Genomic DNA, 57,671 nt, shown 5'->3' on the forward strand with positions numbered 1-57,671 from the left:
AGGTGCCCACCGGGTGGTACAGCGTCTCGGCCGAGCCGCGCATCGCCGCCGCCAGCGCCTCGTCGTCGACGACGCCCGGGTAGGGCGCCAGCGGCCCCGCCGTGTGCTCGGCCAGGGCCGGGGTCGCCAGCAGTTGCTCCGCCCGGCGCACCCCCACCAGCAGCCGCCGCAGGTCCTCCTCGGCGGTGAGGTAGCCGGGGTCGATCCGGGGCGGGGTGGTGGCGGCCGTCCCGCCCAGGTCGATCCGGCCCTCGCCGACGGGTTGCAGCAGCACCACCCCGATGGTGAGGCCGTGCTCGGTGGGCGGGGTGAGCCCGTGGTCGACGAACGGCGCCGGGGCGAAGACCAGCTCGATGTCCGGCGCCACCAGGTCGGGCCGGGTGCGCACGAACGCGACGGCCTCGCCGAGGTTGGAGGTCAGCGGGCCCCGGCCGCGCAGCAGGAAGCGGCCGAGGTTGGGGAGCGTGTCGGCGCCGGTCAGCGTGACGGGCCGGGGGCAGCGCACGGTCACCGCGTACGCGAGGTGGTCCTGGAGGTGGCGGCCGACGTCCGGCGACGCCACCTTCACCTCGACCCCGGCCTCCCGCAGCCGCTCGGGGTCGCCGATCCCGGAGAGCATCAGCAGGTGCGGCGAGCCGATGGCGCCCGCGCTGAGGATGACCTCGCGTCGGGCGGTGAGGGTGCCCGGGCCGCCTGCGGTGACGACGCCGGCGACCCTCTTCCCCTCGAACTCCAGCCCGCACACCCGGGTTTGGGTGAAGATGTCCAGGTTGGGGCGGCGTGCGGCCGGTTTGAGGTAGCCGTCGGCGGCGCTCCACCGGCGCCCCTTGCGCTGGTTGACGGGCGTCGTCGCGTACCCGGAGTGGTCCGGGCCGTTGAGCTCCCGCAGCCCCGTGATGCCCCGGTCGTGGCAGGCGGCGAGGAAGGCGAAGGTGAGCGGGCTGGGGTCGCGCAACGGCGAGATCCACAGCGGCCCGTCCGTGCCGTACACCGAGTCGCGGGGCGTCGGCCCCGTCCAGCGCTCGGCCCGGCGGAAGTACCGGACGAACGCGTCGTACGCCCACTCGGGCCCGGCGGCCTCGCCCCACGCGTCGTAGTCGGCGCGGTGGCCGCGGACCCACATCATGGCGTTGAGGGACGAGGAGCCGCCGAGGGTGTGGCCGCGCGGCCAGTACAGCGCGCGCCCGCCCAGCGCCTCCTGCTTCGCGGTCGTGAAGTCCCAGTCGTACGCGGTCTTGAAGAGCTTCGGGAAGGCGGCGGGGATGCGGATCTCGGGCTTCCGGTCGCGCGGGCCCGACTCGACGAGCGCCACCCGGACGCCGGGATCCTCGGAGAGCCGGGCCGCGAGCACACAGCCCGCCGAACCCGCTCCCACCACGATGTAGTCGTATGTGCGCGTCGTACCCGCTGTCCTCAACACGCCCCCCAGGCCGTGACGTTGGGTCTGCCGGCCCGTCCAGCATGACCGGCCGGGGCCGGACGTGCCAGAGCGCGGACGCGCGGCCCGCCCCCGAACGGGCACGCGCGTCCGCCGGCGGAACCCGGCCGTTCCTGAGGCGGCCGGGTTCGTGGCTCGGGCTCCCGGTGTCAGGCCCGGCTGCGCTGGAGCTGGAGTCTCTCCTGCTCGGAGAGGCCGCCCCAGACGCCGAACCGCTCGTCGTTCGCCAGCGCGTACTCCAGGCACGCCTGGCGCCCCTCGCAGCTGCCGCAGAGCTGCTTGGCCTCCCGCGTCGAGCTGCCGGGCGCGGGGAAGAAGAACTCGGGCCCCGCCTGGGCGCACAACGCGGTCTCCTGCCAGGCGAGTTCCTGCCCGGCGATGGTGGTGTTGATCGACATGACATCCATGCTGGCCCGGCCGGATCAACGTCCGGTCAATGATCGTTGAACGCCCTCCGCCGCCCGCGTCAAGCGATCTCCTCCCGCCGCGCGGTCTTTGGCCGATTACGGCCGTCACGGCGCCGATCGTCGGTCCTTCCCGGTCTTCCACCGGCCACCGACAGCGCGGGCCGGAGCGGTTCCGGTCGCCTTCGCCGTTGCCCTGAGCGACCAGATGACCCGGCCGTAGTGTGGAGCCCTTCGTCGATCACGACCCGGCAGGGAGCCGATATGACCGAGGCCACCACGGTGCGCACCCCGACCGGCGCGCAGGCCGTGCAGCGCGCCCTGGAGGTGCTGCACTCCTTCCACGACAACGGTCCCGACCTCAGCGCGTCCGATCTCTCCCGGCGCCTGGGGTTACCCGTCTCCACCGCGCACCGGCTGGCCCGCACGCTGGTGGGGGCGGGCTTCCTGGAGCAGGACGTGCGGACCGCGCGCTACCGGCTCGGCCCCGCCATGACCGAGCTCGGCCGCCTCTCGTACCACCAGCGCGGGCTGCACCTGGCCGCCCCCGAACTGGCCGACCTGGCCGCGCGCACCGGCGCCGCGGCCGACCTCGCGCTGCGCAGCGGCCCGCACGTGGTGAGCGTCGCGGGCGGCCCGGTGCCCCCGCTGGCCGGGCTGCGCCGCCCGCTGCGCTCGACCGCGCCGGGCCGGGTGCTGCTCGCCTGGCCCCGGCCGGACGAACCGGCGGCGCTCGACGAGGAGTTGGCGGACGTCCGGGCCGACGGCTTCGCGCGCGAGGAGAGCGAGACGGCGCCCACCGGTGCGTACGACACCGGGTACGGGACGCGCACGCTCGCCGTGCCGGTCCTCGACCGCTCCGGCCACGCCCGCTTCGCCCTGTCGCTGCGGGCCGCGCCCGCGGTGATGACGGACGAGCGCGCCGCCTGGTTCCTGGCCCAGGCGCGGGCGTGCGCCCAGGCCCTGGAGATACTGCTGCTGCCTCCGGCGGAGCGCCGCCCGCCCGCGGCGTAGGCGGCTACGCCTCCTCCTTCTTGGCCCGGCTCGGCTGCACCCGCTTGGGCTCCCCCGGCATCTTGGGGTAGTCCGGCGGGTACGGCATGTCGCCCAGCCGGTGCTCGTGCTCGTCGCGGGCGGCCAGCTCCAGCAGCGGCTCCAGGCCGAAGGCGTGCTCCTCCATGTCCGCGTGGACGTCGCCCACCTCGGCGTACCGCACGGGCATGGTCTTCAGGTCGAAGTCCTTGGGGTGGACGTCGTCGAGCTCGTCCCAGCGCAGCGGCGCGGAGACCGGGGCGTGCGGTTTGGGGCGGACCGAGTAGGCGGAGGCGATGGTGCGGTCGCGGGCCGTCTGGTTGTAGTCGACGAAGATCCGCTCGCCGCGCTCCTCCTTCCACCACGCGGTGGTGACCTTCCCCGCCATGCGCCGCTCCAGCTCGCGCCCGATGGCGATGGCGCAGCGGCGCACCTCGGTGAAGGTCCAGCGCGGCTCGATCGGGACGAAGACGTGGATGCCGCGGCCGCCGGACGTCTTGGGCCAGCCTTGGATACCCGACTCGGCCAGCAGGGCGCGCAGTTCGTGGGCGACCGGCACCGCGTCGTCGAAGTCGGTGCCGGGCTGCGGGTCGAGGTCGATGCGGAGTTCGTCGGGGTGGTCGGTGGCCGCGCGCCGCACCGGCCACGGGTGGAAGGTGAGGCAGCCCAGGTTGGCGGCCCACAGCACGGCGGCGGGCTCGGTCGGGCAGATCTCGTCGGCGTGGCGGCCGCTGGGGAAGGAGATGCGGGCAGTGGGGATCCACTCGGGCAGGTTCTTGGGGGCCCGCTTCTGGAAGAAGGACTCGCCGTCGACGCCGTCGGGGTAGCGCTCCAGGGTGGTCGGGCGGTCGCGCAGGGCGCGGGTGATCCCGTCGGCGACGGCCAGGTAGTACGTGGCCACGTCCAGCTTGGTGTAGCCGCGCTCCGGGAAGTACACCTTGTTCGGGTTGGACAGCCGGACGGCCCGTCCGGCCACGTCCAGCTCGACGGCCTCGCCCTTGCTCGTGCCCATGCAGGCCACGGTAGGCGCGAGCCGCAAATGGCGCATATCGGCACAGTCCGGTGAGAATCAATGGCATGGATCTGCCGGTGATGCCGCCCCTGAAGCCGATGCTCGCCAAGTCGGTGGCCAGGATTCCGCCCGGGATGCAGTACGAGGCGAAGTGGGACGGCTTCCGTGCGATCGTGCACCGCGACGGCGACGAGATCGTCATCGGCAGCCGCAACGGCAAGCCCCTGACCCGCTACTTCCCCGAGCTGGCCGAGGCACTGAAGGAGCGGCTGCCGCAGCGCTGTGTGGTGGACGGCGAGATCGTCATCGTCCACGAGGGGCGGCTCGACTTCGACCGGCTCACCGAGCGCATCCACCCGGCCGCCTCCCGGGTGAAGCTGCTGGCCGAGCAGACCCCGGCCAGCTTCGTCGCCTTCGACCTGCTGGCGCTCGGCGACGACTCGCTGCTCGACAATCCGCTCAGCGAGCGCCGGGCTGCCCTGGCCGGGGCCCTGACCGGCGTCACGGCGCCGGTGCACCTGGCGCCCGCCACCACGGACGCGGCCGAGGCCCAGGAGTGGTTCGAGCGGTACGAGGGCGCCGGGCTCGACGGGGTGGTGGCCAAGCCGCTCGATCTGCGCTACCGCCCGGACGCCCGGCTGATGTACAAGATCAAGCACGAGCGCACGGCCGACGTGGTGGTGGCGGGCTACCGCTTCCACAAGAGCGGCCCCGCCGTCGGCTCGCTCCTGCTCGGCCTGTACGACGCCTCCGGCGCCCTCCAGCACGTCGGGGTCTGTGCGGCCTTCCCGATGAAGCGGCGGGCCGAGCTGATCGAGGAGCTGGCACCGCTGCTCCTTGAGGACCCGGTGGGCGGCGGGCACCCCTGGGCGGCCTGGCTGGACGAGGCCGCCCACGAGGGCGCCCGGCTGCCCGGCGCGCAGAGCCGCTGGACCGGCAAGAAGGACCTGTCGTGGGTGGCGCTGCGGCCGGAGCGGGTGTGCGAGGTGGCGTACGACCACATGGAGGGCGACCGCTTCCGGCACACCGCCCAGTTCCGCCGCTGGCGCCCGGACCGGTCCCCCGACAGCTGTACGTACACCCAGCTGGAGGAACCGGTCAGCTACGACCTGGCCCAGGTGCTGTCGGGCGGGTAACCCGCAGGCTCACCCGTTGCGACGGGCGATCACCCGGTACGCGTTGGAGAACCGGGTCCGCCGCACCAGCGGGTTGAGCAGCTGGTCGAGGCCGTACACCGCGATCAGCACCGGCAGGAACGCCCACACCAGCGCGAACCGGACGGCCCGTGCGGCGCGCCCGGGGCGGTGCGGCAGCCAGGGCGCGTCGTCGCGCGGCAGCAGCCGGTCGAACAGGAACCAGGTGGCGCACACCAGGTCGGCCGGGATGTGGGCGTCGCGCCGCTCGGCCACCTCGACGGTGAAGCCGAGCTCGCGCAGCCGCCGGCACAGGTTGCCCATCGGGACCATGTTCAGGTGCTGGGGCTGGAACCAGGGCAGCCAGAGCCGGCCGAGCAGCCGCCCCGAGAGCGACTCGGGGTCGGGGACCTCGATCAGCAGGTGCCCGCCGGGCGCCAACGCCCGGTGCGCGGCAGCGAGTTCGCGGTGCGGGTCGAGGGTGTGCTCCAGGTAGTGGAACATGCTGACGGCGTCGTAGCGGCCCGCCATCTCCTCGGCGAGCTCCACGAACAGGCCCCGGTAGGCCTCCTCGATGCGGCCCTCCTTGGCCGCGAGCTCGACGCCCTCGCCCATGTCGAGGCCGTCGAACCGGGTGTCGGGCAGCACCTCCTTGGCGGTGGCGCAGAAGTGGCCGAGCGAGGTGCCGACGTCCAGCCACCGGCCGGGCAGGGCGACGCGCCGCAGTGCGCGGGCGCTGCGACGGAACCGCTTCTTGCTGCCGTTGCCCTCGAACATCTTGGCGGTCGTCTCGGCGCCGAGTCCGTCGTAGAAGTCCCGGTAGTAGAAGTCCAGGCCCTCCTGGCTCAGCCGCGGGTTCTGGAATATGTGACCGCAGCCGCGGCACCGGTCGAGGACGAACTCGCCGGGCTTGCCCTGGATGAGGTCCGTGGTGCGGAACTTGCGGCGCAGGTCCGTGCCCAGGCACCAGGGGCAGTCGGTGCGCGCCGGCAGGAAGAAGCGGCCGGTGCCACGGGCCAGTTCGTCCTGGTACGACGGGCGGAGTTCGGCGATCCGTTCGCTGTCGGGCATGTGCGTCCCTCTCTGTGGGGGCTCTATCGGGGGCGCCCGGCGACGGGCGCCGCGGCGGCGAGCTTTTCGAGGTGGGTGGCGGCGGCCGACTCGCCGCCGGCGGCGCGGAAGGCGTCCCGGACGCGGCGGGCCGCGTCCCGGTAGCCCGGCTCGGTCACCACCGCGTCCAGGGCCGCGCCGATCCGCTCGCGCCCCGCCCGCGCGAACTTCACCCGCACCCCGGCTCCGGCGCCCACCACTTGGGACGCCACGACCGGCTGGTCGTCCCGGATCGGCGCGACCACCAGCGGCACCCCGTGCCACAGCGCCTCGGTGACGGTGTTGTGCCCGGCGTGGCAGACGACCGCCGACATCCGCTCTAGGAGGGCGACTTGCGGCAGCTGGGCCCTGACCAGCACATCGGGCCCGGGCGGCAGCGCCCCGAGCAGCCCGCCGGGGTCGCAGACCACCGCCCGCAGCTGTCCGGTGCGGGCGCGGACCGCCGCGACGCTCTCGGCGAGGAAGCGGCCGCCCGCGTCGGTGTTGGCCGTGCCGAGCGTGATCAGGACCGCCGCCGTGCCCGGCGCCAGGTCCAGCCACTGCCAGGGGAAGTCCCCGGCGGCGGTGCGCCGGACGGCCAGTGCGGGTCCGACGAACCGCAGGTCCGTCTCGGGGGTGGTGTACGGGCCGGTCAGCTCGGGGGTGGTGAAGGCGAGGGTGAGGGCCGGGGAGAAGCGCGGGTCGTGGGTGGCGGCCGGGTCGCCGATGCGCCGCCTCAGCTCGCCGAGCAGCCCGGTGAGCCAGCTGTGCACACCGGGCAGTCCGGCCATGCTGTCGGTGAGCTCGGCCGAGGTGGTCGACGAGGTCGCGAAGGGCACACCGAGCCGCTCCGCCACCAGGGCGCCCGCCACGGTCTGCTGGTCGGCCACCACCACGTCCGGGCCGAACGCGGCGATCGCCGCCTCCACCCCGGGCGCCATCGCCTCGGCGAGCGGGCCGAGGAAGTCGGCCCACAGGAACTTCAGCGCCGCCACTCCGCGCAGCTGCGGCGGCCGTCCCGCGAGGCGGTCGGGCCCGGCGCAGGCATAGACCCGGGGCCGCTCCCCCACCAGCCGCTCGACGATCGCGGGCCGCCCCGCCCACGCCACCTCGTGGCCGCGCGCGGTCAGCTCGGCGGCGACGGCGGCCGCCGGGTTGATGTGCCCGGTCAGCGGCGGCACCACGAACAGGAAGCGGCTCACCGGACCGGCCCCGGTCCACTGGGCTCGGGCGCGGCCCCGGCGTGCTCGCGGACCCAGTCCAGGGCGAGCCGCCCGACCGCGTCGGAGGCCTCGACCAGGACCGAGTGCTTCTGTCCCGGCACCACCGCGACCCGGCAGTGCGCCAGCAGCGACCGCAGCCGGGCGGACTCGGCCGCCACCAGCCCCTCCTGCCCGTTGACCAGCAGCACCGGACAGCGCACCCCGCCCAGCTGCTCGTCGGTGAGCACCCGTCCGGTGGGCATGTCCTCGGCGATGGTGGTGGCGCGTACGAGCCGGGCGGCGGCCCGGCCGAGGCGGCGGATGTGAGCGTCGTGGCGGGCGTCGCCGGTCCGGGTCGAGGAGAGCGTCCCGTACTGCTCGGTGAACCACACCAGCGCCTCGTCGTCGCCCATGTCCCCGGCGTGGCGCAGGGCGGACGTCATCGTGTGCGACCAGGCCCGGCTGGCGGGCCCCGACTCGACCACGGTGACGGTGGCGACGCGCTCGGGCCGGTGGACGACGAAGTCGAGGGCGACCGTGCCACCGAAGGAGTTGCCGACGAGGTGGACGGGGTGGGCGATGCCCAGTTCGTCGAGGAGTGCGTCGAGGTCGGCGGTGAAGTCCTCCAGGGCGTAGCCGCTGGGCGGGCGTTCGCTGCGGCCGTGTCCCCGCAGGTCGTACATGACGGCGTCGAACCCGGCCTCGGCGAACCTGGGGCCGAGGGTGAAGTAGTAGCTGGCGAGGCTGTCGATGAAGGCGCCGTGGACGAACACCACGGTCGCGTCCGGCCGTCGGTGGGGCGGGCGCAGCCGCTGGACGTGCAGGCCGAGACCGTTGGCGCGGATCATGACCATCGGGCGGCTCCCGCTTCCGGGGCCGTGCCGAGGCTGTGCAGGACGTGGTCGACGAGCCGGCCGACGGACAGCGCGATGACCTCGTCGATCTCCAGGGAGGCCACGAACTCGGCGAAGTTGACCTGTTCGCCGTACCGCTCCTGGAGGTGTCCGGACAGCATGACGAGATCGATGCTCTCCAGCTCCAGGTCGTCGCCGAACAGGGTCTCGGGGCGGATGTCGGCGGGGTCGGGAGCGTAGTCCCCGAGCACCTCCACGATCAGCCCGGCGATCTCGGCCAGGACCTGCTCCTCGTCCGGCGGGGCGAGCGGGACGGGGCCGGGCGGCCGTTCGCTGGTGGTCACTGGGCGTTCTCCTCAAGGGTCGTCGCAGCCGTGGTCCAGGCCACGACATGGGTGGGGTCGACGAGCGTGCAGTGGACGTGGTGGGGGCGGCCGTCGACGGTGACGGTGAGCGAGTCGGAGGCGGCCCCGGTCACCTCGAAGGCGTGCGGCCGCCCCCCGAACCCGGTGCCCTCCGCCTTGGCGACGGCCTCCTTGGCCGTCCAGAACCGGGTGAACCAGAGGGCCTCGGGCTCCCCGGATCCGGCCACGAGCCGGGCCAGCAGGGCGAGTTCACGGGGGCCGAGGGCGACGCGGTGGGTCTCGGGGGTGCGGTCCGCGACCTCTTCGATGTCGATACCGACGCCGTTCGCGTACGAGCCGGGGCTCGCGGGGCGTACGAGTGCGACCGCCAGATCGCCCCGGTGGGCGAGGGAGAGGTCGAGCGCCGGGAGCGTACGGCCGTGCACCCCCACGGCACGGGGCCGCCCCGACTCCTCGTTCACGATCTCGATCTCGGCCGGGAACACCGCACCCTCGCCGCGCTCCCACAGCCACCGCCGCACCGCGTCCTTGGCGGCGATCCGGCCGAGCAGCCACTGCCGCCGGCCACGCGGCGGCTTCTTCTCGTACGCCTCGCGCTCGGCCCGGCCCAGCTGTATGCGCATCAGCAGGTCGCGCGATGCCGGGTCCGGCCACACGTCCCGCAGCAGGCACCAGCCGCCGGGCCGGGCCTCTGCCAGGGCCAGGTGCTCGGGGTAGCCGCCGGACCTGCGTGCGTCGAGCCCGGAGAAACGGCGGTCGCGCCAGCCGGAGAGCTCCGCCCACACCGTCCCGCCGGGCAGGGTGAGCCGGACGTCGGCGAGGAGGGTGTCCTCGGTGAGCGAGGTGATGACGGCGTGGCAGCCGACGGGGGTCCCGGGCTGCGGGGGCGGCCCGAAGAAGCGGGCCTCCTCCAGCGCTACGGGGAAGATCACGGTCCGGGTGGGGTGGGTCGACATCAGCCAGTAGCCGAGGAGTTGGCCCACGTTGTCGAGGAGCGCGCCCGGCGCGGAGGGCGTGGTGATGGTGCCCCGGACGTGGCGGGGCCCGACCCCGCGCAGCGCGGTGACGCCCTGGAAGGCGGGCCCGTGGAACATCCACCGGTCCTCGTAGAGCTGGGCCGCCGCGATGTCGGGCGGGCGCTCGTCGGCCGCGTCCAGCGGGGGTGCGGGCGGCGGGGCCGGATAGCCGGGGGCGAGCTCGACGCTCGCGCGAGCGTAGGGCCCGAACGCGACCGCCCACCGCCCGGGGCCGTCCGGCCGGGCGGTGACCGTCACGTCCACGGCCGGGACGGCGTTGACCCACCTCTCCAGCCGCACGTCGTGGACGGCGACGGCCCGCTGCCCGGGCGCGGCCCGCTCGGCCGCGGCCATCAGATGGTGCAGGACGGTGGTGGCGGGGACGACCGGATGCCGGTCGGCGAGCTCGGGCCATCCGGGCCGCTGCGGGAAGAAGCAGTGGTCGAGGAGGTAGGGCATGTCAGTGGTGGAGACGCGGAGTTGGGTGCGGTGCTCGCCCTCGGGGGGCGGGGTGACCGTGTCGGGTGCGGCTTGCGCCCCCCGTGGGCCCGCCGCCTCCAGGACCGCCGCCACACTGTCCGCCGTCTCCCGCATCAGCGCGTCGAGCTCTGCCGCGACGGGGTGGCGCCGGGTGAGCGACTCCCCCAAAAGTCCCGCTGATATGGGGTGTTCGACCCGGTTGGCCGTACGAGAGGGGCTCAGCTCCGCACGTAACTCCTCCACCCGACGGGGATCCAGGGGAACCAGCGCCGCTCCGAGGTCGAGGGGGATCGGGGCGGCGGAGGAGCGCGGACCTTCCCGCCCGGCGGGCGACAGCGCATACCCCTCCGCCCACAGCCCCGTCTCCACCCGCAGCAGCTGCGCCAGCCCGCCGCGCCGGGGCGAGTTGGCGGAGAGCGTGAGGTGGTCGCGGGTCTTGAGGGTGTCGTCGATCAGTGACGTCAGACGGCCCGTGCCCACCTGGACGAAGGCGCGGAAGCCCGCCGCGTACAGGGCGTCGATCAGCGGCCGGAACCGTACCGGCTCCAGAAGGTGGCGGACGAACAGGGCACGGACCTCGTCGGGGTCGGCCGGGAACGGGGCCGCCGTGGTGCCGGACCAGACCGGGACCCGCTGCGGAAGGATCTCCGCCGCGTCCACGCCCCGTTTCATGGGGCCCAGATAGGGGGCGAGCATCGGCGTGTGGAAGCCGGAGCGGAACGGGAGCACCTGGCAGATCACGCGCTCGGCCCGGAGCTTCGCCGCGAACTCCTCGACCGGCGCTTCCGGGCCGCACACCATCGACTGGCCGGGCGAGTTGTCGTGCGAGAGGACGAGGTCCGGCCAGTCATCGAGCGCCTGGCTCACCCGGGCCGCCGGTGCGCCGATCGCGGCGAACGCCAGGCCCGGCACCCGCAGCGAGTCCGGGTCGAAGGAGGCGAAGAAGGCGTCCGCCTTGTCGGCGGCGAACATGCCGCCCGCGATCATCGCCGCCCACTCCCCGACGCTGTGTCCGGCGACCCCGTCGGGCCGGACGCCGAGCCCGCGCAGGGCCTCGTCGAGGACCCGGCCGACGCGGAGCACGCCGAGCCCGTGCCGGGCGACGTCGGTCGCCCCGGTGTACGTACGGCCCGGCAGCCGCAGCCCGTAGTGCTCGGCCACCTCGTCCACCCGGGGCGCGAACTCGGCCTCCAGACCCGGGAAGACGAACGCCACCTTGCCCCCGCCCGCCTCCCCGAGCAGCGGGCGCGGGGCGAACCAGACGTCGCTGCGGCCGCGCCACGGGCGGCCCTGGGCCACCGCGCGGCGGGCGAGCGCCAGCCGCTTGGCGGTCGGGTCGACGATGCCGAGCCGGGCCGTGGGCGTGCCGAGCCGGTACGGGGCGGCGCCCCGCTCCCGTACCGTCGCGTCGTCCGCGTCCAGGGCCCGGGCCAGGTCCTCCGCCGTGGCGGCGGTCAGGCGCAGCACGTGCTCCGGTTCGCGCACGGCCGCCCGGCGCCGGGCGGGCACGGCTCCCGGTGCCTGTTCCAGGACCACGTGGGCGTTGATCCCGCCGAAGCCGAAGGCGTTGACGGCGGCCCTGCGCAGCGGCCCCTCCCAGGGGCGGGCGGCCGCCGTCGGGCGGAACCGGGTGCGGGCGAGGGCGGGGTGCGGGTCGTCGCAGTGCAGGGTCGGCAGCAGGGTCGCGTGGTGCACGGCGAGGGCCGCCTTCACCAGTCCGGCGACGCCCGCCGCGGGCATGCAGTGGCCGATCATCGACTTCACCGAGCCGATGACGGGCGCGGCCGGGCCGTCCGCGCCCGGCCCGAACACCTCGGCCAGCGTGGCCAGTTCGGCCGCGTCGCCCGCCGGGGTGCCGGTGCCGTGCGCCTCCAGGAGGCCGAGGGAGCCGGGGTCGCGGGGTTCGAGCCCGGCTGCCCGCCAGGCCTGGCGGACCGCGCGGGTCTGGCCGCCCGGGTCGGGGTTCATCAGCCCCGCGGCGCGGCCGTCGCCCGCGACGCCGGTGCCGCGGATCACCGCATACACCCGGTCGCCGTCGCGTTCGGCGTCCGCGAGGCGCTTGAGGACGACGACGCCGGTGCCCTCGCCGATGAGGATGCCGTCGGCGGCCGCGTGGAAGGGGCGGCTGCGCTGGCTCGGCGAGAGGGCGCGGAGCTGGGCGAAGACGCTCCACAGCGTGATGTCGTGGCAGTGGTGGACGCCGCCCGCGAGCATCAGGTCGCAGCGGCCCGAGGCCAGTTCGCCCACCGCCTGGTCGACCGCGATCAGCGAGGACGCGCAGGCCGCGTCCACGGTGTACGCCGGGCCCCGCAGGTCCAGGCGGTTGGCGATGCGGGAGGCCGCCAGGTTGGGGACGAGCCCGATGGCCGACTCCGGGTGCTCGGGTCCCAGCGTCTCGGTGAAGGCGGCCCGCACCCGGTCGAGCTGGTCAGGCGCGAGGTGGGGCAGCAGTTCGCCCAGGGTGCGCGTCAACTGGTGTGCGGTGCGCACCCGTTGATCGAGGCGGACGAGGCCCGGGTTGAGGTAGCCGCCCCGGCCCAGGACCACCCCGACCCGGCCGCGCTCGGGCAGCCGCTCCTCGCCGCCCGCGTCCGCGATCGCCCGGGCCGCCACCGAGAGTGCGATGAGCTGGTCGGGCTCGGTGCCCGCGACCGAGCTCGGCATGATGCCGAAGCGGGCGGCGTCGACCTCGGCGAGGCCGTCCACGAAGCCGCCGCGCCGGCAGTAGATCCGGTCGGCGGCGCCGCCCGGGTCGCCGGGCCGGTAGTACACCGGGTCCCAGCGCCCCTCGGGCACGTCCCGTACGGCGTCCACACCGTCGACGAGGTTGCGCCAGTACGCGTCCAGGTCCTTGGCGCCGGGCAGCAGCACGGCCATGCCGACGATGGCGACGGGGACTTGACGCTCACTCACATCCGTCGCCGCAAATGACGTCTCGCCGGTCATGTCACCAGCCCGACGCCGTGTAGACCACGGACGTGGTCGACGCGTCGCCCCAGGCCAGCTCCCGCAGCAGGGCGAGTGCGCCCTCCTCGCGGTCGATGAGGGCCACCCCGCGCCGGGCGTACTCGCGGGCGAGGTGCGGGGTGACCATGCCGCCGTGCACCCCGGACGGCGCCCACGGCCCCCAGTGCACGGTCAGCGCCCGCCGCCCGGTGCGCCGCGCCCACCGCTCGCCGAGGGCCGCGAGCGCGTCGTTGGCGGCGGCGTAGTCGCTCTGCCCCCGGTTGCCGAGGACGGCGGAGACACTGCCGAACAGGACGGCCGTCCGGGGGCCGTGGGGCAGTTGGGAAGCGGCGTCGAGCAAAGCGCGGGCGCCGTCCGTCTTCGTCGCGTACACCCGCCGGAACGACTCGGGGTCCTTCTCCTCGATGAGCCGGTCCTCGATCACGCCCGCCGCGTACACGACCACGTCGATGCGCCCGTGCTCCGCCTGGATCTCCTTGACGGCCTGGGCCACGGCACCGCCGTCGCACATGTCGGCGACGCGGTACGCGGCGGGGCTGCCCAGCCTCCCCAACCGGTCCAGGGTGTCGGTGACTTCACGGCCCGCGAGGACGTTCCTGACCTCGCGCTCGATCGCGGCGGCGGCAAGCTCGCCCCGGGCGGCGAGCAGCGCCCGCAGCGCGGCCGCGTCGGCGGCGCCCGCGAGCTCCGGGTCCTCGGGCCCGGTCGGCAGCGGGGTCCTGCCCAGGAGCTCGATCCGGCAGCGCGAGGCCGCCGCGAGCGCCAGGGCGAAGTCGGCGGTGATCCCGCGCGCGCCTCCGGCGAGCACGACGACGGAGTCCCGGTCGAGCCCGAGCGCCGCCGCTTCGGCGGCCCCGTCCCCGGCGGGCCCCGCACCGGTCCGCGCCAGCCCGCCGAGTGCGCGCTCCACGAGCTCGTACCCGCACCGCCCGGCGTCGGTGCGCACCACGACGGGGGCGCGGTCCTCGGCGTACAGCTCGGCCAGCAGGAGGTCGGCCCGCCGCGCGGCCGTGGCCGCCGGGTCCAGGTCGACGACGCGGGCGGCGAGGTCGCCGTACTCCCGCCCGATGGTCCGGAACAGCCCGTGCAGCCCCGCCCCCGCGTCCTCTCCGGTGCCGGGCGCGGTCCTGCCGCAGATCAGCCATCGGGGGCCGAGGCGCAGTGCGGCCCGGAAGACCTCGAAGGCCCCGGGGAGCAGCGCCTCGCCACCGTCCGACGGGGCCACGGCTCCCAGGTGGAAGACGCCGTCGAGGGGCCCGTCGGCCGGGTCGAGCCGCCGGTCCGTGTCGTACGCGACGGCCTCCGCACCCCGGTCCCTCAGCCGGGCCGCCAGCTCCTCGGCGGTCGCACCGCCGCCGAGCAGGGCGAAGCGCCTGCCGTGGAGGTCGGCGTCGGGTGGGGTGACGGGCACGTCGAGGGGCGTCTCCTCCAAGAGGAAGCGGCGCGGGGCGACACCGTGGACGGGCTCGGGTTCGGGTTCGGGTTCGGCAATCGCGGGCTCGGCCGGGGTCTCGTGCCCGGTGATCCACTCCGTGATCGCGGCGACCGTACGGGCCCGGGACAGCTCCTCCATCTCCGCGTCGTCGAAGGTGCGGGTCCCCGCGAGGTGGCGGGCCAGCTCGCCGACGATCTCGGTGCGCTTGATGGAGTCGATGCTCAGGTCCGCTTCGAGGTCCAGATCAGGTTCGATCATGTCGACGGGGTAGCCGGTGCGTTCGCTGATGACGGTGAGCACGGCCTGCTCGATGTCGACCACGACCGGACGTGGGGCTTCCTCGGGCACCACCGCAACCTGTACGACGGGGTCCGTGCGAGGCGGGACCGGCGGCGGGGACGCGACACCGCCCGTCGCCCCCAAGTGCGTGAGCAGGACGTCTCGTTGGGCCGCGACCAGCTCGCGTGTCGTGCGCAGGAAGTCCGCGATGAGGTCGTGCTGGGAGGGGCTGTCGCGCGTCACCGTGTTCGTCTCCAGACTGACCCGTCGGGCCGGTTGCAGGGCTCCGGGCAGCAGCTCGCCGGAGCGGGTGCGGACCAGGTGGCCGTCCACGGTCCAGCCGGGCGGCTCCGGCCTCTCGATGACCGCGCCCCGGCCCTGGAGGAGCCGCCCGGCGCGCACCGGCACACCCGCGACCGCCAGCCGCGCCAGCGACTCCAGCAGGCCGCGCAGCCCGGCGCCGGGGCGGGGCTCGCAGGCGACCGCGAGGTGCGGCCGGTCGCCCAGGATCTGGCCGACGAGGCCGGTCAGCACCGTGCCCGGGCCCGCCTCGACGAAGATCCGCGCCCCCGCCGCGTACATCGCCTCGACCTGCTCGGCGAACCGCACCGGCGACCCGATCTGCGCGGCCAGTTCGGCGCGTACGGCATCGGGCCGGGCCGGATAGATCGCGGCCGTCCGGTTGCTCCAGACCGGGAACTCCGGCGCCCTGACCGTGTGCCGGGCCAGGGCCGGGGCGAACCGTTCGCCCGCACCGGCGACCAGCGGACTGTGGAAGGCGCAGGCGACCGGGATGCGCCGCACGGTGAGTCCCGCGCCCCGGAGGTGGTCCAGCGCCTCGTTCACCAGGGCGGTGGGGCCGGAGACGATGGTCTGGCGGGGGCCGTTGCGGTTGGCCGCGACGACCTGACCGGTCAGCCCCGCCCCGGCGAGGACGCGCTCCACCTCGGCGGGGGCGGCCACGACCGCCGCCATGGTGCCGGGGTCCTCGCCGAGCGAGCCGAGGATCGACTCGGCCCGGCGGGCGCTCAGGTCGAGCAGCGCGTCGGGAGCGAGGGCTCCGGCAGCCGCCAGGGCCACCAGCTCCCCGTAGGAGTGCCCGCCCGCCATATCGGGTCGCACGCCTGCCCGTTCCAGAACATGACTCATCGTCAGCCCGACGATCCCCAGGGCTGGTTGAGCCATCCGCGTGTCCTTCAGTGCCTCCTGCTGGCGGTCGGCCGCACCGGGATCGAAGGCCTTCGGCGGATAGAGCGCGTGGGCGTACGCCCCGCCCTGCCGCACCAGGTGCGCGGCCTCCGGGAAGGCGACGAGTAGTTCGGCGAGCATGCCGGGCCGCTGGCTGCCCTGACCGGGGAAGAGGAAGGCGACCTTGGCGTCGGCCCCGAGACCATCGCCCCCGTCCGTCCCGGGTACGCCAGCGAGCCCGCCCGCCCCGGACCCGTCGGCCAGATACACCCCCTGGCTCCGCTCCCCCGCCGCCGCCTTCCGCAGGAGCCCGCGCAGCTCGTCGACGCTCTCCGCGACAACCGCGATCCGCACCGGGCCCGGCCGCGACTCGGCGCGCCGGGCCGCCACCAGCGCGGCGTCCCGAAGCCGGAGCGCGGTGTCCGACTCACCCAGTTCGCCCAGCAGCCACTCCGCCTCCCGCCCGGCCGCCGCCGTGTCCGCGCCCCGGAACAGGAACAGTTCGGCCGGCCACTCCTCGTACCCCTGGGCCGGAGGCGCGTCCGTGTCGTGGGCGGTGAGCACCGCGTGGAAGTTGGTGCCGCCGAAGCCGAACGCGCTGACCCCGGCGATCCGTTCGGCCGCCGGGGCCGCCCATGGCCGCGCCTCGGCGTGGAAGGCGAAGGGACTGGTCGCCGGGTCCCAGGCCGCGTTCGGCTCCTGGAGGTGGAGGGTGGGCGGGGTGATGCCGGTGTGCAGGGCCAGCGCCGCCTTGATCAGGCCCGCCAGGCCCGCCGCGCACTTGGTGTGGCCCAGCTGGGACTTGACCGAGCCCAGCGCGCAGCTTCCCGGCGCCGCGCCCGACTCGGTGAACACGGCGGTGAGCGTGGCCAGTTCGGTGCGGTCGCCGACCACGGTCCCGGTGCCGTGCGCCTCGACCAGGCCGACGCGGGCGGGCGGGATCCCGGCCGCCCGGTAGGCCCGTTCCAGTGCGGCCCGCTGACCCTCGGGCCGGGGCGCGGTGAGCCCCAGGGAGCGGCCGTCGCTGGCGCTGCCGATGCCCTTGACCACGGCGTAGACGCGGTCGCCGTCCCGCTCGGCGTCGGCCAGCCGCTTCAGCGCCACGCAGGCCACGCCCTCGCCGAGCACGGTGCCGTCGGCGGAGGCGTCGAACGTACGGGAGCGGCCGGTCGGGGAGAGGGCGCGCACCGACGAGAACAGCAGGTAGTCGTTGATGCCGTTGTGCAGGTCGGCGCCGCCGCACAGCACCATCTCGCTGGTGCCGGAGGCGAGTTCCTTGCAGGCCACGTCGAGTGCGGCGAGCGAGGAGGCGCAGGCCGCGTCGACCGTGTAGTTGGCGCCGCCGAGGTCGAGGCGGTTGGCGATCCGGCCCGCGATGACGTTGGCGAGCATGCCGGGGAAAGAGTCCTCGGTGAGCCTGGGCAGCTGCTCCTCGACGGCTGCCGGTACCTCCCCCAGATAGGCGGGCAGGACCGTGCGCAGGGTGGTCGCGCCGGACAGGTCGCTGCCGGACTCGGCCCCGAAGACCACGGACGTACGGGAGCGGTCGAAGGACCGGTCGCCGTACCCGGCGTCCTCCAGCGCCCGCCGGGCCGCTTCGAGGGCGAGCAGCTGGACGGGCTCGATGCTGCCGAGCGAGGCGGGCGGGATGCCGTACGCGAACGGGTCGAAGGGGATCGGCGGCAGGAAGCCGCCCCACCGCGACGCGGTCGTCCCTGCGCGCTCGCCGGTGGGGTCGTGGTAGATCTCCGGGTCCCAGCGGTCGGCGGGGACTTCGGTGACGGCGTCGACGCCGCCGACGACGTTCGCCCAGTAGGTCGCCAGATCGGGGGCCTTGGGGAACATGCAGGCCATGCCCACGACAGCGATGTCGAGCGGCTGCGGGGCAGGCTCCTCGACGACCTCCTCGGCCGTGCCGAGGGCTTCGCGCAGCTCGGCCGTGCGGCGCTCGGCGAAGGCGGTCGCGCCCCGGCTCACGGCGTCGTGCAGCGCGCCGACGGTCGTGGCCGCCGAGCGCAGCACGGCCACCTCCCCGGCCATGAACATCCCGGCGTCCAGCTGGCGCTGCTCGGAGACGGGCCGCAGCTCGCCGCCCTCCCGCTCGACGCCCTTGCTCGCGATCCGCAGCCGCCCGATGTTCAGCCGCTCCAGCTCCTCCCACGCCTGCCGGTCGGGGGTGCCGTCGGCGTGCAGACGGGCGCGGGCGGCCGCGTAGTCGGCGGTGTACGGGCTGGCGACGCAGCGGGTGGCATGACCGGGGGCGCTCTCCAGGAGCGCGGTGGCCCCGGCGGCGATCACCTGGCGCTGGAACACCGGCTGGATCGCGCCGCACTCGACCGCCTCGGCCGTGAACAGGTAGGCGGTGCCCATCAGGACGCCGACCGCGACCCCGTGCGCGGCGAGCGGGGCGGTGAGGGCCGCGGCCATGGCCGAGGAGCGCTCGTCGTGGATGCCGCCCGCGAGCAGCACCTGGAAGTCGCCCGCGGTGCCGGGCGCGCGGGCCACGTACTCCTCGACCACCGCCAGCTGCGCCTCCCAGAGCGGAAAGCTGTTGCGCGGTCCGACGTGTCCGCCGCATTCGGCGCCCTCGAAGACAAATTTACGCATGCCCATGTCAATGAACTGTTCGAGCAGCGTGGCCGACGGCACGTGCAGGAACGTCTTGATGCCGACCGCCTCCAGGTCGGCCGCCTGCGAGGGGCGCCCCCCGGCGATGATCGCGTGGGTGGGCCGGACGGCTCGGACGGCCGCGAGCTGTTCCGCTCTGATCCGGCTGTCCGCGAAGCCGAGGATGCCCACGCCCCAGGGCCGTTCGCCCAGGTCGTCGCGGGTTCGTTCGAGGAGGGCGCGGCTCTGTTCGCCGTCGGACAGGGCGAGCGCCAGCATCGGCAGCGCACCTTCGCGCGCCACGGCCGCCGCAAAGCCCGCCCGGTCGCTGACCCGGGTCATCGGACCCTGCACCACCGGCAGCCGGGTGCCGAGCGCGTCCGCCATCGCGGAGCCCGCCGCCAGGGTCCGGGCCACGGCCGGATCGCCCACGGCGGCCAGGATCGCCTCGCGCACTCCGCGTACGGCCGCAGCCACGGTGCCCCACCGGTCGGCGAACCGGGCGGCGAGGAACGCGTCCTGGCCGACGGGGAGTTCGAGGCCGGTGCGCGCGTTCCGCAGCGCCCGGACGCCGTCGACGACGCTCGTCCCGGACCCGTCCGCCGTGCGCAGCGCGGCCGCCGCCGCGTCGTCGGTCCCGGACTCGGCGAGCAGGGCCAGCTGGGTGTCGAGGACGACCCCGGCCGCGCCGCCGACCACGGCCGCCGCGGCCGTACGCGGGCCGATGCCCCCACAGGCCCACACCGGCAGGTCGTACGCCGGGTCGGCGAGCAGCGCCTGAAGGAGGACGAACGTACTCAGATCACCGCTGCGGCCGCCGCACTCACTGCCGCGCGCCACCAACCCGTACGCGCCGTCCGCCGCGGCCCGGCGCGCCTCGTCCTGATCTCCGACCTCCGCCAACACCCGGCATTCATCGGTCAGTTGACCGATCTTCCAGTCGGCGTCGGCGGCGAGCAGCACCACGGGCGGCAGGTCGCCGCCGCACTCCTCGGCGACCTCCTCGGGGGTCAGTGCGCAGGACGGTCCGACCCGGACGGCGAACGCGCCCGCCGTCCAGCGCCGTACCCGGGCGAGCGCCTCTCTGGCGCGGCGGTCGCCCGCCCCGAGGTCCAGCACTCCGAGTCCGCCGGCCCGGCGGACCTCGGCGACCGGACGCGGGTCGGGCAGCCCTAACGGGCACACTCCGATGACAAGTTCAGGGTTCGGCGCTACGGGCGTCATGAACACTCCGAATCAGACCGATGGAGCTGCGAGGGGGGTGGCGGCAGCGGAGAGCCCCGAAGGGTCGGGGGCGGCGGGCCCGCCGGACGGCCGGGGGGTGGGCCGCCCTGCGGCGCCGGGCCGCGTGTGGAGCTCGTACCACTGCCGGGACGTGCGCTGACACGGGGACTTGCGCTGGTGCCGGAACTCGTACCGCTGCCGGGACGTGCGGTGGGGCGGGGACTCTCGACGGCGCCGCCCGACGGGGAGGGCCGGGGCGAGCGTGGTGCCTTGCGGGTCGACGCGGCCGGCTGCCGCTCGGCCGGGGCCGACCTTACCGATCGCGGGGAGCGGCTGCCAGGGCGCCTCACGCCCCGCCGCGCCGTCCCCGGCCGTCCCGGCTTCCCCATGGGCTTCCCATCCTTCCTGACGTTCCGTCATATCTGACACGCCGTCATATTGCAATCGCGCGCGGCGGCCCGATCCGGCCGCACGGATCACCCCGCGAGACCTCCCCGCTTCCGGAATATCGTTTTCTCTTCCTATTCCATTCAGGTCGATTTCCGCGCCCATTCCCGAATTTGTCACGCCCGTGAGCATGTGTGCGGCGGAGACAAGAAAGAGCGCGGCCGCACTCACCGCGGTGACAAGAAACAGCGGCGACCGGGACCTCCGCCACCCTTGCATATCCGGCGCCTTGACCGTCCCCCTACTCGCAAGTAGTTTACGCATCCGAAACGCGGAACTTTCCGCCCTTCACCTAGCCTCCACGCCCTTTCGCGGGCGAGTGTTCGCGCCAGTTCCGCACTGTCCGTACAACACACAAGAGGTAGCTCATGGGAGCTCAGCAGAGAAAGTCCGGAGCGAGATCGGTCCTTGCCCTCACCGCCGCCGGCGGCGTCGTCGCGGGGATGCTCGGATTCGCGGGCGCCGGGACGGCGCAGGCGGCCCCGGCAAAGCTCGTCCAGCAGTACGACTGTGTATTTCCGCTGATCGGCAGCGACCCGATCGAGGCCACCATCACGGCCGAGATACCGACCGAGATCGAAGTGGGCACGGCGTCGCCCGCCTTCGCGGTCAACACGGCCACGAAGGTGAGTTCACGGGCGGCACAGGGGCTCGGGCTCGTCGGCGGAAAGACGCTGGAGGGCAAGGCGACGGCGACCGTCACGGTATACACACCGGACGGTCCACTCTCCGGAATCGGCGTGGAGAACACGGTCGAGAAGACCAACATCCCCAGCCCGCCCGCCGACTTCACGGTCAACGCCAAGGGCAACGCGCCTTCGCTCACCTTCAACACGGTGGGCGACGCCCGCATCGAGGTGAACGGGATCGGTCTGCACGACATGATCGTGCGCGACGCCAACGGCAAGCCGATCCAGCTGGTCACGGGCAAGGACACGTTCGACGCCCCGTGCACGCTGAAGTCGACGGACAAGGTCCTCGCGAGCTTCAAGATCGTGCCGAAGAACCCCACGAACCCAACGAATCCCACGAACCCGACCAACCCCACCAATCCAACGAATCCCACGAACCCCACGAACCCCACGAACCCCACGAACCCGACTGACCCCACCAACCCCACCGCCCCCTCCGGTTCGACCGCTCAGCAGAACCTGAGCACCCAGGTGAAGGCCGCGGCCGGGACGCTCTCCATGAGCCAGCCCGGTGACAGCGTGGCTCTCTCCGCCGTGAACCAGGGCCTGGGCGGCGTCTCCAGCGGCAACCTCCAGACCGTCACCGTCAAGGACGGCCGCAACGGCGCCACCGGCTGGTCGCTGACCGGCAAGGTCACCGACTTCACCGGGACGGCCGGCGCGATCGGCGCGGACAAGCTCAGCTGGAAGCCCGCGTGCACGACGTCCCCGGGCTCCAAGAGCAACTGCGTGGCGGGGACCGAGGGTCCCGTCGGAACCGTCGGCGCCACCCTGGCCGGGGCGCCCGACGCGGCCGCCACCGGCGGCCAGTTCACCGTGGACAGCGCGCTCAACCTCACCATCCCCGCGACGGCCGCCGCGGGCGACTACAAGGCCGTGCTCACCCTCACCCTGACGTGAGTCGCGCCTCCCCCGGGCCGGTCGCACCCCGCGACCGGCCCGCTTCCGTCCCCACGAGCTCCCAGGGGGAACCCGTATGAGCAAGCGCAGCACTTCGCGGCGGTGGGCGCCGCTCCTCGCCGTTCTCGCCGTCCTCGGCCTGCTCACGGCGTTCGCCGCGGTGTCCGCGCCCGCCGCGCGGGCCGCCGACAACGGCCGCTGGTCGGTCTTCCCGGTGCACCAGGGCGCGCCGAGCACACCGACCCGGGCGTACTTCCGGATGACCGCCGACCGGGGCGCGACCGTGCGCGACCAGGTGACCGTGAAGAACCTCGACGCCCGGACGACGACCTTCCAGCTGTACGGAACGGACGGCTACAACACGCCGCGCGACGGCGGTTTCGCCGTGCGGAACAAGGGCGAGCGGATGACCGGCGTCGGGGCCTGGACACGTCTGGACCGCACCGAGGTGACGGTTCCCGGCGGCGGCGAGGTCACCGTCCCGTTCACGCTCACCGTGCCCAAGGACGCCGAGCCGGGCGACCATCCGGGGGCGGTCGTCGCCCTCGACACGCGTCTGGGCCACGCCGACGGCAACGGGGTCGCGGTCCAGCAGGCCGTCGGGGCCCGCGTCTATCTGAAGGTGAACGGAGCCCGTGTACAGGGGCTGCGCATCGACGACGTGCGGTTCCGCTACACCGCACCGCTGGTGCCGGGTGCGAAACGCGCCGCGACCATCTCGTACGCGCTGGTCAACAGCGGCAACGTGATGCTCTCGCCGCAGGTCACGCTGCGGGCGAAGGGGGTGTTCGGGCACACCGCCTTCGAGCCCCCGGGGCGTCGGCTGCCCGCCGAACTGCTACCGGGCCAGCGCGTCGAGGTCACCCAGAAGTGGGTCGGGCCGCCGCTCGTGGACTGGGGGAACGTCGAGGTGACCGCCAGCGACACGGCGGGCAACCTGGTCGAGAGCGCCGAGGTCGACTACGCCACGGTGAACTGGACGGTCGTCGCGCTCGCCGGACTCGTCCTGGCCGGTGGTGTGGTGTGGTTGGTGCTGCGGCGCCGGGCGTCCGGGCGGGTCGGGCGGACCGGGTGACTTCGGCCGTACGTATACGGCTCATTCGGTCCCGTCGCCTTATACCGTCCCATCGCCTTATACCGTCCCATCGCCTTATACCGTCCCATCGCCTTATACCGTCCCATCGCCTTATACGGTCCCGTCGTCGCCCTCACCCCTGATGCGGCGCGGCGCGTAGTGGAAGGCCGTGATGCCCGCCGCGCCGAGCACTCCGGCGCCGGTGAGCAGCCAGCCCGCGGCGGCGGCGCCGGTGCCCGCGAGGCTGCCGTCGCCGGGGCCGTTGACGTGGGTGACCAGATCGGTGCCTCCTGAGGTGCCGCCGGTCGTTCCGGGCGGCGGGACGAACGGGCCGGGGCCTGCCGTTCCGGTGGGGCCGGGGGTGCCGCCGGGGCCGGTCGGGCTCGGGCCGGTCGGGGACGGTCCCGTCGGCCCCGGTCCGGTCGTCGTGGAGCCGGTCGGGGTGGGGCCGGTCGGGGTCGGGGCGGTGGGGGTCGGGCCCGTCGGGTCGGCGCCGGTGACGGTGAACCGGTGGAGTGTCTTGTTCTGGTCGGCGGGCTTGAGCGCGCAGGGTGCCTCGAACACGTCCCCGTAGGGCGGCAGTTGGACGACCTTGCCCGCCGCGTCCCGGGCCGTCAGCTTCAGCGTGAGGGCGTTGACGTCGATGGTGGCCGCGCCGGGCCTGCGGAAGGAGAGCGACGGGGCCGCGCCGGCCGCCTTGACGTCGAAATCCCTGGCCGGGCTGGGCACTTCGGCCTTCGCCACGGTGGTGTCGAGGCCCACGTCGAGCTGGTCGCCGCCCGGCAGGTTCACCGTGGCGCTCGCCGAGGCGATCCCCTCCACGCTCTTCGCGCCCACGAGCCCGAGCCCCTGCGCGGCCCGCGCGCTCACCGTGGAGAGCGCGTCGATCCGTATCGCGCCCGTCTGGGTGTTCACGGGAATCGAGGCGGGAAGTTCGGCGGTGATCGCCACTTTCAGCGGATCCGCCCCGATCAGCGGGAACTTGCACTCGTACGTCTGTGAAAGCCGGGCCTCCACGGCGGCCGCGCTGCCGACCCCGTACGAGAGGAGCGCGCCGCCCGCCAGCGCGAGGGCCGCCGAGCCGCCGAGCGCGCATTTCAGGCCGGTTCTGTTTTTAGGAACTCCCATACCCCAAGGAAAGTAGTGAGGTCAGGGAGGTCGGTCAACGACCATTTCACGCCCGCTGCCACTCCGTCCGAATCGCATCCCTATCGCGCTGGGAATGCGCACGGGACGACGAAAAAAGACCGCCCGATTCATCAAGGGATGCCAATTCACAATTCCCTGGTCGCTCGGTACTGAATTTAACCTTGACCCCCACCTTACTGCTCAGTAGTTTTCGATCCGAAACGCGATGGTTTCATCTCCGCGAGAGGCAGCTCATGGGAATTCAGAGAAAGCGGACCAAGGGGGCGCTGTCCACCCTGGCGGTGACCGCCGCCATAGGCGTGGTCGCCACCACGGTGTCGGTCACCGCCGCCGGCACGGCAGCGGCGGTACCGGCCAAACTGGTGCAGGACTACTCCTGCGTCTTCCCCCTGATCAACGCCGACCCCATCAAAATCACCATCACGGCCGACATACCGGACGAGATCCAGAAGGGCCAGGCGACCCCGGCCTTCGAAATCGACGCGAACACGCTGGTGAGCTCCCGGGCCGCGCAGGGCCTGGGGCTGGTCGGTGCCAAGACCCTGGAGGGCAAGGCCACCGCCGACGTCACGGTGAACACCCCGTCCGGTCCGCTCTCCGGGATCAAGGTCGAGAACGACGTGGCCAAGGGCAACATCCCCAGCCCGCCCGCCGACTTCACCGTCGTCGCCAAGGGCAACGCGCCCTCGCTGACCTTCGACAAGACCGGCGACGGCAGCATCGACGTCAACAACATCTCGCTGCACGACATGATCGCGCGGGACGCCAACGGCAAACCGGTTCAACTGGTCACGGGCAAGGACACGTTCGACGCCGCGTGCACCCTGACGTCGACGGACAAGACCCTGCACCGCTTCAAGGTCGTGGACAACAACCCGACGAACCCGACCAACCCAACGAGCCCCACGAACCCCACCAACCCCACAAATCCGACCGACCCTACGAACCCGACCAACCCCACGAATCCAACGAGTCCGACCAACCCAACTAGCCCCACCAATCCCACAAACCCAACGAACCCGACCAGTCCGACCAACCCCACCAACCCCAACCCGCCCATCCACCTGGGCTACGGCCTCACCGGAAGCTCGGTCATCAAGGCCGCGAACGGGACCGCCGCGCTGGCCGGTGGCATCGAGGCCGACTTCGACCTCGCCTCGGGCACGTACAACGCCGATCTGACGCTGAACCCGACCTCGGGCAAGTTCTCGATCCTCGGTTTCCTCCCCGCGACCGCGAAAATCGAGTTCCAGCAGGTGGGCCGGACCAACGGCACTCTCAACACGGCCGGTGACCTCACCGCCAAGTCCAGCATGTACGTGAAGCTCCCCGAGATCGCCGTCTTCGGCATCCCGCTGGGCGGCGGCGCGGACTGCAAGACCGGCACCCCCGCCGACGTCAATCTGACGTCGGACGGCAGGTTCGACCCGCTCGGCGGCGGCAAGCTGAAGGGCACGTACACCCTGCCGCCGCTCAAGAGCTGCGGCGCGTTCAACGACATCCTCAGCGCCTTCACCTCGGGCCCGGGCAACACGATCAACATGACCCTCGCCAAGAAGGGGTGACCCCTTCCCCTTCCTCCGGGTGCGGCTCCGTGCGTTCCTCCGAGCGGGCCGCCAGACCGGCCTCCGCGCCCCGGGCGTCGGGGGCCGGTCGTCCGACAGCGGCCAGGCGCCGCCGCAGCCCGGCGGCCCGCTCCCCCGCCACCACCAGGAACCCGGTCGGCAGGAACACCAGGTCGGCCACGATCATCGAGAGCGAGAAGTACGGCAGCCCGAGCAGCAGCCCGATGCCGATGTGCTCGGCGAACAGCAGCGCGAGCAGGACGTTCTTGACCCGCCGGTCGAGCAGGCTGAACGGGAAGGCGACCTGGACGAGCACGGTTCCGTAGGTGAGCGCGAGGACGGTCAGCGCGTGCGAGGAGAGGGCATGCGAGAGCGCGGGGTACGGTTCCAGCCAGTCGAGCCCGGCGGACCAGTACACGGCGGTGCCGTCCTGCCAGGGCGCGCCCTGGATCTTGTACCAGCCGGCCGACCCGTACAGCAGGCAGAGCTGGATCATCATCATCGCCACCGCCCCGTTGTGCAGCAGATGGCCGATCAGCTCCAGGGTCCGGCGCACGCCCGGACGGCCGCGCACCCCGCGCCACACCGCCTGGCCCGCCCAGCAGCCCCACAGCAGCAGCGCCCAGCCGCCGGTGAGCAGGGCGAGCAGCGTCGCCCAGGCGAGGACGAGTCCACAGACGGCCCACAGCACCACTCCCGTACGGTCGTCGTCCGTGTCCGGGGCGCGCCGGCGCGCGTCCAGCGACCACACCTGGGCGCACCGGGTGAAGACGAGGTAGACGGCGGTGATGCGGAAGATGGTGTCGCCCGCGTTGAGCACGTTCTCGTTGCGGTGGTCGAGGGAGAGCACGCTGACGAGGAAGAGCAGGGAGGCCGTCCGGGTGCGCCAGCCGAGCAGGAGGGCCACGGCGACGGCCGCCGACAGCACGTAGAAGACCTCGAACCACAGCTGGCCGCCGGACCAGCGCAGCACGCTGAACGCATGGCTCCGGTCCAGCGAGTGCTCCGCCAGCCGCCAGCTCCACGGGGCGTCGGGGCCCCAGATCCGCTCGCGCCGCCAGAACTCGTGGACGAGGAGCAGCAGCCACACCCCGGCCATGCCGATCCGTACGGCCGCGCTCTGATACGCCCACACGCGGGCGTCACACGCTCTCCCGAGCGCCCGGTCCAGCGCTATCCCACCGGCTGGTCGTGGCTTCATGACGTACGCCCCTGAGCGAAGTCGGCGGCGCTCACCGGCCACCACGGACAGCTGCGCACCACCGGCGCGGTGCGGGCAGCGCCCGTCTTCCACGGCGGGGGCGGGACGGTGGTGTCGGTCGAGCGGAACTGGATGCGTTCGATGCGCTCGCCGCGCGGGGTCGCGGGCATCCGGGACAGGGCGAGGCGCTTGAGGTACTGCTCGCTGTCGAGGCCGACCGCGCCGACGGGCCGCTGCTGTGCGTCGTGCGAGGCGAGCATCGTGCTCCAGGCGGTGGCGAGTTGCTGGCGGATCCGGCTCGGCAGCGGGTTGCCGCTCAGCTCGGCCAGGTCCTGCGCGGTGAGGTCGTGCCAGGGGCCGGTCCGGGTCGTACCGTCCGCCGCGCGCAGTTCGACGCGGGCGGCGACCGCCGTCGTGGTCCGGGTGATGTCGGGCGCGAAGAGCTGCCAGCTCTGAACGAACTCCGGCGCCATATAGGAGGTGACCGTGTCGCCGATGGCGTCGGTGGCCGCGTTGCGCGGGGCGAGGTGCAGGAAGGTGGCGCCGGTGTGGACGAGCAGGCCGACGACGACGGCGATCGCGGCGACGACGACGGCCAGCCGCTGCCCGCGCGACAACTCCCGCAGGCTCTCGGGCCGGTCGGGTTCAGGATCCATCGCCCGCCCCCTGTCCGCCCCCGGCAGCGGCGACGGCCGCGACGCAGTCCGGGTTGCCGTCGAAGGCCTTCCGCAGCTTCGGGTCCGCACGCAGGTCGTCGGCGGGCCCTTTGTACGCGCTGACCGCCTTCAGGGAGGAACCCGCCGCGTCCAGCGCCGACTTCAGCGACTTCTGGTCGGTGACCTGGGCCTTGGAGAGCGTGGCGACCGCGTCGCCCACCGATGTACGGGCCCGGTCCAGATGGGCGAGGGCCGTGCCGAAGGCGGCCGCGCCGCCGTCCACCGGCGGCGCCCCGTCCTTCTGCATGTCCGCGCGCAGCGACCCCAGCCGTTCGGAGAGCGCGGTGAGGAAGGTGACCAACTGGCCCTTGGCCCGCACCGGCTGCGCCTTGTCGACCGTGGGCACCGCGAGCCCCGCCCCGCTGTCCGCCAGGTGCGCGCAGACTCCGCCCGCCCAGTCCACCTCCGGCGGCGGCTGCGAAGAGGAACCACACGCGGCGGCAGGCAGGCCGACGGCGGCGAGCAGCGCGAGGCGCGCCACGGCCCGTTTCACCTGTCGAGGAAACACGGCTCTCACTCCTTGCCCTGGTCGGTCGGGGTGCCCGGGGCGCGCTGGAAGGTGTCGAGGGCGGCGATCCGCCAGGTGCCGCCCTGGCGGACCGCGTCGACCGCGAACATCGCGGCGGCGACGGTGGTGCCGCCGACCTTGCCGGTACGGGTGCTGCTCTGGTCGGCGAAGACCAGGACGCGGGCGCGGTCCCCGTCGAGGACCTCGACGCCGCTGTCGGTGACGGTGGTGGTCAGCACGAGCTTCTGTCGCGGCCCCTGCTCGCGGACCGGACCCATAAAGGTCCGGTACTGGGCCACGGCCGCACCGGTGAGCCGACGCGCGGCCGCCGCGTCGGTCCTGGCCGGGTCGGTGTGGTCGTACGAGAAGATCCCCTGCACGGTCTCGTCGACGACACCTTTGACCTCGCTGGTACGGGCGGTGTCGGCCAGTGCGGTGTTGCTCCCGGCGGTGTCCTGCTGCCCGCCCTGGACGTACGCGAGAACGGAGAACGCGGCGAGCAGCACGGTCAGGGCGGTGAGCAGCAGCGGCCAGGACAGGAGAGTCCTGGCGGGGCGGGCGGCCGTTGCGTTGGGTCTCCGGCGCCGCACGGGATCGGCGGCCCGTTGCACCGGCGGGCGCTGTGCGGCCAGGCGGCGCTGCCGGTTGAGGAGGTGGCGGGTGGTCGACATCGGGGCCTCCGGATCAGCTGCCGCTGGGGGTGGGCGTACCGGCGGACGGGTTCGCGGTCGGTGCGGGCGCGTCGCCGACCGGTGCCTGGCCCAGGCGGCTGAGCTTCCAGCCCGCCGGGGTGCGGCTGAGTTCGCCGAGCATCCGGCTGTCCTTGGTGTTGCTCTTCCGGTCCGCGGCGACCACGGTGATCCGGATCGCGACCATCACCCGGGCCCGGCCCGCCCGTTCGTCGAGTTCGGTGACCGCGCCCGAGAGCACCTTGGCGGTGGTCGTGGTCCCGGCGCTCTCGACCTGCCGCTCGAACTGCTTCCTGCTGTCCTTGAGTTCCTTGAGCAGGTCGCCGGTGGCCGACTCCTCCCAGAGGTCGAGGCCGTGGGCGAGGTCGCCGTGGTCGAGGGTGTTCATGTTCTGTACGCCCTGCTCGCCCGCCTGGAGCACCTCGTCCCTGGTGCGGGCGAACGCGGCCCGCTCGTCGCGGGCGACCGCGTACCAGGAACCGCCCGTCCAGACGGCGAACGCGCAGGCCAGCGCGGCCGCGAGCCCGGTCGCCGCGGTACGGGACGGCCGTCTGCGCGCCCTAGATGTCAGCCGTGCCATGGCACCTCCCCTCTCGCCCTAACGGGCCTCGATCGCTGTGATCCGCCAGTGCCCGCCGTCGCGCCCGACGGTCACCGAGAGCTGCGCGGCCACCGTGGTCGCCTTGGCGCCGCGCCGCACACTGGTCTGGTCGAGGAAGAACAGCAGCTCCGCACGCGTGCCGGTGAGCCGCGTGACCCCGGCGCGGGCGACTCGCGTGGTGAGCGTCAACTCCTGTTCCTTTACGCGCTGTTGGACCTGCGCGAAGAGCGCGTCGTACTCCTTCGCCGCCTGACCTCTCAGCAGCGCGTGGGCGTCGGCGCGGGTGCGGGTCAGGGTCTGCGGGCCGTAGCTGAACACACGGCTCACCGCCGACCCCACCTCGTCCAGCACCGCGTCGGTCGCCGCCCGGTCGGTCAACGCGCGGTTGGCGGCGGCCGGGGAGTGCTTCGTCTGCCCGGCGAGCAGCAGCAGGACGCCGCTCGCCACCACCAGGGCCGCGACGAGCAGCGGCAGCAGGAATCGGCGCAGGCGTGTACGGGCAGCCGGTTCTTGAGCGGCGCGAGCCGTGGTGGCCGTCTCCTCGGTCGTGGTCATCGTGCCCCCTCAGCCCGTCCCGACCGCGACGGCGGTCAGGGAGGCGAGCTTCCAGCCGCCGCCGGTGCGTGTGAGGCCCGCCTCGAAGCGTTTGCGGTCGGTGGTCGGGGCGCCCGTGCGTGGCTGCGCCTCTATTCGTACGGTCGCGATCAGCCGGGCCGTGCCGGACCGGTCGTCGAGTTCGGTGACGGCCGCGTCGGTGACCTCGGCGCGGGTCGTGGTGCCCTGCTCTTTGAGGACCTCGGCGCTCTTGGCGCGGGCCGTACGCAGCTCGTCCCGGAGCGGGCCGGTCGTCGCATCGAGCCAGGCGGCCAGGCCCACGTCGACCTCGCGGGCGTCGACGGAGTTCAGCCGGGCGATATGGCTGCGCCCGGCGGCGAGTGCCGCGTCGCGGCTGTGCGCGTACGCCAGATCGCCGTCGCCCCGGGCCCGCGCGTACGACCACCCGGACACACCGCACAGGGCCAGGGCCAGCACGAGCCCCAGCACCAGCACCGGCCGTCGAAGCCTCATGCCGTCACTCCCCCAGTCCCAGCAGCCCGGCGAGGCTCGTCGGGCTCTGCGGCGGAAGGGAGGGCGCGCCCAGCACGCCGACTCCCCCGCCGGAGCCGGACAGTGAGCCCGGTACGGCCGGGGTGGGCAGCGGACCCCTGGGCGCGTTGCCCGAGCCGCGCACGTTCTGGCCGCTCGCGGCCGGGGCGGTGCAGCGCGCCGAGGTGTTCACGTGCGTACTCCCGGAGGTGTCGAGGCCGTTGCGGTAGGGGGTGCCCTCGTAGCCCTTCGTGCAGGGCAGTGGCTCGAAGAAGGTGGTGACCATGCCGAAGTTCACGCCGCCCGACCCGACGGCGGTGGAGCCCGCGGCGGCCACCCGGGGCAGCCGCACCATCAGCTCCTCGGTGCCACGCTGCCGGGTGACCAGCAGCTCGGAGGTGGTGGTGAGGTTGGCGAGGAGCACGCTCAGACCGGGGTCGGTGTCGCGCAGCAGCGCGGTGAACTCGTCGGCCGTGCCCGGGGTTTGGTCGATGAAGCGGCGGAGGTCGGAGTCGGAGTCCTTCAGCTGCTGGGCGAGCTGCCGGGCGCCCGTGGCGAAGGAGGTGAGGGCCCGGGTGCTGTCGGCCTGGGTCTTCAGCACGGTCTCCCCGTCGGCGAGCAGGGTGGTGGTGGCGGGCAGCGCCTGGTCGGCGGCGTTGAGGAACTGGCTGCCCGCGTCCAGGAGCACCTGGAGGTTGGAGCCCTGGTTGGCGAACGCCTTGCCGAGCTCGTCGACGGCGGTGCGCAGCTCATCCGTCGGCACCGAGGCCGCCAAGGAGTCGACCCCGGTGAGGAGTCGGGTGATCGGGGCGGGTGTGCTGGTGTCCTCGCGGGCGACCGTGTCGCCGTCGTGGAGGTAGGGCCCCCGGTCGGTGCGGGGCGCGAGGTCGAGGTACTGCTCGCCCACCGCCGAGAAACCGGCCACCTTCGCGTCCAGGTCGGCGGGGATCGGCGGCGTCCCGTCGTCGATGGCGAGGCGCGCCTCCACGCCGTCACGGGTCAGCGCGATGCCGCGGACCCGGCCGACGTCGACGCCCCGATAGGTGACGTCGGAACCGGTGAACAGGCCGCCGGTCTCGGCGAGTTGGACGCGTACGGTGTACGAGCCGGGCGCGCCGACGAAGCGGCCCAGGTCCGCGTACGTCACCGCGATGTAGCCGAGTACCAGCGCCCCGAGCAGCAGGAAGGCGAGGTTCTTGAGGTGCGTGCCGAGGGTGATCACCGGACACCGCCTTCCCCGACGGACGGCAGCGGCAGCGCGCCGCCGGGCGGCGCGGATCCGCCGTGCGCGGGGAGGATCAGGGTGCCGGGGACCGCGGCTACCTTGAGATAGACGTTGAGGTAGTCGCCCTTGACACCGGTCAGCACCTCGTCGGTGAACGGGTACGTCATCAGCACCTGGAGCGAGGCGGGCAGGTCGCGGCCCGCGTCGGCCAGGCCCTTCAGGGTGGGCGCGAGCGCCCGCAGGTCGGCGACGAGGTCGGCCCGGGTGCGCTCGACCGTGCCGACGGCCGCCGTCGACAGCGTGTCCAGGGACTTGAGCATGGTGACGAGCGAGCCGCGCTGGTCCCGGAGCACCTTGAGGCCGGGTTCGAGCCGGTCCAGTACCGTGCCGACCTTGGTGTCCCGGGCGGCCACGGTCGACGACAGCCGGTCGAGGGCGCCGAGCGCGTCCGTGAGGTCGCCGCGGTGCGCGTCGAGGTCCTTGGCGAAGGTGGCGATCCGGGTGAGGACGGAACGGGCCGAGGACTGCCGGCCGTCGAGGGCGCGGTTCAGCTCGCGCGTGATGGTGTTGATCTGCTGCACCCCGCCGCCGTTGAGCAGCATCGACAGGGCGCCGAAGACCTCCTCGACCTCGGCGTTGCGGTTGGTGCGGGCGAGCGGGATCACCGCGCCGTCCGCCAGCGGCGCGGTGTCGCGTACGGCGGCGGCGTTGCGCAGCCCGGCGGTGTCGTTGAGGTCGGGGCGCGGCGCCAGGTCCCCGGGCGCGACGAGCTGCACGTACTTCTCGCCGAGCAGGCTGGACTGCTCCAGGTTGGCGTAGGCGTCGGCGGGGAGGCGCACCTTGCCGTTGACCTTCATGGTCACCCGGGCCAGCCAGTCGTCCCCGCTCACCGTGATCTTCTCGACCCGGCCCACCGGAACGTCGTTGACCTTGACCGACGACTGCGGGAAGAGGCTGGTCACGTCCTTGAAGACCGCGGTGACGCGGTACGGATGGCTGCCGAGGTCGGCGCCGCCGGGCAGCGGCAGGTCCTCGATACCGTGGAACGACGGCATGCCGAACCCGCCCGGCACCATCGCGAGCCCGGTGGCGACGGCCGCGGCGCACAGCGCGAGTCCGCCCCGCGCGACGGCCCGCCTCATCGCGCGGCCCCCGGCGCGCTCCGCCCGTACGTCTCGGCGGCGGGCAGCGGCAGCAGACCCAGCTCGTTGAGGTCGGCGCGGCCGTCGATGGTGCGGGTCGCCGGGTCGTAGGCGTTCTCCAGGTTGGCGGCGGCGAGCGGAAGGGTGTCCAACGCCTCGCCCAGAGAGGCCCGTTGGTCGACGAGCGACTGGGTGAGCGCGGCGAGCCGGTCGACGTCCTTCTTCAGCCTGCCCCGGTTGTCGCGGATGAAGGTCTTCACCTGGCCCAGCGCGGTCCCGAGCTGGCGCAGCGCGGCCGCGAGGTCGTCCTTCTCGCCCGCGAGGAAGGTGGTGATGTCGCCGAGCCGCTGTTCGGTGGTGCGGACCGTGCCGTCGTTCTCCTTCAGCATGGTGACGAACGACTGGAGTTGGCGCACGGTCCTCACCAGGTCGGCGCTGGATCCGCCGAGCACCTTGGCGGCACCGCCGAGCTGCTGGACGGTACGGCCGGCGGCGTCGCCGTTGCCCTTGAGGTTCTTGGCGCCAGTGTCGATGAGGTCCGAGAGGGCGCCCTTCTTGTTGGCGCCGTCGGGGCCGAGCGCCTCGACGAGACCGCTGACGCTCTTGGCCAGCTCGTCGACCTCCATCGGGGTCGCGGTCCGCTCACGCGGGATGACCGCCCCGTCCGCCAGCGTCGGCCCGCTACCACTGTAGGCGGGGCTGAGCTGCACGAAACGGCCGGAGACGACGCTGGGGGCGACCACGACCGCCTGCACGAGCTGCGGAATCCGTACGCCCTTCTTGACGCTCAGGCTCACCCGCACCTGTCGGCCCTCGGGCCGGATGCGGCCGACGCTGCCGACGCGTACGCCCAGGACCCGCAGGTCCGACCCTTCGTGCACGCCGACCGTCCGGTCGAAGTACGCGGTGATGTGCAGGGCGCCGTCGTCGCCCCACACGCGCACGGCGACGGCCGACACGGCGGCCGCGACCAGCAGCGCGAACGCGATGCCGAGCGCGAGGAGCTTGCGCGGCCGGGGCAGCGTGAATCGCAAGGGCCTCAACTCCGTCCCCCCTTCCCTGGTTTCGGCGGCATGCAGCCGTCCGTCGGCGGGCTGCCCGGGGGCAGATACGTCTTGGGGACGAGGCCGCACAGATAGCTGTCCATCCAGTGGCCGTTGCCCAGGGTGTTGCCGACCAGGCGGTAGTACGGGCCCGCCTGGGCCAGGATCCGGTCGAGGCCCGCCTTGTTCCTGGCCAGGACCGCCGTGACGCGGTCGAGCGAGTCCAGCGCGGGCCCGAGTCTGGCCCGGTTGTCCGCGACGACCCCGCTGAGCTGGGTGCTCAGGTTCCGCGCGCCGGTGAGCAGGCCGTGGATGGCGTCCCTGCGGTAGCCGACCTCGGCAAGGAGCTGCCCGCCGTCGGCGAGCAGGCCGCGCACCCGGTCCTTCTTGCCGTCCAGCGTCCTGGTGACCTGGTCGGTGCCCTTGAGCAGCCGGGTGATCTGCTCGTCGCGGCTCGCGATGGTCAGCGACAGGTCGGCAAGGCCCGTGACGGCCTTGTGCACGCCCGGCGGGGTGTTCCTGAAGGTGGCCGAGAGCGTCTCGAAGCTCTTGGCGAGTGTCCGTGTGTCGAGCTCGCCCACGGTCTCGCCCAGGCCGTTGAGCGCGTCGAGCACGTCGTACGGGGAGGTCGTGCGGGTGATCGGGATGCGCCGGTGCGGGTTCTGGGCGGCGGTGCCGCGCGGGTCGACCGCCAGGTACTTGGAGCCGAGGAGCGTCCTGATGGCGATCCCGACCGTACTGGCGTCGCCGACCCAGGCGTCCTTGACGGTGAAGGCCACCTTCACCTTGGGCCCGTCGAGCCCGACCGCGTTCACCTCGCCGACCTTCACGCCCGCGATGCGCACCTCGTCGCCGGGGTGGAGCCCGGCCGACTCCTTGAAGTCGGCGGTGTAGCGGGTCCCGCCGCCGAGGAACGGCAGCGCCTTGACGTTGTAGACGAGCAGCCCGATCAGGGTCATGGAGAGCAGACCGACGACGGCGATCGCCACGGGGTGCCGCTCGGCGAGCGGTCTGCGCGCCTGCCTGCGGAGGCGCCGGATGCGTAACGGCCTCATCGGCGGCACCTCTGATCCTTGATCGCGATGCCGGTGGGAGGCGGGCTGCCGTCGTCGGTGACGACCCCCGTCACCCTCGCCTCGCAGAGGTACAGATTGAGCCAACTCCCGTACGAGACAAGGCGGGTGGCGGACTGCATCTTGGCCGGGGTGCGCCGCAGGAACTGCTCCAGGAGCGGTCCGTCGTCCGCGAGGTGGGCGGAGACGCGGCCGAGCTGGTCGATGCTGTCGCGCAGCGGCGCCCGGCCCTCGTCGAGCAGTCCGGCGGTGCTGGTGGTCAGCGCCGACAGGGAGCTGATCGCCTGCCCGATGGGCTTGCGGTCGCCGGAGAGGCCCGCCACCAGCTCGTCGAGGGTGTCGATCAGGCCGGTCAGCCGGGTCTCGCGGGTGTTGACCGTCCGCAGCACGGTGTTGAGGCTGTCGACGACCGACCCGATCACCGCGTCCTTCGCGGCGAGCGTGCTGGTGACCGACCCGATGGTGGTGACCAGGCTCTCCACGGTGGGCTCCTCACCCTGGAGCACCTGGACGACGGACCCGGCCAGCTTGTTGGTCTCGGCCGGGGAGAGCCCCTGGAACAGCGGCTGGAAGCCGTTGAACAGCTGGGTGAGGTCCAGCGCGGGCGAGGTGCGGCGCAGCGGAATGGTCCCGCCCGGCCGCATCGGCGGCTGCCCGAGCGGGCCGGTGCCGCGCTCCAGGGCGACATAGCGCTGGCCGACCATGTTGAGGTACTTGATCGAGGCGGTGCTGGAGGCGGGCAGGACCCGGCCCCGCTGGACGGAGAACCTCACCTCCGCGTACCGCCGTTGGACGATGTCGACCGACTCGACCTGGCCGACCTTGACGCCCGCGATCCGGATCGAGTCGCCCTCGGTGAGCCCGGTGGCGTCGGTGAACCACGCCTTGTACGTGTCCTTGTCGCCCAGGCCCGTGTTGCTGATGCTCAGCGCGAGCACGGTGGTGGCCAGCACGGTGACCAGGACGAAGACCGCCGACTTGAGGAGCGGTCCGGTGAGGGGGGCCCGGTTCACCTCAGCCTCACCTCCGCGCCCCGCAGCACCGGACCGGCGAGCACGCTCGACCAGTCGGGCAGCGCGTCCGGAGTCCGCCGCTCCCCGGCCGCGAGCACCTCGTTCACCAGGCTGTTCTCCTGCGGCGAGTTGGCCACGCCGAGCCCGCCGCCGACCGTGGCGAGCGCCGGGGACGCCGGGGGACGCCCGGACGCCGGGCCGCCGCTGTACGGGACCGGGTAGCAGGCCGGGCCGCCGGTGGCCGTGTAGCTCGGGGCGTCGTGGCCGGGCCGGTAGGCGCCCCGGTCCCGGACCACCGTCACGTCGACGTGCAGCCCCGGTTCGTCGGTGTCCTTGCCGAGGGCGCGGTCCATCGCGGGGACGAAGTCGGCCAGGGTCTTCAGGGTGCAGGGGAAGGCCGGGGCGTACCGGCCGAAGATCTGGAGGGAGGGACGGCTCGCGGCCGTGACCCGGATGAGGTTGCCCCGGTTCTGCCGGATCCAGGTGGTGAGGTCACGGGACGAGGTGGTCACCGACGCGTACACCGTGGCCAGCCGGTGCTGCTCGGCGGCGAGCGTGGCGCTGGTGGTGGTCGCGTCGTAGAGCGCGTCGACGATGTCGGGCGCCGCCTGCGCGTACCCCTCGCTCACCCGTACGAACTCCTTGATGTCCCGGTTGAGGACGGGCAGTTGCGGGTTGAACTTACCGAGATACGCGTCGAGTTGGGCCAGTGAGGCGCCGATCTTGTCGCCGCGTCCGCGCAGCGCGTCCGAGACGGCCGTGAGGGTCGCCGACAGCTTCTGCGGCTGTACGGCGGTGAGCAGCGGCAGCAGGTGGTCGAGCGCCGTCTCCAGTTCGACGGCGCCCCGGCTGCGGTCCTTCGGGATGACGCTGCCGGGCGCCAGCGGTCGGGCGGAGGGCCGGGCGGGCGGTACGAGCGCCACGTACCGCTGTCCGAAGAGCGTGGTGGGCAGCAGCTGGGCTGTTACGTCCGAGGGCACCCGGCGCAGTTGCCCCGGCTTCATGGCGAGGGTGAGCCGGGCGGTCCGGCCGTCCGTGTCGACCTTCTCGACGCGCCCGATCACCACGCCCCGCAGCTTCACGTCGGCCTGCGGGCGCATCTCGTTGCCGACCGACCCGGCCTCCACGACCACCCGGGCGGTGGACTCGAAGTCGTGGTGGTAGAAGGCGAGCGAGAGCCAGATCAGGGGGATCGGCAGCAGCAGGTACGCCAGCCCGGCCAGCCGTCGGCGGCGCGCGAGCACGGTGTCCGCCGGGCGCGCCTTCGCCGGGGCCCTCATCACCCTCTCCCGCACGGGCGCGCTCATCCCGCCACCTTCACCGTGGTCGTGGCCCCCCACAGCGCCAGGCTGAGGAAGAAGTCGGTGACGCTGATCAGCACGATCGCCGTCCGCACCGACCGGCCCACGGCCACACCGACGCCCGCCGGTCCGCCGGTGGCGCGGTAGCCGTAATAGCAGTGCGCCATGATCACCAGGACGCTGAAGACCAGCACCTTGAGGAAGGAGAGCAGCACGTCGGTGGGGGCGAGGAAGAGGTGGAAGTAGTGGTCGTAGGTGCCGGTGGACTGGTTGTTGAAGAGCACGGTGACCATCCGGGACGCCAGGAACGACCCGAGCAGCCCGATCCCGTACAGCGGGACGATCGCCACCGCGCCCGCCACGATCCGCGTCGAGACGAGATACGGCATCGAGCGCACACCCATGCTCTCCAGCGCGTCGATCTCCTCGTTGATGCGCATCGCGCCGAGCTGGGCGGTGAAGCCCGCGCCGACTGTGGTGGACAGGGAGAGCGCGGCGACCAGCGGGGCGATTTCGCGGGTGTTGAAGTAGGCCGAGACGAAGCCGGTGAAGGCGTCGGTGCCGATCTGGCTGAGCGCCGCGTACCCCTGGAGGCCGACCACGGTTCCGGTGAAGACGGTGATGCCGATCATCACGCCGACCGTGCCACCGATGACGCTCAGCCCGCCGCTGCCGAAGGAGACCTCGGCGAGGAGGCGCTGGACCTCCTTGGGGTAGCGGCGGACCGCGCGCGGGATCCAGAGGAGGGCGCGGAGGTAGAACAGGAGCTCGTCGCCGGGGCGGTCCAGCCAGGCGAAGAGCCGGCTCGGCTCGCGTGATCCTGTGTCGGTGTCCTTGGCGGTGCGGCCGCGTGCCCGGTCCAGGAGCGCCATGTCACAGCCCCTTCGCCGGGACGAGCTGGAGGTAGAGGGCGGTAAGCACCATGTTGACGAAGAAGAGGATCAGGAAGGTGAAGACGACCGACTGGTTCACCGCGTCCCCCACGCCCTTCGGCCCGCCCTTGGGGTTCAGGCCCCGGTGGGCGGCGACCACTCCGGCGATGAACCCGAAGAGCACCGCCTTGAGTTCGCCGATCAGCAGGTCGGAGAGCTGGGCGAGGGCGGAGAAGCTCGCCAGGTACGCACCGGGCGTGCCGTGCTGCACGATCACGGCGAAGAAGTAGCCGCCGAGCGTCCCGACCACCGAGACCAGTCCGTTGAGCAGCAGCCCGACCGACATGACCGCGAGGACCCTGGGCACCACGAGCCGCTGCACCGGCGAGACGCCCATGACCTCCATGGCCTCCAGCTCCTCGCGGATCGTCCGCGCCCCGAGGTCCGCGCAGATCGCCGAGCCCGCGACCCCGGAGATCAGCAGCGACACGATGAGCGGACTGGCCTGCTGCACGAGCACGAGGACGCTCGCGCCGCCGGTGAAGGACTGGGCGCCGAACTGCTGGATGAGGGAACCCACTTGGAGCGCGATGACCGCGCCGAACGGGATCGTCACCAGCATCGCGGGCAGGATGGTCACACTGGCGATGAACCAGAACTGCTCGACGAACTCCCGCACCTGGAACGGCCGCCGGAAGGTGAGCCGTACGACGGTCCAGCCGAGCGCGAAGAGTCTGCCGGTCTCACGCAGCGGGTTGAGGACCCGCAGCGGCGGCCGTGCCCCGACGGCCTTCCCGGCCGCCGGCTCGGAGGGCGCGCTCATGCCGGTCCCCCGCCCTCGTAGGTGTGCAGGGGTCTGGTCCGTACGAGCGTGTCGGCGCCGTTGGCCGTATAGGCTTCCGCCGTGTCCCGCAGGTCCGCCTCCACGGCCGCGCGGGCGGCGGGCGGCAGCTCGTCGAGCAGCTCGCGGACCCGGGCGCGGCGGCGCTGGACCGCCCGGCGGGCGGGCAGGCCGGGGGTGGGTTTGAGCTGCGGGGCGAGGGTGCGCCGGGTGGGCGGGCCGACGACGAGGCCGTGCGAGGCCTCCTCGGCGATGGTCGCCCGGTCCTTCTCCTCCGACATGCCGATGGGCCCGGCCCTGCGCCCGTTGAGGAACTGCTCGACGACCGGCTCCTCGCTGGTCAGCAGCACCTCGCGGGGCCCGAAGGCGACCAGCTCACGGCAGAACAGCATCCCCATGTTGTCCGGCACCGTGGTCGCGATGTCGATGTTGTGGGTGACGATCAGCATCGTCGCGTCGAGCTGGGTGTTGATGTCGATGAGCAGCTGGGAGAGGTACGAGGTGCGCACCGGGTCGAGGCCGGAGTCCGGCTCGTCGCACAGGATGATCTGCGGGTCGAGGACGAGCGCCCGCGCCAGCCCGGCCCGTTTGCGCATCCCGCCGGAGATCTCGCCGGGCAGCTTCCGCTCGGCTCCGGCCAGACCCACCACCTCCATGCGCTCCATGACGATCCGGCGGATCTCCGACTCCTTCTTGCGGGTGTGCTCGCGCAGCGGGAAGGCGATGTTGTCGAAGAGGCTCATCGAGCCGAAGAGCGCCCCGTCCTGGAAGAGCAGCCCGAAGAGCTTGCGGGCCTCGTAGATGTCCTTCTCGCGGCTGTTGGCCATGTCCACGCCGTCGACGAGGACCCGGCCCCGGTCGGGGCGGAGCAGCCCGACGATCGCCTTCAGGAACACGGTCTTGCCGGTGCCGGAGGGGCCGAGCATCACGCTGATCTCGCCCGCGGGCAGGGTGAGCGTGACGTCCTGCCAGATGGTCTGCCGTCCGAAGGCCTTGGTCAGCCCCTCGACGACCACGTCGATTCCCATGGCTTCGCGGCTCCTCAGCGCCGGGGCAGTTCGGGGACGGGCGGGGCGCTGCCGGCCCCCGCGAGCTGCCCCTGCCGGATCCGGACGGCGTTGCCCGGGCCGGAGAGGGCGGCGGTGAACAGCGGCGACAGGTCCTCGCCCCGGCTGCCGCAGCCGGCGAACGGCGGGATGGCGATCTGCCCGTCGAGGATCCCGCCGGTCAGGAAGTTGTACGAACCGCTCAGGACCGTGTCGAAGGGCCGGGCGGTGCGGCAACGCCGTCCGACGTCCAGCGGCACGCCGTTGACGCGTACGTCGTGGACGCGCAGGTACTGCCGGTAGGCGATGGTGGTGGTGAACGTCTCGCCGCGCCGGATGTTGACGACGGTGACCGGCTCCGGCTCGAAGCTCACCCTCGCGCTGGTGGGCTGGAAGCCGAAGGCGAGGAACGTGGAGCGGGCGTCGGGGAAGCGCAGCAGCCCCACCGAGTCCGACTCGTCGTAGTCGGGGGCGCCGACCGTGCGCTTGCCGAGGTTGAGGTGCATCGGGCCGGGGCTGTCGTGCGGGTCGTTGACGACCATCGCGCTGCCGAGCTTGTGCACGGTGGCGTACCCGACGGCCACCACGCAGAGCGAGGCGCCCAGGTGCCCCTCGACCGCTCCGGGCGGCGGCTTGGGCAGCCTGCTCGGGTCGAGCTCCCCGGCGGGCGGGTCCGCCGGACAGACGGGCGCGGTGGCGAGCGGGGCGGGGCCGACCTGGATCGCGGGCTTGTGCGTTCGGGCGTCCGCGCTCGTGGACGGGGCCGGGGAAGCGGCGGCGGTGCCCGGGGTTGAGGGCTCGGTCACCGTCCAGGCGGCGAGGCGCGGGCCGGGGGGTGCTGCGGGGAGGCAGTGAAGCTCCAACGGGGCGGTGGGACTGGGTGGTTGGGTCGCTCCCGGCGACTCCGAGGCGCCCGGAGCCGGGGTCGATCCCGACGAGGGAGCCGCTCCCACCTGCACCATCAGCGTCAACTCCCCCGCTGTGAGCGTCACTTCCCCCGGCGACCCCACCGTGATCACCGGAACCTCACCCGCGAACACGGGCAGCAGCCCGTCGGCCCCCGCACCGACGGCGGGCGCGACGAGTCCCGCCCAGTCGGCGCGGGCCGACGCCCCGTTCTGGGCGACGTCGACGGCGAGGCGGGCGGTGCCGGAGACCTCGGTGGCGCCCGGGGGCAGGAGCGCGGCGACCGCGTCCGGGGTCAGCTCGGGGCGCACGGCGAACCGCTCGGCCCGCAGCGGCTGTCCGGGGCGGCCGCCCGTCGGATGGACGCCGGTGAAGCCGACGGTGACGGCCCGGTGTACGGAGCCCGCCGCACAGTCGTAAATGGCCTGAACGCCCGTCTCACGGTCCCGCGCAATTGTCCCCGACGCCGGAACAAGGCCGAGGAGAAGCGCGATCACGCCGAGCGCGGCGGCGATAGCGGCACCACGCCGGTCGAATGCACCGCCCATGGCTCTGCTCCTGTGAATAGCGGTTCTACGGGCGCCGGGAACGGCCGATGTCGCCGTGACGTTACGTACGGGTAACCCGGTGCCGCAATACCGCTCGCGCGCGAATCTCCGATCTCCTCGCCCACCGGTGATTACTTGTCACCGGCGCCACAATTCCGGTCGGTCGCATTGTCAACGGCGGCACAGAACCCGGGCGCACACAGAGGCGGGGCCCCGCGATCCGGGGGGACGGATCGCGGGACCCCGCCGGGATCCGCAGCCCTGGGGCGTGGGCCGCGCCGCCGGGGAGCGGGCGGCGGCCCGCCGTGAGGGGCGGCGAGAGCCGTCGGCCCCGGGGCACCGAGGACGCTACGCGCGGGGAATCGGGCCGTGCAATACCCGACGGCCGAATCCGGCCGTCGGCGGAACGGCCGCCACGCGCACGCATGTTATTGCGCGGCGACCGACCGTACCCCGGAAATTCGTACACAGGTCAACGTTTTCGCTCGTGTTCGGGCAATCCCATTGCCACTTGCGCGCCGGGGCGAGCACCTTTGTGTCCGGCCGGTACGAGAACCCGTCACGGGGCACACATTTCCTCCGTACGCACTGGTGCCTTCGGGCGCGGGCTGGTCTATGTTGCAGATGTTGTGAGTTGACGTCGGCCCCGCAGCAGGCCCACGGTGCGTCGCCCACCCGAGCCGAAACGTCGAGCCGTACGTCCCGGCCAGTGAAAGGGACAGCGCATGCCGAACGCCCTCCACGCATCGGCCTCCTCGGAGCAGCTGGGACCGATCCCCCGGGAGCTCGCCACCATCATGTGGCCCGAACTCCCGCCGCTGCTCGACGAGATCAAGGCCGAGGTGATCCGCGCCTACCCCGAGTTCGCGGACGTCTTCGCGGGCCCGCACGGCCGGTTCGTGCACTCGGCGATCGAGCAGAGCCTGACCATCTTCGTGGACCAGGTGGTGCGGCCCTCGGTGCCCTCGCCGCTGCGGGACGAGATGATCCGTACGTTCGGCCGGTTCGCCGCCGCCCACGGCCGCAGTCTGGACACCCTGCGCGGCACGTTCCGCATCGGCGCCCGGGTCGCGCTGCGGCACACCAAGAAGGTGGGCAAGCGCTACAACCTCTCCCCCGTCTTCATGCTGTCGTTCGCGGACACCCTGTTCGCGTACATGGACCAGTTGGAGGCGCTGGCCAGCGAGGGCTATATGGAGGCCAGGTCGTCGGCCGAGGACGACCAGGACGAGTTACGGAGAAAGATCCTGCGGCTGATCGCGTCGGGCAGCGGCACACCCCGGGCCACCCTCGTGGAGCTGGCCGAACGGGCGGGCTGGCAGCTGCCGGAGGAGCTGACCCTGGTGGCGCTGAGCGCCGGCGCCCACCCCGCCCGCACCGCCCTGCACGGCGACGTGCTGATGGACCTCGGGGACCCGCAGCCGTATCTGCTGGTGCCGGGCGCCCTGGACGCGGAGCGCCGCTCGGCGCTGGCCCAGGCGCTGGGCGGGGCTCGCGCGGCGGCCGGGCCCACGGTGTCCCTGGCCGGGGCGGCCGACTCGCTGCGCTGGGCCCGCCAGGCGCTCGGCCTCGCGCTGTCCGGGATCATCACCGAGGCGCCCGTCGTGCACTGCACGAACCACCTGGTGACCCTGCTGCTCATGTCGGACCCGGCGCTGCTCGAACTGCTCGCGGCCCGTGAACTGGCCCCGCTCCAGGGCCACACGGCGACCCGCCGGGAGCGTCTGATCGAGACGTTGCGGGCGTGGCTGGCCACCCGGGGCACCGCCGCCCAGATCGGTGAGGTGCTGCACATCCACCCGCAGACCGTGCGCTACCGGATGCGCAACCTCGACGCGGCCTTCGGGCGCCGGCTGGCCGACCCCGAGCACCGCTTCGCCACGGAGGTCGTGCTGCGCGCGATGCATCTGCGCGAGCGCGCCGACGCCCTGCCCGCCTCCTCGGTCACTCCTTCCCGTACAGCTCCTCGATCTCGTGGGCGTACGCGGCGGCCACCGCCCGCCGCTTGACCTTCAGGGACGGGGTGAGCAGTCCGTTCTCCTCGGTGAACTCGCCCGCCACCAGCCGGAACCGGCGGATCGACTCGGCTCGCGAGACCGCCGCGTTGGCGTGGTCCACGGCCTTCTGGACGTCCGCGACGAGCTCCTTGTCCTCGACCAGCTCCTCGACGGGGGTGTCCTTGGGCCGCCCGCGCACGGACAGCCAGTGCTGGAGCGCGTCGGGGTCGAGCGTGACCAACGCGGCGACGTACGAACGGTTGTCGCCCACGACCACGCACTGGCCGACGGGCGGACGGCTGCGCAGCCGGTCCTCCAGGACGCCGGGCGAGACGTTCTTGCCGCCGGAGGTGACCAGGATGTCCTTCTTGCGTCCGGTGATGGTGAGATAGCCGTCGTCGTCGAGCCGCCCGAGATCGCCGGTCGCGAACCAGCCGTCCGCCAGGACCCCGTCGGTGGCCTCGGAGTTGTTCCAGTAGCCGCCGAAGACGATCGGCCCCTTCACCAGGACCTCGCCGTCGTCGGCGATGCGGACCGAGGTGCCGGGCACGGGCTGGCCGACCGTGCCGGGGCGCGGGCCGAGCGGCGGGGTCAGGGAGGCGGCCGCGGAGGTCTCGGTGAGCCCGTAGCCCTCGAAGACGAGGATGCCGGCGGCGTAGAAGAAGAGGTTCAGCTCGGGGTCGAGGGGCGAGCCGCCACTGAGCGCGTGCCGCAGCCGGCCGCCGAGCTCCTTGCGTACGCGCCGGTAGACCAGCAGGTCGTAGAGCGCGTGGCCGAGGCGGAGTGCGGGGCCGGGCCGCTTCCCCTTGCCGAGGAAGTGGTTCAGTGCCGCCTCGCCGTAGCGCACGGCGATCCGGTCGGCGCGGTCGAAGGAGGCGGCGCGGCCGATCCGCTCGGCGGTGGCCCGCCCGGTGTCGTGGATCTTCTCGAAGAGGTACGGCACGCCGACGACGAAGGTGGGCCTGAACGCCCGGAGTTCCGGCCGGAGTTCGTCGGGCTTGAGGCTGGGCCAGTGGCCCAGCTCGATGCGCGCCAGCAGGCAGGCGAGCTGGAGGGTGCGGCCGAGGATGTGGGCCAGCGGCAGGAACAGCAGGGTCGAGGCGGCCCGTTTGCTGACCTCCCGGAAGACGGGGTGCATCAGCTCGACGGTGTTGGCGGCCTCGGCGTACAGGTTGCCGTGGGTGAGCACGCACCCCTTCGGCTTTCCGGTGGTGCCGGAGGTGTAGCAGAGGGTGGCGACGGTGTCGGGGCCGAGCGCGGCGCGCCGCTTGGCGACCTCCTCGTCGCTCGTCTCCCGCCCACTGACAGCGAGTTGGGCCAGAGCGCCGTCCTCGATGACGAACACCCGGCGGCCCTCGGCGGCCGCCCCGGCCGTGCGCACCTCGGCGCCGCTCTCCGCGATCAGCATCCCGGCGCCGGAGTCCGCGAGGATCCAGTCGATCTGCTCCGCCGAGGAGGTGGCGTAGACGGGGACGCTCACCCCGCCCGCCGCCCAGATCGCGAAGTCGAGGACGGCCCACTCGTAACGGGTGCGCGACATCAGCGCGACCCGGCCGCCGGGTTCGAGTCCGGCGGCGACCAACCCCTTGGCGGTGTCGGCGACTTCACGGGCGAAGGCGGCCGCGGTGACCGGCTGCCAGCGCCCGCCACGCTTGCGGCGCAGCACCACCGCGTCCGGCGCCTCGGCGGCGTTGGTGAACGGGATGTCGGCGACGCTGCCCGTGCCGGGCCCGGCGGCGAGCGGGGCGACCCGCGCCTCGCGCACCTCACCGCCCTCGCGCACGAGCTCCACCCGGGCCCGCCCGGTGAGACCGCCGCGCCGCACGGCCGTCCTCAGATCCTTCCGTACGCCCATGCGCGACTCCTCTGCTCGGCTCAGGGCGGAGTGGTACGGAGCACTTACCGGTGGTACGAGAAATGACTGACTGGTCAACTTACCGTCGCGTAACGAGAAATCAATCCCACCGGATCCGCCGAGCCGCGCGGACGATTGTGGGAGGTTCCGACCAGAGCGCACCTCTTGCCCCGGCCTGGCCCGCGCCCCTTACAGTGCCCTGGGCCGTCGGGAGCCCGTCGGACGGGAGGGATTCAGGTGGGGCACTCGCGCGCCGCGCGGTGGGGGCGGTTCGCCGTCCACGTCCTGCGGGGGCAGGCTCAGGTCGACTTCGTGCCGAGCGCCGTGACCGGCGCGGTCTTCTCCGTGGGGCTCTTCGTGGCGGGCTGGCACTACGGTCTGTACGGGCTGCTGGGCACCGCCGTCGGCACCGGCACCGCGCGGCTCCTCGGCGTGGAGCGGGGGCGGGTCGCGGCCGGGCTCGAAGGGTTCAACGCCTGCCTGGTCGCCGTGGGCTTCGCGGTGGTCCTGGGAGCCGGGCACCTGTCCACCGCGCTGCTCGCGGCGGGCGGCTGCGCGGTGGTCACCGTGGTCGCCGGGGCCACCGCGACCGTGCTGCGCACCTGGGGCCTGCCGACCCTGACGCTCCCCTTCTGTCTGACGGCGAGCGCCATGACGATCGCGGCGCCGGGCTTCGGCAAGGTGTGGCACCAGGGCGAAGGACCGGCCGCGCTGGCCCGCGCCGCCGAGGGCCCGGTCGGCCCGGGCCTGAGCGATGTGGTGCACGGCTTCTTCGCCAACGTCGCCCAGGTCTTCCTGGTGCCGCAGTGGTACGTGGGGCTGATCTTCCTCGCCGGGATCTTCGCGGCCGACCGGCTCGCGGGCGCGATGGCCTGCGCGGGCAGCTCCGTCGGGATCCTCACGGCCTGGGCGCTGGGCGCACCGGCGGAGCGGATCGCGGACGGGACGATGGGGTACAACGCGGTACTGGTGGCGATGGCGCTGTGCGGAGTGCTGCTCGCCGCCGACCGGTGGAGCCTCGGCTTCGCGGTGGTGGGCGCGGCGACCGCGACCGTGCTCGGCCCGGCGCTGAGCGCGCTCCTCGCCCCGGCCGGGGGCCGTCCGTTCACCTGGCCGTTCGTCCTGACCACCCTGGTGTTCCTGGCGTCGGTCCCGGCGCTGCCGAGGCTGCGGCGCACGGGCGCTCCGGTGCCCGCCGAGCCGGACGGAGTACGCGCGCCCCTGCCCGGCTGACCCGCCGCGAAGGCCTCCCCGGGCTCACCCGCACGGCCTACAGGGCATGCGCCCCACCTGCGGCGGTGTGAGGGTGCCAATGTGACCACAGCCAGCGACACCGCACCTCCGGCACCCGCCGCGCCGCCCGTGCTGGACGTCCGCCAGCGCAACATCGTCTTCGGCACGATCATGCTCGGGATGCTGCTGGCCGCGCTGGACCAGACGATCGTGGGCACCGCGCTGCCGACGATCGTCTCGGACCTCGGCGGCGCCGCGCACATGTCCTGGGTGGTCACCTCGTACCTGCTCGCGGAGACCGTCGCGACCGCCCTGGTCGGCAAGTTCGGCGACCTCTTCGGCCGCAAGGTGGTCTTCCAGGTCTCGGCGGTCGTCTTCATCACCGGCTCGTTCCTGTGCGGCCTGGCGACCAACATGTCGCTGCTCATCGCCTGGCGGGCGCTCCAGGGCATCGGCGCGGGCGGTCTGATGGTCACCGCGATGGCGCTGATCGCGGATGTGATCCCGCTGCGCGAGCGCGGCAAGTACCAGGGTGCGATCGGCGCGGTGTTCGGCGTCGCCACGGTCATCGGGCCGCTGCTCGGCGGGCTGTTCACCGACCATCTGAGCTGGCGCTGGGCGTTCTACGTGAACGTGCCCATCGCGGTCCTGGTGGTCATCGCCGCCGCCCGCACCATCCCCTCGATCCGCTCGGTCGCCAAACCGGTGATCGACTACCTCGGCATCGGCCTGGTCGCGGCCGGGGCGAGCGCCCTGATCCTGGCGACCAGCTGGGGCGGCAACGAGTACGCCTGGACCTCACCCACCGTCATCGCGCTCTTCGCGGGCGGGGTGGTGGCGCTGGCCCTGTTCTGCTGGGTGGAGACCCGGGCCGTCGAGCCGATGCTGCCGATGCGGCTGTTCCGCAACCCCGTCTTCACGGTCTGCTCGGTCCTCAGCTTCATCGTCGGCTTCGCGATGCTGGGCGCGATGACGTTCCTGCCGACCTACCTCCAGTACGTGGACGGCGACTCGGCGACCGTCTCGGGCGTGCGCACCCTGCCGATGGTGGTCGGGCTGCTGATCGCGTCGGTCTTCAGCGGCAACGTGGTCAGCAAGACCGGCCAGTACCGGATCTTCCCCATCGTGGGCGCGCTGGTGATGGGCGTCGGGCTGTATCTGCTCTCGCTGATGGGGCCGGACAGCGGCGCCTGGCTGGAGTCGCTGTACATGTTCGTGCTCGGCCTCGGCATCGGCCTGTGCATGCAGGTCCTGACGATCGCCGTGCAGAACACCGTCGACTACGCCGACCTCGGCACCGCCACCTCCGGCGTGACCTTCTTCCGTACGCTGGGCAGCTCCTTCGGCACCGCGGTCTTCGGCACGATCTACGCCAACACCCTCAAGCCGAACCTGGCGGACGGGATCGCGGCCGCCGCGAAGGCGGGCGGGGCCGACCCTGCGGCGCTCGCCAAGGCCGCGCAGTCCCCCGAGGGCCTCAAGTCGCTGCCCTCGACGACGGCCGCGCCGATCGTCCAGGCGTACGCGGACTCGCTGCACACCGTGTTCCTGTGGACCGTGCCGGTGGCGGTCGTCGGGTTCCTGGTGGCGCTGTTCCTCAAGCAGGTCGAGCTGCGCGACACCGCCCGCTCCGCCTCCACCGACATGGGCGAGGGCTTCGCGCAGCCGTCGACCGGCGACTCGCAGAAGCTCCTGGAGCTGTCGGTCGGCAAGATCGTCCGTAGTACGGGCATCGACACCGCGCGCCACATCGTGACCCGCTCCGACACCCGGCTCGACATGGCGGGCGCGTGGGCGGTGATGCAGGTGGAGCTGTTCACCAGGATGGTCGGGCACGCGGGCCTCGGTCTGATCGCGGCCCGCCGCCATGTGCCGCCGGAGGTGCTGGTGCCGGTCTTCCAGCGGATGGTCGACGAAGGGTTCCTGACCCGCGAGGGCACCTACTTCTCGCTCACCGAGGGCGGCCGGCGCGAGGTCGACGCGATCAGCGCGTCCTGGTCGGACTGGCTCAACGAGCAGTTGGAGCGGGACCGGGGCCGCCCGCGCAGCGCGGAGCTGCGGGCCGCCGCCGACGCCATCGCCAAGCGGCTGCTGGCCGAGGACCTGGCCAACGGCCTGCCCCCGGCCGACCGCGAGACGGTGGGCGCGGCCCGGTCCTGACCGCACCCCCGATCCGAGGAGCCCCCGTGTCTCAGCCCGTATGCCCTCCGTGGCCGTCGTGGCCGCCGTGCCCGGCGTGGTCGAACTTGAGCGCCTCCGGCGGCGCCACCACGAACGGCCGCATCATGCCCATGTCCTCGTGCTCCAGCAGATGGCAGTGGTACATGAACCGCCCGTACGCCCCGTCGAAGCGTCCCAGCACCCGCACCAGCTGCCCCGCCGGGACCCGGAAGACGTCCTTCAAGCCGCGCTCGTTGGGCGCCAGCGGGACCGGCCGGGTCGCGTCGTAGGCCACCGGCTTGCGGGTGCCGCCCAGCTTCGCGTCGAAGCCGTCCACGGTGTACGTGTCCCGGCCCATCAGCTGGAAGTCGGCGAGGTGGATGTGCATCGGGTGGGTGGGACCGCCGAGGTTGAGGAAGCTCCACTGCTCGAAGGTGCCCTCGGCGACGGTGAACCCGAGGCCGTCGTTGAAGGTGCGCGAGATCCGCCGGTACGTCTTCACCGTGCCGTCGGCGCCCTGCACCTGGATCACCCCGTCGGCCGGTGTGGTCGGCCCCTCGGTGACCTCGGCCATCTCCCAGATCTCCGGGTGGCCGCCGCCCCCGACGGTGCCGGGCGGGGTGAGCACGACCAGCCGGTGGCCGTGGTGCACCTGCCCGTGCTCGTACCGCCGGAAGGAGCCGGAGAGGACCTGCGGCAGGACGAAGGCGTCGGGCTCGGGGCACTCGCGCACCCGGAACTCCATCACCTGCGGGTAGCGCACGTTGTTCACCGGGTCGGGCACCCCGGCCGGCTTGCCCGCGCCCTTGTTGACCAGGCGCAGGCTGCGGCCCGCGAGCTCCCGGAGGTCGACGAGCAGGTCCATGCGTTCGGCGGGCGCCACGGTCAGCGTCGGCAGCGCCGCGTCGAAGTCGACCGGCACCGGGGCGGGCAGCAGGCCGCCGTCGCTGCCGATCTGGTGGAGCACGCCGGGCACCGGGTTGTCCTCCTCGTCGAGGAGCACCAGGTCGTAGATGCGCGCGTTGGACGCGTTGACGAGCCGGAAGCGGTACCAGGCGGCATCGGCTTCGAGGTAGGGCCAGATCACTCCGTTGACCGTGGTGAACGGGCCGGTGAAGGGCAGCGAGACCGGCCGGCCCGTCTCGGCGTTCTTCGGGTCGACGACGACGGTCTTGTGCAGCAGCCGTCCGTTGAGGCGCCCGTCCTCGTCGGTGTCGAGGTTGCGGTCGGCGAGGATCAGCGGCATCTCCCGCTCCCCGCACGGCAGTCGCAGCGCGTCCTCCTCGTCGTCGCGGAGCAGATACGTGCCGACCAGCCCGGTGTACACGTTGAACCGGGTGATGTTCATGGCGTGGTCGTGGTACCACCACTGCACGGCCCGGTGGTCGTTCGGGTACTCGGACAGCTGGGCGTCGCCCTGCGCCACCGCGTTGTCGGCCCAGCCGTCGTTGCCGCCGCCGGTCTGGGCGCCGTGCAGATGCGTGACGGTCCAGGCGGGCAGCGCTGCCACATCCGCATTGGGCTCGACGCCGCCGCGCCCGGCCTCGGTGGAGGCGGGCGGGGTGCCCTGCGGGCGCACCGGCACCTCGACGGCGGTGACCGGGTACTCGCTGCCGCGCGGCACCCGGTTGGTCCAGGCGATCCGCACCCGCTCGCCGCGCCGCACCTCGATGGTGGGCCCGGGCACGGTGCCGTTGTAGCCCCACATCAAGGTGGGCGGCAGCTGGCTGTGCAGCCGCACCCAGGCGGGACGGACGGCGATCTCGGTCTCGCGGTGCACATCGACCCTGGCGGGCCGCAGCACTTCGGGAATCGGGAGCCGGTCGGTGTAAGGGACGAGCTCGTCCCCGGCGGTGTCGGACATCTTTCCCCCTGATCCGGGCGATTACTGCCGCATTCTGCCGCATACACCGGAAAGGACGCCGAAAGACCCGTCCGGGTTCACTCCGTGAAGACCGCGTCCAGATACACCCAGGCACCCTCGTACCGGACGAATCGGCTCCGCTCGTGCAGCGAGCCCTCGCCGCCGCCCTCGGTGTAGTGGGCACGAAAGGCGACCTCGCCGGTGGTGTGGAAGGCGCTGCCGTCCTTGGTGTCCAGGATCTCCAGCCGGGTCCAGCGCATCCCCGGGTCGAAGTCGACGGCGGCGGGCCGGTGGTCGGGGTGCCAGGTGCGCAGCAGATACGGCTCGTCCTGGACGGCGAAGGCGCTGAAGCGGGAGCGCATCAACGCCTCGGCGGTGGGCGCCGCCTGCCCGGCGTGGTAGCGGCCGCAGCACTCGGCGTACGGCGTGGGCAGCCCGCAGGGGCAGTCCTTGGGGGCCTGGGGGCGGGCGGGTCGGGGGGTGCGTCGGGCCATGCCCCTATCTGACCACATCCGCCCGGTCGCGCCCGATCGCGTACGGCCCCGCACGGCCCGGCCGGTGGCGGCCGCAACTGCCGTACGCCCACGGAACACTGGGCTCGATTGTCTCTTCCGGCTTGGCCGCCGCATCCGTATGCTCCTGCGCCGACGTGATTGTTACCACCGGTAATAGGGGGCACCATGGAGCGTTCGGGCACCACTGCGCGCAGCACTTCGGGCCGCACCTCCGGCAGTACGAGACGCACGTTCGTCGCGGGGACGGCGGTGGCGGGCGCGGCGACCGCCCTGGGGCTCGAAGCTGCGGTGCCCGCCGCGGCCGCGGCGCGTGCGGGAGCCGCCCCGGCGGCCGGGCAGTCGGTGGTGGTGCTCGGCGGCGGGGTCGCGGGTCTCACCGCCGCCCACGAGCTGGCCGAACGGGGCTTCCGCGTCACGCTCTACGAGCGCCGGGCGCTCGGCGGCAAGGCCCGCAGCATGGACGTCCCGGACAGCGCGCGCGGCGGGCGCGGCCCGCTGCCGGCCGAGCACGGCTTCCGGTTCATCCCCGGGATCTACCACAACCTGCCGGACACGATGCGGCGCATCCCCTTCCCGGGCAACCCGCACGGCGTGTGGGACAACCTGGTCGCCCCCAAGGAGATGATGTTCGCCCGCACCGGCTACGAGGACCTGCGCCTCCCGCTGCCCTGGTCCGGCACCCCGCAGCAGCTCACCCTGGACGCGCTGCGGCGCGCCCTGACCGGGGTGCTGGGCACCTTCCAGCGGCTGCCCGCACGCGAGATCGCGTACTTCGCCGACCGCCTGGTCACCTTCCTGACCAGCTGCGACGAGCGCCGCAACAACCAGTGGGAGGCGACGCCCTGGTGGACGTTCACCAAGGCGGGCCAGATGAGTTACGAGTACCAGCGCATCCTCGCCGTCGGCGTCACCCGCAACATCGTGGCGACCAAGGCGGAGGAGGCGAGCACCCGCACGGTGGGCTCGCTCCTGGAGGCGTTCGTCTTCAACGCGCTGGGCCGGGGCGCGGACGGCCCCCTCGACCGCATCCTCAACGCGCCCACCAACGAGGCGTGGATCGACCCCTGGGTCGCCCATCTGCGCACCCTGGGCGTGGAGTTCCAACTGGGCTGGACCCTGCGGGAGTTCGCGTACGACGGGACGAAGGTGACGGGAGCGGTGGTCGAGGACCCGGGCGGTACGCGCCGCACGGTGAGCGCCGACCACTACGTCTGCGCGCTCCCGGTGGAACACGCCCGGCCCACCTGGAGCGCCGCGATGCGCGCGGCCGACCCGCAACTGGCCCGCTGCGACAAGCTGCGCACGGACTGGATGACCGGCATCCAGTTCTATCTGACCGAGCGGCCCGACGGGGTGCACGGCCACTTCGACTGCATCGACTCCCCCTGGTCGCTCACCGCGATCGCCCAGGCCGAGCACTGGCCGCACCACGACTTCCGCACCGACTACGGCGACGGCACGGTGGTGGACTGCCTCTCGGTGGACATCTCCGAGTGGGACAAGCCCGGGATGCTGTACGGCAAGACGGCCAAGCAGTGCACCCGCGAGGAGGTCGCCCGCGAGGTGTGGGCGCAGCTGAAGGCCTCGGTCAACGACACCGGCAAGACCGTGCTCAGCGACGGCAAGCTGCACTCGTGGTTCCTGGACCCGGGCGTCTCCGGCATCGGCACGCCGGAGCCGAGGAACGAGGACGAGCTGCTCATCCACCCGGTCGGCACGTTCCACAACCGCCCTTCGGCGGCCACCAGGATCCCCAACTTCTATCTGGCGGGCGACTACGTGGCCGTCCCCATCGACCTGGCGACCATGGAGGGCGCCAACACCTCGGGCCGCCTCGCCGCCAACGCGCTGCTCGACCGGGCCGGTTCGGCCGCCCCGCGCTGCTCGGTGGCCTCCCTCTACAGCGCCCCGGAGCTGGACCTGCTCAAGCGCGACGACCGCTTCCGCTACCGCCTCGGGCTGCCCAACGTCTTCGACGTGGGCTGACACGGCTCGGCCGCCGCGCGGGCCCCGAGGGGGCGCCGGGCGGCGGCCGTCCGGTGGATCACGTCAGCAGGAAGTCGGCCTGGCCCGACTTGGCGCCGAGGATGAACGCGGCGATCTCGTTGCTGCTGTAGATCAGAGCGGGGCCCTCCGGGTCGGCCGACTGGCGCACCGCGACCCGGCCGTCGGCCAGCTTCATGGCTTCGACGCAGTTGCCGCCGTTGCCACCGCTCCACGGCTTGTGCCAGCCCTCGGTCCCGAGCTCGCGGGCCGGCATGCCGTTGTATATGTGATCCATTCACAGCTCCTCGCGGAGATCCGCCAGGATCTCCTTCGTGCGTCGTGCAGTCGCGGCCTGGGCCGCCATGCGGTCCATGACTTCGAGGTGGGTGTCGACCTCGGGACGCGCGTCGAGATAGACCGCGCCGGTCAGGTACTCGCTGTAGACCATGTCCGGGAGTTCCGGCACGGCAAATCTGAACAGGACGAACGGGCCGTACGTCCCCGGGTGGTGCCCCGTCGCGAACTCGGCGAGCTGGATCGTCACATGGGGCAGCTCGGCCGCCTCCAGGAGCCGGTCGAGCTGGCCGCGCATCACCTCGGGCCCGCCCACCGGGCGGCGCAGCACGGTCTCGTCCATGATCACCCAGAACCGCGGCGCGTTGTCCCGGGTGAGCAGTGACTGGCGCTCCATGCGCAGGGCCACGTGCCGCTCGATGTCGGCGGCCCGGGTCTGCCCGAGGGCGCCGCTGACCATCACCGAGCGCGCGTACTCCTCGGTCTGGAGGAGTCCCGGAACGAAGTGCGGCTCGTACGTCCGGATGAGCGAGGCCGCCCCCTCCAGGCTGACGTACATGCTGAACCAGTCGGGCAGGATGTCGTGGAAGCGCTGCCACCACCCCGGCTTGTTGGCCTCCTCCGCCAGTTCGATGAAACGGTCCGTCTCCTCGTCCCCGATGCCGTACGCCTTGAGCAGCAGCTGTACGTACGGGATCTTCAGCGCGACCTCGGCCGTCTCCATGCGGCGGATCGTGGCGGGAGCGACGCGGAGCACCTTCGCCGCCTCCTCGCGCTTGAGGCCGGCCCGCTCGCGCAGGTCCTGCAGGCGTCTGCCCAGCACGACCTGCCCCACGGTCGGGGCGGACCGGGGTTCACTCACGTCAGACCTCCCCTAACCCTGTTGCCGAGCAGTGTGCCATGCCACCTCAGCCCAGAACACAGCACTCTGCAATTTTCAGAGTGCCCCTTGCCAAGTGTCACGGATGGGTGGAAGGTAGGTCGGTGAACGCCCGCACATGCGGTTGTCGCGTGCGGCACCGCTTCCCCACTGTGAGGACCCGGTCGTGGCCCCTGGTAATGCGCTCGTCCCGCAGCTCATAGGCGCGGCCTCCACGGTGTCCGTCGCCGACGTCCGCCGGTACGCGTTCGAACTCTCCGCCCGGCCCGAATCCGCCGCCGCCGCGCGCCGCCACACCGCCGAGGTCACCGTCCGGTGGGGGCTGTGCGAGGAGCTGGGCGACGCGGCCGCGCTGGTCGTCTCCGAGCTCGTCACCAACGCCGTCGTGCACACCGCGGGCACCCGGGTGTCCTGCGAACTCTCCTTCTCCTCCGGTCACTTGACGGTCGCCGTCAGGGACCAGGGGTACGGCACGGGCGGGCCCACGCTGTGCGACGCCGCCGACGGCGAGGAGGGCGGCCGCGGGCTGCTGCTCGTCGACGCGCTGAGCGTCGCCTGGGGCGCCCACGACGTGCCGCACGGCACCGGCCGGATCGTCTGGGCCCGGCTCGGGGCGGTCCCTGCATGCTGAGGGGCCCACGCACACTTCTGTCCAGAGGCGGCCGGGAAGAGGCTGGGGGGCCTCGGGGGCCCGGCCCGCAAGGGGGCGCCGGAGCGACCGGCGGCAGACTCGTGCTGCCGCCGGCGCTCCCGGCGTCTCTGGGCTGCGACGCGGTCGCGGTGCCCGCCTCCTACGGCTTCCGGGTGCTGTCCCGGCTGCCCCGCTCGGGCTGCGTCTTCGCGGACGCCGTCTGCTGGTGGTGGGTGGTCCCGGCGGGCTCGGACCACGACCTGACCTGGCCGCACCCGGCCCGCTACGCCCCGGACGCGCGCGTTCCGGAGAACCCGGGACGGCGGATGATCCACTGCCCCGACGGAACCAGCCCGTACACGCCCCCCATCCCGCTCTACCTGGTGGTATGCCAGCTCACTGGAACGGCACCGGCATGGACCTGACCTGTTCGCCCGCCCTTCGCGCCGACCCCGGGTGGGACTTCGCCCCCCGCGGACCGGAGCTTCCCGCTCACGGGCTCAGCCCGTCGTCAGACCTTGCGCCGCCCGGGCCAGGGCGTCCAGGACCGGGCTGATCAGCGGGTGGTGCTCGGCGCCGCTGCGGACCGCCGCGAAGACGCGGCGGGTGGCGGCGGGGCCCGCGACCGGGCGCACCACCGTGTTCTTCTGCTCCATGCCGCGCAGCGCCGAGCGCGGTACGAGCGCCACGCCCGCCCCGGCGCCCGCCAGCGCCACCACGGCGCGGAAGTCGTCCGAGGAGTGGACCAGGCGCGGCTCGAAGCCCGCCAGCTCACAGGCGAGGAAGACCACGTCGTGGCAGGGGTTGCCGGGGTACGGGCCGATCCAGTCGTCCTCGGCCAGCTCGGAGAGCCGCACCTCCGGCGCGTGCGCCAGCGGGTGCCCGGCCGGGAGCACCGCGTCGAAGGACTCCGCGTAGAGCGCGACCCGGGCCAGCCGCCGGTCGTCCTCCCTGGGGGCGCCCCGGTACTCGACCGCGAGCGCCACGTCCGCCTCGCCGTCCAGGACCATCGGCAGCGACTCGTCGCCCTCGGCGTCGCGCACCCGGACCCGGATCGTGGAGTGCGTGGCGCGCAGCCGGGCCACGGCCGGGGCGAGCACCTCCGCGATGCCGGTGGCGAACGCCGCCACCGTCACGTCGCCGGCCGCGCCGCCCGCGTACGCCGCCAGCTCCGCCTCCGCCCGCTCCAGCTGGGCGAGGACCGCGTTGGCGTGCTCCAGGAGGATCTCGCCGGCCGCGGTGAGCCGTACGCCCTTGCCGCTGCGGGTCAGCAGCGTGTGGCCGGTCTCCTGCTCCAGGGCGGCGAGCTGCTGGGAGACGGCGGAAGGGGTCAGATAGAGCGCTGCGGCCGCGGCGGTCACCGTACGGTGGTCCGCCGCGGCGCGCAGGATGCGGAGCCGGCGCGGGTCGATCACCCGGCCATTGTCGCCCGGGCGTCGATGAACGCGGCAACGGCCCGCTCCACGTCGGCCGTGGAGTGCGCGGCGGAGAGCTGGACCCGGATGCGGGCCTGGCCCATCGGGACCACCGGGTAGGAGAAGCCGATCACGTACACACCGCGTTCGAGCAGCAGCTCGGCCATGCGGGCGGCCTCGGCGGCGTCGCCGATCATGACGGGGGCGATGGCGTGGTCGCCGGGCAGGATCTCGAAGCCCGCCTCGGTCATCTTCGTCCGGAAGAGCGCGGTGTTGGCGGCGAGCTTGTCGCGCAGGTCGCCCGCCGACTCCAGCAGGTCCAGGACCTTCAGGGAGGCCGCGGCGATCACCGGGGCCAGCGAGTTCGAGAAGAGGTACGGGCGCGAGCGCTGGCGCAGCAGGGCGACGATCTCGGCGCGGGCCGCGACGTAGCCGCCGGAGGCGCCGCCGAGCGCCTTGCCGAGGGTGCCGGTGATGATGTCGACGCGGTCCATGACGCCGTGCAGCTCGGGCGTGCCGCGGCCGCCGGGGCCCACGAAGCCGACGGCGTGCGAGTCGTCGACCATGACCATGGCGTCGTAGCGGTCGGCGAGGTCGCAGATCTCCTGGAGCGGGGCGACGTAGCCGTCCATGGAGAAGACACCGTCGGTGACGATGAGGCGACGGCGCGCACCGGAGGCCTCCTTGAGCTTCGCCTCCAGCTCGGCCATGTCGCGGTTGGCGTACCGGTAGCGGGCGGCCTTGGAGAGCCGGATGCCGTCGATGATCGAGGCGTGGTTGAGGGCGTCGGAGATCACCGCGTCCTCGGCGCCGAGCAGGGTCTCGAAGACACCGCCGTTGGCGTCGAAGCAGGACGAGTAGAGGATCGTGTCCTCCTGGCCGAGGAACGCCGAAAGCCGCGCCTCCAGCTCCTTGTGGACGTCCTGGGTGCCGCAGATGAAGCGGACCGAGGCCATGCCGTAGCCCCAGCGGTCGAGCGCCTCCTTGGCGGCGGCGATCACCTCGGGGTGGTCGGCGAGGCCCAGGTAGTTGTTGGCGCAGAAGTTCAGGACCTCACCGGTGGGCACGGCGACCGAGGCGTTCTGCGGGGTGGAGATCACCCGCTCGGGCTTGAAGAGACCGGCCTCGCGGATCTCGTCGAGGGTCTTCTGGAGGTCGTCGCGAACGGACGCGTACATGCTCAGGCTCCTAGATACCGGGGGGACTCAGGCGGTCCAGTCGAGGATGATCTTGCCGCTGCGGGCGGTGGCGGCCTCGTCGAAGGCCGCGTCGAAGTCCCGGTAGGAGTAGCTGCCGGTGATCACCGGGGAGAGGTCGAGGCCGCCTTCGAGCAGCACCGTCATCGCGTACCACGTCTCGAACATCTCACGGCCGTAGATGCCCTTGACCGTGATCATCGAGGTGACGATCTTCGACCAGTCGACGGCGAACTCCTGCGCGGGCAGTCCGAGCATCGCGATCTTGCCGCCGTGCGTCA

General features: G+C 73.0%; 46 protein-coding genes (2 of these 46 running past the window's edge). 11 read left to right on the forward strand and 35 right to left on the reverse strand.

The window, feature by feature from the left end:
• Both IE252_RS18745 and IE252_RS18750 read right to left on the reverse strand, forming a co-directional pair.
• Positions 1 to 1,420, reverse strand: the 5' portion of a protein-coding gene (locus IE252_RS18745) for a GMC family oxidoreductase (protein WP_229848562.1). The gene continues 179 nt to the left of window position 1, outside the view; the window shows 1,420 of its 1,599 coding nt (coding positions 1–1,420); its start codon is at positions 1,418 to 1,420; its stop codon lies beyond the left edge, outside the window.
• Between the two features lie 167 nt (positions 1,421 to 1,587).
• On the reverse strand, positions 1,588 to 1,836 hold the full coding sequence (locus tag IE252_RS18750) for a WhiB family transcriptional regulator (protein WP_101391004.1): 249 nt from the start codon (positions 1,834 to 1,836) through the stop codon (positions 1,588 to 1,590).
• Between the two features lie 270 nt (positions 1,837 to 2,106).
• On the opposite strand from IE252_RS18750, the gene IE252_RS18755 reads away from it, so the two are divergent.
• Positions 2,107 to 2,856 carry an IclR family transcriptional regulator gene (locus IE252_RS18755; RefSeq protein ID WP_190090589.1) on the forward strand — a complete coding sequence of 250 codons (750 nt, stop codon included), beginning with the start codon at positions 2,107 to 2,109 and terminating at the stop codon, positions 2,854 to 2,856.
• A 4-nt stretch (positions 2,857 to 2,860) separates the two neighbouring features.
• On the opposite strand, the gene ligD is transcribed toward IE252_RS18755, so the two are convergent.
• The gene (gene ligD / locus IE252_RS18760) at positions 2,861 to 3,886 is read right to left on the reverse strand and encodes a non-homologous end-joining DNA ligase (protein ID WP_190090590.1); all 1,026 of its coding nucleotides are present in this window, start codon (positions 3,884 to 3,886) and stop codon (positions 2,861 to 2,863) included.
• Between the two features lie 65 nt (positions 3,887 to 3,951).
• Between ligD and IE252_RS18765 the strand changes: the two genes are divergently transcribed.
• Entirely contained in the window at positions 3,952 to 5,022 is a 1,071-nt protein-coding gene (locus IE252_RS18765; protein WP_190090591.1) for an ATP-dependent DNA ligase, read from the forward strand.
• Between the two features lie 9 nt (positions 5,023 to 5,031).
• Here the strand turns inward: IE252_RS18765 and IE252_RS18770 are convergent, their stop codons facing one another.
• The 6 genes from IE252_RS18770 to IE252_RS18795 are packed head-to-tail and all read right to left on the reverse strand — an operon-like array spanning position 5,032 to position 19,725.
• Positions 5,032 to 6,090, reverse strand: coding sequence for a class I SAM-dependent methyltransferase (locus IE252_RS18770; protein ID WP_190090592.1), 1,059 nt, complete (start codon positions 6,088 to 6,090; stop codon positions 5,032 to 5,034).
• 23 nt (positions 6,091 to 6,113) lie between these two features.
• On the reverse strand, positions 6,114 to 7,310 hold the full coding sequence (locus IE252_RS18775; protein ID WP_190090593.1) for a glycosyltransferase: 1,197 nt from the start codon (positions 7,308 to 7,310) through the stop codon (positions 6,114 to 6,116).
• Positions 7,307 to 8,164, reverse strand: coding sequence for an alpha/beta fold hydrolase (locus IE252_RS18780; RefSeq protein WP_190090594.1), 858 nt, complete (start codon positions 8,162 to 8,164; stop codon positions 7,307 to 7,309). The genes IE252_RS18775 and IE252_RS18780 overlap by 4 nt, the downstream gene beginning before the upstream one ends.
• On the reverse strand, positions 8,155 to 8,508 hold the full coding sequence (locus IE252_RS18785; RefSeq protein WP_190090595.1) for a phosphopantetheine-binding protein: 354 nt from the start codon (positions 8,506 to 8,508) through the stop codon (positions 8,155 to 8,157). Before IE252_RS18785 ends, IE252_RS18780 begins: the two co-directional genes overlap by 10 nt.
• Entirely contained in the window at positions 8,505 to 12,971 is a 4,467-nt protein-coding gene (locus IE252_RS18790; RefSeq protein WP_190090596.1) for a beta-ketoacyl synthase N-terminal-like domain-containing protein, read from the reverse strand. The genes IE252_RS18785 and IE252_RS18790 overlap by 4 nt, the downstream gene beginning before the upstream one ends.
• A gap of 1 nt (position 12,972) precedes the next feature.
• Entirely contained in the window at positions 12,973 to 19,725 is a 6,753-nt protein-coding gene (locus tag IE252_RS18795; protein WP_190090597.1) for a type I polyketide synthase, read from the reverse strand.
• Between the two features lie 815 nt (positions 19,726 to 20,540).
• On the opposite strand from IE252_RS18795, the gene IE252_RS18800 reads away from it, so the two are divergent.
• A complete protein-coding gene (locus IE252_RS18800; protein WP_190090598.1) occupies positions 20,541 to 21,764 on the forward strand; it encodes a DUF6801 domain-containing protein in 1,224 nt (407 codons plus the stop codon).
• Between the two features lie 76 nt (positions 21,765 to 21,840).
• A complete protein-coding gene (locus IE252_RS18805; RefSeq protein ID WP_190090599.1) occupies positions 21,841 to 22,839 on the forward strand; it encodes a COG1470 family protein in 999 nt (332 codons plus the stop codon).
• A gap of 111 nt (positions 22,840 to 22,950) precedes the next feature.
• Here IE252_RS18805 and IE252_RS18810 read toward each other — a convergent pair whose 3' ends face one another.
• A complete protein-coding gene (locus IE252_RS18810; protein ID WP_190090600.1) occupies positions 22,951 to 23,967 on the reverse strand; it encodes a DUF6801 domain-containing protein in 1,017 nt (338 codons plus the stop codon).
• A gap of 254 nt (positions 23,968 to 24,221) precedes the next feature.
• Here IE252_RS18810 and IE252_RS18815 point away from each other — a divergent pair, with 254 nt between their 5' ends.
• On the forward strand, positions 24,222 to 25,553 hold the full coding sequence (locus IE252_RS18815; RefSeq protein ID WP_190090601.1) for a DUF6801 domain-containing protein: 1,332 nt from the start codon (positions 24,222 to 24,224) through the stop codon (positions 25,551 to 25,553).
• Here IE252_RS18815 and IE252_RS18820 read toward each other — a convergent pair.
• The 17 genes from IE252_RS18820 to IE252_RS18900 are packed head-to-tail and all read right to left on the reverse strand — an operon-like array spanning position 25,525 to position 41,364.
• The gene (locus IE252_RS18820) at positions 25,525 to 26,754 is read right to left on the reverse strand and encodes an HTTM domain-containing protein (RefSeq protein WP_190090602.1); all 1,230 of its coding nucleotides are present in this window, start codon (positions 26,752 to 26,754) and stop codon (positions 25,525 to 25,527) included. The genes IE252_RS18815 and IE252_RS18820 overlap by 29 nt on opposite strands.
• On the reverse strand, positions 26,751 to 27,410 hold the full coding sequence (locus tag IE252_RS18825; protein WP_190090603.1) for a DUF5819 family protein: 660 nt from the start codon (positions 27,408 to 27,410) through the stop codon (positions 26,751 to 26,753). The genes IE252_RS18820 and IE252_RS18825 overlap by 4 nt, the downstream gene beginning before the upstream one ends.
• Positions 27,400 to 27,978 carry a hypothetical protein gene (locus tag IE252_RS18830; protein WP_190090604.1) on the reverse strand — a complete coding sequence of 193 codons (579 nt, stop codon included), beginning with the start codon at positions 27,976 to 27,978 and terminating at the stop codon, positions 27,400 to 27,402. Before IE252_RS18830 ends, IE252_RS18825 begins: the two co-directional genes overlap by 11 nt.
• Before the next feature lie 5 nt (positions 27,979 to 27,983).
• Positions 27,984 to 28,649, reverse strand: a complete 666-nt coding sequence (locus IE252_RS18835) for a hypothetical protein (protein WP_190090605.1) — start codon at positions 28,647 to 28,649, stop codon at positions 27,984 to 27,986.
• A gap of 13 nt (positions 28,650 to 28,662) precedes the next feature.
• Positions 28,663 to 29,247 carry a hypothetical protein gene (locus IE252_RS18840; protein WP_190090606.1) on the reverse strand — a complete coding sequence of 195 codons (585 nt, stop codon included), beginning with the start codon at positions 29,245 to 29,247 and terminating at the stop codon, positions 28,663 to 28,665.
• 18 nt (positions 29,248 to 29,265) lie between these two features.
• Positions 29,266 to 29,823 (reverse strand): hypothetical protein, encoded by a 558-nt coding sequence (locus tag IE252_RS18845; RefSeq protein ID WP_190090607.1) that lies wholly within the window; start codon positions 29,821 to 29,823, stop codon positions 29,266 to 29,268.
• 9 nt (positions 29,824 to 29,832) lie between these two features.
• Positions 29,833 to 30,336 carry an Rv1363c family protein gene (locus IE252_RS18850; RefSeq protein WP_190090608.1) on the reverse strand — a complete coding sequence of 168 codons (504 nt, stop codon included), beginning with the start codon at positions 30,334 to 30,336 and terminating at the stop codon, positions 29,833 to 29,835.
• Positions 30,337 to 30,340: 4 nt separating this feature from the next.
• A complete protein-coding gene (locus IE252_RS18855) occupies positions 30,341 to 31,576 on the reverse strand; it encodes an MlaD family protein (protein ID WP_190090609.1) in 1,236 nt (411 codons plus the stop codon).
• Positions 31,573 to 32,721 carry an MlaD family protein gene (locus IE252_RS18860; RefSeq protein WP_190090610.1) on the reverse strand — a complete coding sequence of 383 codons (1,149 nt, stop codon included), beginning with the start codon at positions 32,719 to 32,721 and terminating at the stop codon, positions 31,573 to 31,575. The genes IE252_RS18855 and IE252_RS18860 overlap by 4 nt, the downstream gene beginning before the upstream one ends.
• Complete coding sequence (locus IE252_RS18865) at positions 32,718 to 33,755, reverse strand: MCE family protein (RefSeq protein ID WP_268248415.1); 1,038 nt, start codon at positions 33,753 to 33,755, stop codon at positions 32,718 to 32,720. The genes IE252_RS18860 and IE252_RS18865 overlap by 4 nt, the downstream gene beginning before the upstream one ends.
• Positions 33,756 to 33,760: 5 nt before the next feature.
• A complete protein-coding gene (locus IE252_RS18870; protein ID WP_190090611.1) occupies positions 33,761 to 34,819 on the reverse strand; it encodes an MCE family protein in 1,059 nt (352 codons plus the stop codon).
• Entirely contained in the window at positions 34,816 to 35,850 is a 1,035-nt protein-coding gene (locus IE252_RS18875; RefSeq protein WP_190090612.1) for an MCE family protein, read from the reverse strand. Before IE252_RS18875 ends, IE252_RS18870 begins: the two co-directional genes overlap by 4 nt.
• Positions 35,847 to 37,130, reverse strand: a complete 1,284-nt coding sequence (locus IE252_RS18880) for an MCE family protein (protein ID WP_190090829.1) — start codon at positions 37,128 to 37,130, stop codon at positions 35,847 to 35,849. The genes IE252_RS18875 and IE252_RS18880 overlap by 4 nt, the downstream gene beginning before the upstream one ends.
• Positions 37,131 to 37,153: 23 nt before the next feature.
• The gene (locus tag IE252_RS18885; RefSeq protein WP_190090613.1) at positions 37,154 to 38,023 is read right to left on the reverse strand and encodes an MlaE family ABC transporter permease; all 870 of its coding nucleotides are present in this window, start codon (positions 38,021 to 38,023) and stop codon (positions 37,154 to 37,156) included.
• Between the two features lies 1 nt (position 38,024).
• On the reverse strand, positions 38,025 to 38,846 hold the full coding sequence (locus IE252_RS18890; protein ID WP_190090614.1) for an MlaE family ABC transporter permease: 822 nt from the start codon (positions 38,844 to 38,846) through the stop codon (positions 38,025 to 38,027).
• A complete protein-coding gene (locus tag IE252_RS18895) occupies positions 38,843 to 39,892 on the reverse strand; it encodes an ABC transporter ATP-binding protein (RefSeq protein WP_190090615.1) in 1,050 nt (349 codons plus the stop codon). Before IE252_RS18895 ends, IE252_RS18890 begins: the two co-directional genes overlap by 4 nt.
• A gap of 14 nt (positions 39,893 to 39,906) precedes the next feature.
• Complete coding sequence (locus tag IE252_RS18900; RefSeq protein WP_190090616.1) at positions 39,907 to 41,364, reverse strand: DUF6801 domain-containing protein; 1,458 nt, start codon at positions 41,362 to 41,364, stop codon at positions 39,907 to 39,909.
• 725 nt (positions 41,365 to 42,089) lie between these two features.
• Here IE252_RS18900 and IE252_RS18905 point away from each other — a divergent pair.
• Positions 42,090 to 43,373, forward strand: a complete 1,284-nt coding sequence (locus IE252_RS18905) for a PucR family transcriptional regulator (RefSeq protein WP_190090617.1) — start codon at positions 42,090 to 42,092, stop codon at positions 43,371 to 43,373.
• On the opposite strand, the gene IE252_RS18910 is transcribed toward IE252_RS18905, so the two are convergent.
• Complete coding sequence (locus IE252_RS18910; protein WP_190090618.1) at positions 43,309 to 45,216, reverse strand: AMP-dependent synthetase/ligase; 1,908 nt, start codon at positions 45,214 to 45,216, stop codon at positions 43,309 to 43,311. The genes IE252_RS18905 and IE252_RS18910 overlap by 65 nt on opposite strands.
• Positions 45,217 to 45,453: 237 nt before the next feature.
• Here IE252_RS18910 and IE252_RS18915 point away from each other — a divergent pair, with 237 nt between their 5' ends.
• A complete protein-coding gene (locus IE252_RS18915) occupies positions 45,454 to 46,449 on the forward strand; it encodes an urea transporter (protein WP_190090619.1) in 996 nt (331 codons plus the stop codon).
• Between the two features lie 81 nt (positions 46,450 to 46,530).
• On the forward strand, positions 46,531 to 48,609 hold the full coding sequence (locus IE252_RS18920) for an MDR family MFS transporter (RefSeq protein ID WP_190090620.1): 2,079 nt from the start codon (positions 46,531 to 46,533) through the stop codon (positions 48,607 to 48,609).
• A 31-nt stretch (positions 48,610 to 48,640) separates the two neighbouring features.
• Here the strand turns inward: IE252_RS18920 and phsA are convergent, their stop codons facing one another.
• Positions 48,641 to 50,473, reverse strand: coding sequence for an O-aminophenol oxidase PhsA (gene phsA / locus IE252_RS18925; protein WP_190090621.1), 1,833 nt, complete (start codon positions 50,471 to 50,473; stop codon positions 48,641 to 48,643).
• A gap of 77 nt (positions 50,474 to 50,550) precedes the next feature.
• A complete protein-coding gene (locus IE252_RS18930) occupies positions 50,551 to 50,967 on the reverse strand; it encodes a YchJ family protein (RefSeq protein ID WP_190090622.1) in 417 nt (138 codons plus the stop codon).
• A gap of 186 nt (positions 50,968 to 51,153) precedes the next feature.
• Between IE252_RS18930 and IE252_RS18935 the strand changes: the two genes are divergently transcribed.
• Complete coding sequence (locus IE252_RS18935) at positions 51,154 to 52,974, forward strand: hydroxysqualene dehydroxylase (RefSeq protein WP_190090623.1); 1,821 nt, start codon at positions 51,154 to 51,156, stop codon at positions 52,972 to 52,974.
• A gap of 58 nt (positions 52,975 to 53,032) precedes the next feature.
• Here the strand turns inward: IE252_RS18935 and IE252_RS18940 are convergent, their stop codons facing one another.
• Together IE252_RS18940 and IE252_RS18945 are read right to left on the reverse strand one after the other, a co-directional pair.
• Entirely contained in the window at positions 53,033 to 53,269 is a 237-nt protein-coding gene (locus IE252_RS18940; protein WP_190090624.1) for a DUF397 domain-containing protein, read from the reverse strand.
• Complete coding sequence (locus IE252_RS18945; RefSeq protein ID WP_190090625.1) at positions 53,270 to 54,130, reverse strand: Sco1979 family transcriptional regulator; 861 nt, start codon at positions 54,128 to 54,130, stop codon at positions 53,270 to 53,272.
• A 184-nt stretch (positions 54,131 to 54,314) separates the two neighbouring features.
• On the opposite strand from IE252_RS18945, the gene IE252_RS18950 reads away from it, so the two are divergent.
• Positions 54,315 to 54,779 (forward strand): ATP-binding protein, encoded by a 465-nt coding sequence (locus IE252_RS18950; protein ID WP_190090626.1) that lies wholly within the window; start codon positions 54,315 to 54,317, stop codon positions 54,777 to 54,779.
• Positions 54,773 to 55,204, forward strand: a complete 432-nt coding sequence (locus IE252_RS18955) for a hypothetical protein (RefSeq protein ID WP_373298570.1) — start codon at positions 54,773 to 54,775, stop codon at positions 55,202 to 55,204. Before IE252_RS18950 ends, IE252_RS18955 begins: the two co-directional genes overlap by 7 nt.
• A gap of 75 nt (positions 55,205 to 55,279) precedes the next feature.
• Here the strand turns inward: IE252_RS18955 and IE252_RS18960 are convergent, their stop codons facing one another.
• The 3 genes in view from IE252_RS18960 to tdh are tightly spaced (at most 27 nt apart) and all read right to left on the reverse strand, a layout consistent with a single transcriptional unit that may run on beyond the window.
• Complete coding sequence (locus IE252_RS18960) at positions 55,280 to 56,194, reverse strand: LysR family transcriptional regulator (RefSeq protein WP_190090627.1); 915 nt, start codon at positions 56,192 to 56,194, stop codon at positions 55,280 to 55,282.
• Positions 56,191 to 57,372 carry a glycine C-acetyltransferase gene (locus IE252_RS18965; protein ID WP_190090628.1) on the reverse strand — a complete coding sequence of 394 codons (1,182 nt, stop codon included), beginning with the start codon at positions 57,370 to 57,372 and terminating at the stop codon, positions 56,191 to 56,193. The genes IE252_RS18960 and IE252_RS18965 overlap by 4 nt, the downstream gene beginning before the upstream one ends.
• Positions 57,373 to 57,399: 27 nt before the next feature.
• Positions 57,400 to 57,671, reverse strand: partial view of an L-threonine 3-dehydrogenase gene (gene tdh / locus IE252_RS18970; RefSeq protein ID WP_190090629.1) — the end only. 757 nt of this gene lie beyond the right edge of the window; 272 of the gene's 1,029 nt are visible here — the last part of the coding sequence; its start codon lies off the right edge, out of view; its stop codon occupies positions 57,400 to 57,402.

This window comes from Streptomyces melanogenes (assembly GCF_014649795.1).
Taxonomy (GTDB): domain Bacteria; phylum Actinomycetota; class Actinomycetes; order Streptomycetales; family Streptomycetaceae; genus Streptomyces; species Streptomyces noboritoensis.

Coding starts and splice junctions, on each gene's coding strand:
- IE252_RS18800 (WP_190090598.1), top strand. CDS start 20,541: ATGGGAGCTCAGCAGAGAAAGTCCGGAGCGAGATCGGTCCTTGCCCTC.
- IE252_RS18765 (WP_190090591.1), top strand. CDS start 3,952: ATGGATCTGCCGGTGATGCCGCCCCTGAAGCCGATGCTCGCCAAGTCG.
- IE252_RS18870 (WP_190090611.1), bottom strand. CDS start 34,819: ATGAGGCCGTTACGCATCCGGCGCCTCCGCAGGCAGGCGCGCAGACCG.
- IE252_RS18880 (WP_190090829.1), bottom strand. CDS start 37,130: ATGAGGGCCCCGGCGAAGGCGCGCCCGGCGGACACCGTGCTCGCGCGC.
- IE252_RS18910 (WP_190090618.1), bottom strand. CDS start 45,216: ATGGGCGTACGGAAGGATCTGAGGACGGCCGTGCGGCGCGGCGGTCTC.
- IE252_RS18815 (WP_190090601.1), top strand. CDS start 24,222: ATGGGAATTCAGAGAAAGCGGACCAAGGGGGCGCTGTCCACCCTGGCG.
- IE252_RS18860 (WP_190090610.1), bottom strand. CDS start 32,721: ATGAGGCGGGCCGTCGCGCGGGGCGGACTCGCGCTGTGCGCCGCGGCC.
- IE252_RS18755 (WP_190090589.1), top strand. CDS start 2,107: ATGACCGAGGCCACCACGGTGCGCACCCCGACCGGCGCGCAGGCCGTG.
- IE252_RS18825 (WP_190090603.1), bottom strand. CDS start 27,410: ATGGATCCTGAACCCGACCGGCCCGAGAGCCTGCGGGAGTTGTCGCGC.
- IE252_RS18750 (WP_101391004.1), bottom strand. CDS start 1,836: ATGTCGATCAACACCACCATCGCCGGGCAGGAACTCGCCTGGCAGGAG.
- IE252_RS18805 (WP_190090599.1), top strand. CDS start 21,841: ATGAGCAAGCGCAGCACTTCGCGGCGGTGGGCGCCGCTCCTCGCCGTT.
- IE252_RS18905 (WP_190090617.1), top strand. CDS start 42,090: ATGCCGAACGCCCTCCACGCATCGGCCTCCTCGGAGCAGCTGGGACCG.
- IE252_RS18820 (WP_190090602.1), bottom strand. CDS start 26,754: ATGAAGCCACGACCAGCCGGTGGGATAGCGCTGGACCGGGCGCTCGGG.
- IE252_RS18965 (WP_190090628.1), bottom strand. CDS start 57,372: ATGTACGCGTCCGTTCGCGACGACCTCCAGAAGACCCTCGACGAGATC.
- IE252_RS18885 (WP_190090613.1), bottom strand. CDS start 38,023: ATGGCGCTCCTGGACCGGGCACGCGGCCGCACCGCCAAGGACACCGAC.
- IE252_RS18935 (WP_190090623.1), top strand. CDS start 51,154: ATGGAGCGTTCGGGCACCACTGCGCGCAGCACTTCGGGCCGCACCTCC.
- phsA (WP_190090621.1), bottom strand. CDS start 50,473: ATGTCCGACACCGCCGGGGACGAGCTCGTCCCTTACACCGACCGGCTC.
- IE252_RS18955 (WP_373298570.1), top strand. CDS start 54,773: ATGCTGAGGGGCCCACGCACACTTCTGTCCAGAGGCGGCCGGGAAGAG.
- IE252_RS18940 (WP_190090624.1), bottom strand. CDS start 53,269: ATGGATCACATATACAACGGCATGCCGGCCCGCGAGCTCGGGACCGAG.
- IE252_RS18850 (WP_190090608.1), bottom strand. CDS start 30,336: ATGAGGCTTCGACGGCCGGTGCTGGTGCTGGGGCTCGTGCTGGCCCTG.
- IE252_RS18795 (WP_190090597.1), bottom strand. CDS start 19,725: ATGACGCCCGTAGCGCCGAACCCTGAACTTGTCATCGGAGTGTGCCCG.
- IE252_RS18835 (WP_190090605.1), bottom strand. CDS start 28,649: ATGTCGACCACCCGCCACCTCCTCAACCGGCAGCGCCGCCTGGCCGCA.
- IE252_RS18930 (WP_190090622.1), bottom strand. CDS start 50,967: ATGGCCCGACGCACCCCCCGACCCGCCCGCCCCCAGGCCCCCAAGGAC.
- IE252_RS18810 (WP_190090600.1), bottom strand. CDS start 23,967: ATGGGAGTTCCTAAAAACAGAACCGGCCTGAAATGCGCGCTCGGCGGC.
- IE252_RS18790 (WP_190090596.1), bottom strand. CDS start 12,971: ATGACCGGCGAGACGTCATTTGCGGCGACGGATGTGAGTGAGCGTCAA.
- IE252_RS18780 (WP_190090594.1), bottom strand. CDS start 8,164: ATGGTCATGATCCGCGCCAACGGTCTCGGCCTGCACGTCCAGCGGCTG.
- ligD (WP_190090590.1), bottom strand. CDS start 3,886: ATGGGCACGAGCAAGGGCGAGGCCGTCGAGCTGGACGTGGCCGGACGG.
- IE252_RS18890 (WP_190090614.1), bottom strand. CDS start 38,846: ATGAGCGCGCCCTCCGAGCCGGCGGCCGGGAAGGCCGTCGGGGCACGG.
- IE252_RS18845 (WP_190090607.1), bottom strand. CDS start 29,823: ATGACCACGACCGAGGAGACGGCCACCACGGCTCGCGCCGCTCAAGAA.
- IE252_RS18770 (WP_190090592.1), bottom strand. CDS start 6,090: ATGCCCGACAGCGAACGGATCGCCGAACTCCGCCCGTCGTACCAGGAC.
- IE252_RS18840 (WP_190090606.1), bottom strand. CDS start 29,247: ATGGCACGGCTGACATCTAGGGCGCGCAGACGGCCGTCCCGTACCGCG.
- IE252_RS18900 (WP_190090616.1), bottom strand. CDS start 41,364: ATGGGCGGTGCATTCGACCGGCGTGGTGCCGCTATCGCCGCCGCGCTC.
- IE252_RS18895 (WP_190090615.1), bottom strand. CDS start 39,892: ATGGGAATCGACGTGGTCGTCGAGGGGCTGACCAAGGCCTTCGGACGG.